Source organism: Streptomyces thioluteus (assembly GCF_039535865.1).
Map to the genome: position 1 here is coordinate 1 of NZ_BAAAXZ010000021.1, position 57,671 is coordinate 57,671.

A 57,671-nucleotide genomic window follows, 5' to 3' on the forward strand; every position below is an offset into this window, starting at 1 on the left:
GGTCCCCGCGGAAAAAAAGCCCCTTCCGCAGATATGGGGGTGGCTCGTGGCTAAATATACCCCTTCTCCAGGGCGGGGGGGGTCCATGTCCGTCGTTCTCCAGACAGGTGTGTATGGTTATGGTGCGGTAAGATGCCGGGCGTAACATCAAAAGGGGAGTGGGGGGACGGATCGTGTAATACTGTGGTACGCTTCCAAACACACAAACAGAACTGCGTCCGCCCGCCTTTCGGTTCTCTGCGCAGCAAGGCTCCGGTACCGACGCGTTTGCAAGGCGTCTCGTGCTATCTCGACTATGGAGCGATACGGGGGCACCATATCGCCCCCACTCATTCACACTTATCCGGCTACCAACGTTCAGTGGCCCTTCGTACTCCAACCCCCGCCATCCGCATGGTTCCCGTGCGCCTGACGTACCTGGATCCTTTTCGGTGGCGCACTTCTGGTAATACGCCCTGCTCTTGCGATCGGTCGCTTGTTTCGGTGCGATCACAGGCATGTTACACCGGACTCTCGACTGCGCTTGGCCGACTGCGTGGGTCATCCTTAAAGCGTTTCATCGCCGCTTCGACGAGGTTCGGTCAACGCCAGTGCATTTTTCGCTTCTTTCTGCGGAATCATCGTCACTCGAGTGGAGCGGGCCGCAAGTGGTCGTGTTGCAGTGGGTGTGTGATGCGGCTTCGGGTGTGCTCGCGCTCTGAGCGGTGCTGTTCCGCGTTTGATGGTGAGCATAGTGCGGGGGGTGGGGGTCTATTCAGCCTTGACCCGGAGGTGGATACGCGTTGTGGAGGGCTGCTCTGCCCTGTTCTGTGCGAAGCTGTGCCGGGGGTCCCAGTACGGGGGAGGCCGGCCGTGCCTCTGGGACCACGCACGAGTATTTCCGCCGCTCGGCCGAGGGGCTGGCGACACCCTGCGTGCACGGGGCACGCCCTGTGGCGTTCGCACGCCCGTGCTTCGGCACGCCGTGTCTTACGAGTATCGGCCGCCGCTCTTGCTGTTTTCATCCCCCGCCTGTATGGCATAGGTTTGGCGTGCCCGTGTGAATTTCGGACGGACGCCATGACCTGGTGGCTGACTTGATCGACACAGACGTAACGAGGACACGTTGTCCCGCAGCTGACGGGGAGATAGCCTGTCCCCGTAACGTGGTGTGCCGTTGCGTACCTCGATGTTGGCCCTCGTGGGCATCAGGTGCGGCTGCTTGCGCGAGCGTCCTTCGCCCGGCACCCCGGTGTCCTTCACCGGTTGTCCTCTTCGACCGGCCCGGAATCGTCGATATGTCGACCATCCTTGCTCGACGGGGAAGCGCTGAAGGTCCGGATGGCGGACACGGAGGGCGGGGACGTTATGCTATCCACGGGCCGTGCCCGATGGACGGGACGTCTACCTTCTGAAGAACTCCTCCACAACTGTCCGACAGAGGATTGTCATAGCGGTGCCAACTACCTCGTGATTTGTTCACAGAAATCCGAGCCGGTGCCGACCGGGTGCCGATAGACTGCGCATCTTGTGGCGTGTGCGGATCTACTGCATCGTGCGAGCGGACTGAACGAACGGAGGAGGGGAGGTGAGAAGATGAGTGAGGGTCCGGAACTCACAGCTTGGTTAGTATAGTGGGCCCCAAATGTGGTTCCCGCGTGATGGGAAACCGTCGGAGAGTGGGCGGCATTGACTCAATCCTCGGTCGGACCGAAGGTGTGTTAGGAGTGTGTTTCTTTTATTTCAGCAGGGTGAGAGAGGCGTCCCCCGCCCTCGGTTTTGCGTCTCGGCCGTGGAAATGACGTCGCCCGGGGGCGCCTCGGGTCCGCGTGCCAAACCGTGCGCCTTCAGGGCGCTGTGCCCCTGCTGAGCAGGTGGTGCGCCACCGTTCCGGTGCCGTCGGAAATGAATGGAGATACCGAGTGAGCACCCGGGGGTGGGCCGGTGGCGAGGGGAGCCTTCGCGGCTGGATCAGCCCGCCGCCTGTCCCCGGCCGACATCGTGGAACTAGTGGCGGGTGTGCCCGTGTTGCCGAACGTGGGGTAACTGGTGTAAGCGTGGGCGGGGCGGCACTCCCGATCGTTGGGAAGAAGTGCCCGTTCCGACCGTCGCAATTTCTTATGGAGAGCGTGTCGCGTCGGAAATAACGGAAGGCGGACCATTCTACGAAGCTGCGGCCAGATACTCCCAAGAACGTCGTGCCGAACGCGGAGTCGAAGACGGCCGCTCCCGTGCGCAGGGTTCGCCCAGCCCCTCGGCCGAAGCGGCGGAACATCTCGTGCTGGCCCAGAGCACAGGGCCGCCGCTGGGACCCGCGCACGTCCGAACGCGAGCAGCTCCCATCCTCGGTCAAGGCGAAGTCGCGCCCCCGCCCTCACGGTACAGCCCGCGCTCCGTGGGCGAGCTACCGTCATCAAATTACTACCTTCTGCGGACGGGCAGTGGCGTGTGCGTAGCCCCGTGCCCTGGTGGTCCCCGGAACGGCGACGGTGCCAACGCGTCGGCGGTGAGCGGTCGACCGTCGGCCCAGTCAGTGAGTTTCCTGTCGGTGTGGCCGTGATCCACGCACCAGCCGAGTAGACGCCCGTCGCGCTGCAGTGGCGTAGACGGGTGGCCGACCAGTGAATGCGAGGTCTTGTAGAGCGCGGGTAGAAATGGGTGGCGGGGGTGGGGACGAGGTCGTCGGTTGCCGCTGCGCGCGGTGGGTTACATGCCAAATGGGTAGTCATGACCTGCCATCGCTCCTTGTTCTGTCGCGTAGCGGGCGGTTGCTCGTATCCGCACCGTGTGACGGGTTGCGGGAGTATGTGGCGACATAGGCGCGAAGTGCTGGCGCGCACGCTGAGCCGACTCGCGGCCGGTGTGGAGGTAGTCCAGGCGACCGTGATCCGCAATGAAATCGTTTCCCATAAAAAAAACAACCCTGCGGGGACGTGCGCTGACCGGAAAAAGTCCCGAGCCCTGTCTGCGAAGGGTCGGTTTTCACGCGGACAGCCCCCCTCGTGGGTCGTCGCGAGCAGGCGGACGTTGTCCTGGCGACCGTCGGCCCTGGCCTCAACGATGTAAGCCTGTGCATGGCCGAGAGCGGAGCAAAAGTGTTCACGCCCTTCACTGTTAATACGTTGAGACAAGAACATGGATTACGGGTATCAGACAGACTATAGTCTTCAGCCCATACAAAATAGATTGCCCGGACAGGCTACCGTCTGTCTGTGTCTGCTTTGGGCGTGTTCTCGAGAGCGGGCACGACCCGTGTCGGGGCCTACTGCCGCTCCGGATAGCCGTAAGGGGGGGTGCGAGTTGTTGCCTGCTCCTGCTGTGCCTAGTCTCTAGCGGGGGGGAGCAGGATCCGGTACGAGGACCGGACCCGGGTAGTGGTGCCGAGCACTTGCGGTGATGTTGACACGGTGTAGAAAGGTTCGGACGCGGCATAACGCATCGGTGAGCGGGTAGAGGCTTGTACTTCATCGAACCGTTGCATTGCCTTGCCCCTGGTGAAGGCCGTCGTGGCGTATGTGGTTGCGTTCCCCGAGTGTGCTACTCTGCTTGAGGGTCTGCTGGGCATCGCATGGCGGCGGCTCCAGGCCGGTGATGACATCCGAGGTCTGGCCCGTGCCGGGCCGGAGCAACTCTACCCCCCCCAAAAAACACGGCCTTCGACCCAATGGGGGACTCTGGCTGTTCGACGCAACCGAAATTCCGGATTCTCGCGAACGGTCACAAAGGGAACGGGCATGGAGAAGAAACAAAAACGGAGAAGTATCGCGCGAGACATAACAGCCAAAGAGTCCTCGCGGGAGCGGATCGAGGCGAAGCCCTGTGAACCGGGCTAGCTAGCCCGTGTCGGCGATGCCGCGGAGCGTCCTAATGCTCTTACCTCGCTGCGCCTTGCTTTGCGTGGCTGAAGTTCTCAGCTATAGTTTCCCACTGTGTTGTTGGCACAGGTTCCCCGTCACTGTGTGGCGTTATAGCGGAATCCCGCTGATAAAAGAAACAACGAAGCCCGCAAGACCACGAAAGAAATAGACGAGTCGCAAAGCTAAAAAACCCTTGGGTGCTCACTTCGGGCCCAGGAGGCGAACCGCCTACGCCCGGCTCGCCCCACACAGGGCTACTGAGGCAGGTCAAGTCCACCAGGCACCCACCGTCAGGGGCACGGCGGCAGCGGGTTTATGCGACCACGCGAATATTGGCGGCGCCGCATGGACGACGATCGGAGCCCCCCGATACCTTCGTCGTCACCCGGTCCAACCAGGGCCGGTCACAAGGGGGTTTCGTCATGGCGCGTGAGGAACTGACCCGACTTACCGGCAGCGGGAACGGCGAATGCGGCAAGGATGACTGTCCGAACGTGTATCGGACGGCGACCGGATCGTTCCTGGTTCAGGGCGAGGCATCCGACACTTTCAAGCCTCCGGCCGGCGAGGCACTCGTGGAGATCCCCGAGAACGTTCTGAGGGAGGCGTTTCATGCTCTTGGCTGGTGAGGCATGGCAGGCACGGTTCGAAGACTTCGAGCGGGAGGCCTGGCGACTCGAAACCCTGCAGCAGTACCTCATGCCGCAGGAAGCCCAGGAGTGGCAGGCATTCCGCGACGGGGTCCGCATCGATCCGGTCACGGTATCGAACGAGTACACCGACCGGCTGCGGCAACAGGTCGCGGAGGGACGCACTCAGGGTCGCGTCCACATCGTCACCCGTCCGCTGTCCGAGTACCTGCGATTCGAGTTTTCGCAGTACTACGCGCCTCACGTCTTGGCAGGTGAGGAAATCCGGATCCTCGACGTAACAGACCGCCCGAACCCTCTTGACGGGATCCAGGACTTCTGGATGTTCGACCGTTCCGAAGTAGTTCTCATGAACTACCATCCGGACGGCAGGCAGATCAACCGCGAAATCCACGAAGGCGACACAACCCGGTTCATCGAATACCAGCGAACCGCCGTAGAAGAGTCGGTGCCCTTCGAGGAGTACGTGAAGGGCTTTGACCTTTGAGCCGGAACGGCTGGGTCAGTCCAGGTCAGACCTAGCGGAAGCACTGAGAAGTCAACGGAAGCGGGCCGGGAAGACACAAACCTGGCTCGCTCGCCGTTGCGCCATGTCTCAGACAAAGGTCAGCAACATTGAAAGTGGGAAACTTACACCCACCATTGTTGACGTAGAACTCATCCTTGAAGCCCTCGACGCCACCGGGAGTCTCGCCACCCAAATCCTCACCCTGGCCCGAACGGCGAACACCGAGTGGCAGGATCATTGGTCTTCTCGCCGCAGGGGTTTGGACAAGAAGCAGAACGAGCTGGCGCGACTCGAATCCCTCTCGACAGAGTTTCGCTTCTTTCTCCTGTCAATGATCACCGGTCTGCTCGCCACACCAGAATATGTGCGCGCCAGCATCGCGGACGTCCCCGGCGATCAGTCCAAGACGGTCGCCAAGAAACTGGAGCGCCAGAGTGTGCTGTACGACTCGTCGAAATCGTTTACGTTCCTGCTCACAGAGCAAGCCGTACGCTGGCCGCTCCTCCCGCCCATGGCGATGTCGATGCAGCTTGACCGGCTCGTGTCGGTCTCCCGAATCCCGAACGTGCGCCTCGGCATCATTCCGCTGAGCGGCTACATACCCGAACGCCCACTGAACACGTTCACCATCTACGACCGCCGGCTGGCAACGGTGGAGACCGGCACCGGGGCTCTGATCCTCCGCGACCACCGCGATGTCACCGCATATCGGGAAGACTTCGATCGCTACGAGGGGTACGCACTCTCCGGGGACGACGCCAGGGCGAAACTGGACGAGTGGGCCTCGGCTTACCGTCGCTGATCTTTAACCCAATACGTGAATAAAGCTGGTATTGGCGCCCAGCAGGCCCCACGATGTGCCCGTGACCACGGACACCGAAGCAGCCGCAAAGCAAGCCGACCTCTTCATGGAAGGGAAGAAGAAGGCCGACGAGGCGGCCTTCGCACTCGGGCAGGTGCTCAAATCGATGGGCATTAAGGTCGGAGACCGGGATTCCTGGCCTCAGTTGACAGGACGCGCCTCGCTCGGCGGCGAGCCGTTCGTCTACCTGGGGACCGTCCCGTTGCGCACCGCCCAGAAGTTGACCACGGCCCTCGGCGACGACGGCTGCCCCGGTGCCCTTCCACCCACGAGGAAGGTTCACCATGACTGACCTGTACGGGCTCGACATCGACGGTGCGCAGTTCGCCAAGGCGTGCGGCGGCAACACCCACCCCGACGGCGAGGCGTGCGTGACCCTCGCCCGCATCGGCGAGGACGCCTACGCCCTGGGCGACAGCAAGCGGCCCAACGCGGAACCACTGAGGTTCACCGCCGCCGAGCTGAACGCGGCCGGCATCGACCCGTCCCGCTTCGGCCTCATGGCCTGACCGGTCGGCGGCCCCTGCCCCTCCAGGAGGCAAGGGCCGCCCGCCAACATTCCATGGCAGGAAGACAGTTGCACGTTCATGGATACCTCTGGACCGGTGAGAAGGCCGCCTTCGACAAGGAGAGCATCCGCCGCCCACCACCCTCCGTACCGCCGACAACCACCAGCCCCCAACGAGATTCAGCAGCGATATCGCGAAGCCATCGCGGAGTGGACGAACACCGAAGTCCCCCGATCGAACGGCGTTGTGGTTACTCAAGCCGCCCAAGCTGATCAGGGGAACATGGGAAGAGCCGAAGGAGGCCGCGGAATGGCTGGCGGATCGGCTGACCGAGCACGCGCCCCGGTTCGCCTCCGACCATGAACGGGATGCGGTCCGGCTCGCCGACTCCGCCGCCGCGCGACTGGCCGAAGGCGGCGACGTATCACTCGGGTTCTACCTTCGAGGGACCTTGTTCCTGTCGGTGGCGCTGGTGACGTGCTCCCCGAATAGAACCAAGCCGGAACTGAGCTGTCCGGGCGCTTGAGTTCCGGGATCCGGGCGGCGGGATCCGAGCGCTCCCTATAAGGAATGGTGGGGTTGTTGAACCCACCCACCCAACCCTCCGCACGCGCTCAAGCGCGCGTATACCACGGGCAGTTCACGCACCGTGGCCGGTTTGCGACATGCTGTCGCGAGGCCCTAGCGTGCGCAGCAACAAACGACCCCGGCCGGTGCGACCAACACCGGGACCGGGTGTCTTACCGACGAGATCGACAGGTGATCCCGTATGGCTGACGCCTACCCTAACCCTGCCCCGCTCCCCGCGCACCCGCCCCGCATGGCCCGCCCCGGCTTCGGCAAGCGGTCCGCACCCGCCCAAGCTCCCCGCCGCAAGGACGACTTCGCACATCTGCCGCCCCGCGAGGCGTCGATCGCCGCTTTCATCGACCGGCTGCCCGAAGGGGCCGCGATGGACGGGAAGTCCCTGGCGGCCCAGCTGCCCGCATACGGGCAGGCCCGCCTGCCTCACCGCGCTGCGGCGGCTCGCCGAAGCCGGTCACCTGCGGCGGTTCACCGAGCACCACAAGAGTGAAGAAGGAAGCTCGCGTTGGGTGACGCGGACCTTCTTCTCCCGGACGCCGCGCGACGACGCGTGGTGGGAGGCCGTACGGAAAGGGGACATCGGCCCCGCCCCCGAGAAGGCCCCGGAGGCGGCCGTCCCGGCTCCCGCGCCCGAGCGGCCCCGCTCCCGCGCGTACCGCCTGCTCGCCACCCTCGGCCGCACCGAGCCCCGGCTGACGCTGTCCGCCGCCGACTGCGCGAGCCTCGCGCCGCTCGCCGAGCCGTGGTTCGAACGCGGCGTCGGTGACGACGAGTTCGTCCGGACTCTGACCTGCGGGCTGCCGCCCGAGGGGGTGCACCACGCGGCCGGCTTCGTCCGCCGTCGGCTCACCGACAAGATCCCACCCGAGAAGGTCGCCGCCCCCCGCGCGGCCGCGCCTCGTCCTGGAGTGCGTCGTCTGCCGCGACCCCGGCACCACCGAGGCCCTCCCCGGCGGCATCTGCCGCCCCTGCCGGGGCGAGGCCCCGCCCCGGCCCGACCCCTGCCGCACCCTCGCCGACGAAGTCCACACCCGCGTCAGCGAACTCCGGTCCCTCAACCGCCGACACGAAAGGAAGGCACGCACATGACCACGCTGCACGACGCACCGCCCGATATCGGGGCACCATTGAGGGAAGGAGGCGATCACATGACCCCGACCCCCGCCGAGCACACCCCGCTGATCCTCGTCGAAGAGTTCGAGGAGCTGGCCCGCATGGCGCACGAAACCGTGCGCCTGGAGTTCATCAACGGAAGGATCGAGGTCAAGCCGGTGCCGGACGGGGAGCACGACGAGATCGCCATGTGGCTCTCGGAGCAGTGCATGCAGCATCGGCCCGACCTCCGGCTGTACCGGGAACGGGGCATGAAGACCGAGGCATACCGCAAGGGCCGCGCACGGCCCGACGGGGTACTGGCCCCACGGCGGCATTTCCTGAAGGACGGCGAATGGTCGGACGCCGAGGGCGCTCTGATGGCCGTAGAGGTCACCTCCCGCGACGCGGACACGAACGCGCGCGACCGAGTGGAAAAGCCCGCCGGTTACGCTGGCGGCGGGCATTCCTGTCTATCTCCTGGTCGACCGCGACCGCGCCTTGGTCACCGTCTACTCCGACCCCAAGGACGGCGAATATCTCAGCGTGATCTCCCAGCCCTACGGGAACCCCGTCCAGCTCCCCGACCCGGTCGGCTTCACCTTGGACACCGAGGAACTGAAGGAACTCACCGACTAGGCGCTCCCGACCGCACCACGATCAGCCGCGCCGCCCCGCGAAGCCCCGCAGCAGGTCGGTCAGGGCGTCGCCGAGCCGCTCGGGCGGCCCCGAAAGCGGGTCCGCGCCCGTCAGGTGACGGAACATCAGGCCGTCCATACACGCAATGAGCACCTGGGCCTGGGCCGCCGGATCGGCGGCCCCCGCGGCGGCGAGGGTGGTCTCCGCCAGCCGGTGGTAGTGCTCGCGGGCCTTGTCCAGGGCGGCCCGGAGTTCGGGGCGGCGGCCGGCCTCCAGCATGAGCTCGTAGCGGGCCTTCGTCCGCTCGCCCTCCGAGGTCGCCCAGTGCCGGACGACCTCGGCGACGGCTTCGGCGACCTCGGCCGGGTCCGAGCTCCGCCCCAGGGCCGCGGGGCGTTCGGCCAGATCGGCGGTGTCCACCTCGACGAGGCGCTCGACCGTCGCCCGGAGCAGCGCCTGCCGCGTCCGGAAGTAGTACGAGCAGGTCCCCTCCGGCAGGCCGGCGGTCCGGTCGACCGCGCGATGGGTCAATCCGCGCATGCCCTCCCGGGCCAGCGTCGCGATCGCCGCGTCCGCCAACTGCCGCCGCCGTGCTGTGGTTTCGGCCACGTTCCGCTCCTCACGCTTCTCCATTTCCTCTACAAGTGTAGAGCTCCCGGTATCCACTACAAACGTAGAGGAGCGGTGATGGAAGACAACACGCCGAACCCGGCCACGGGCGACGGGCGCACGGCGATCGTGGCCGGCGGCGGAATCGGCGGGCTCGCGGCCGCCCTGGCCCTGGCCGGACGCGGCTGGCGCGTTCAAGTCCTGGAAAGAGCCGCACAGTTCGGCGACGCGGGAGCCGGGCTGTCGCTGTGGCCCAACGGGATGCGGGGCCCTGGAGGCACTGGGCGTGGGCCCCGCGGTGCGGCGGCACGCCCTGACCGGAATCCGGGCGGGCATCCGCGACCCGACGGGGCGCTGGCTGTGGCGCACCGGCATCGCACCGGCGGTGATCCACCGGGCGGATCTGCTGGACATCCTGCGGCGCGCCCTCCCCCACGACGCGCTGCGCACGGGCAGCACGGTGACGGACGTCGGCGCCGACGGGCCACGGGTGCGCGTCGAGCACGGCACCGGACGCGTCCCACGCCGACCTGCTGGTGGGCGCGGACGGCCTCCGCAGCACCGTGCGACGAGCGATCTGGCCACAGGCCCCCGAGCCTCGCTACGCCGGATACACCGCCTGGCGGCTGGTGGTCGGGTCCGGGCCGGTCACGGCCGGCGGTGAGACCTGGGGCCGCGGCGGACGCGTCGGGATCGCCCCGCTCCCGGACGGCCGGACCTATCTCTTCGGGGTGGCGGACACCCCGGCCGGACGACGCGGCCCCGACGGGGAACTCGCCGAGCTGCGGCGGCGGTTCGCACACTGGCACCACCCGATCCCGGCCCTGCTGGAGGCCGCCACCGAGTCGGCCGTGATGCGCCACGACGTCCACGAGCTGCCGCCGCTGCCGTCCTACGCCACCGGCCGGGTCGCGCTGCTCGGCGACGCCGCGCACGGCATGACCCCGAACCTGGGCCAGGGCGCCAACCAGGCACTGGAGGACGCCGTCACCCTGGCCGCGCTGCTGGACGACCACTCCTCGATTCCCCGGGCCCTGGCCGCCTACGACCACGAGCGCCGCCCCCGCACCCAGATGATCGCCCGGCGTTCCCGCCGCATCGGCGCCGTCGCCCGGAGAGCCGGGGAGTCCGGCCCGGCCGGGCACGACGGCCCGGCGCTCCCGGTCGCGGACCCACGCCTGCTCGACTCGCTCGCCCCGGTACTGGACTGGCAACCGCCCGCGGCACGTTCCGGTCGCGCGCGGCCGGGCATCGACGGCTGACGCCGGTCGGAGCTCACCCGGGTCACCTGTCCCGGGACGGATCCCCTCGTCCGGGACGGGCCCTTCGTGCACGGCTAGGTACCATATGCGGCGAATATTCCGTCCCAGATTGCGATCTTGATGCTGATCGGGGCGCTCAATCCGCTGGTCTCCGCGCCCTGGCGGGACCGGGTCCTGGGAGGGCTCGCCGGGTTGGTGATCACGACGCTTCTGGCGCTCTGCGTCACCGGCCACCGGCGGCTCGCCGCGTTCGTGGACGCCGAAGAACGCCGAGCCCCGGAGTCGGTCCGCTGAAGGGTGCGCCTACGGGTGGTAGAGGGAGCGGGCACGCTCCATGTCGACCGGCCCGTCCCCCTCCCCGAGCCGCAGGAAGTAGTTCACCTGCCACGCCTGAGTGCTGCCCGCCTGACGGCTGGTCGTGATCGCCCACGGCGGGTACACGCGGAACCCCCGCTTCCCGCCGGAGCCGTTCCGGGACACGACGCCGCGCTCGCACAGCACCTCCTGCGGGAACACGAACTGCCCGAAGTGGCCGCCGTCGCGGCTGCTGATGACGAAGAGACCGACCCCGTCCTCGGCGTCGAAGGGCCGGATCGGGCCTTCCGCGGACCGCTGCCACACCGTGACGAACTGGCCGGCCTTCGTCGGAGTGGTCCTGGCCACGCGGAACCTGACCGACGAACCATCGATCGTGAACGCGTGAGCCGCGTACTCCGCGCTCTCCGGTTCCGGCACCGGCCGTGAGCAGGCGAAACCGCCCGGGTCGTACACCCGTGCCTTCGCCACCAGCAGGTCATCGTGGAGCCCCGCCCACGGAACGGGTCCTAGTCGAACCATCGGTCCCGCGCCAGCTCCCCCGTCCGCGACGGGTCCTCCAGCAGCGCCGCCGCCTCGAAGCGCCGCGCCCAGTGGCCCGCCGCCCAGGCCAGACCGGCGGCCACGCCCTCCAGGGTGGTGGCGTGGAGAACGCCGTCGGGGCCCAGGCGCCAGTCCAACTCCACGCCCGAAACAGCGAGTTCCTCGTGCTCGACGTACGTCGTCGGCGCTTCCGGGAGGAGGACGCGGACGCCGTCGGGGACCTCGCGGAGCGAGCCCTCGCCCGCCTCCACGGCTGCCTCGACCGCCTCGCCCAGGCGGCGCACCTGCAGCAGGTCCGCCAAGTCGGCGGCCAGGGAGGGCTGTACGGGGAGCAGCGCGCGGCCGCCGGCCAGCGGCAGCAGGTCCGGGGCGTCGGCCACCAGCGCGTCCGCCGCGTCGACCACGTGCACCGCGCCGTCGACGACCGCCCGCAGCTCGTCCGGCAGCGTCACCTCGTCGGGGTCCAGGACGGCCAACGCGGTGTACAGCGCGTGCAGTTGGGCCGGGCGTACGGCTCGCGCCGGGTCCGCGAGGCGCGCCAGCAGTTCCGCCGCGCCCCCCGGCTCGTCCAGCAGCGCCGCGACCGTCGTGCGGACGCCCAGCGCCCGCAGCACCTGCTCGTCGGCGAATCCGGTCGCGTCGGCGGACTCGTACAGGCCGTCCAGGAGCGGATCCCCGCCGGCCGCCCGCAGGCCCGCCGGGCGGCGGCCGTCGAGGACCGGGTGGCCGCGCAGCCACCAGGCGGTGTAGGGGCGGACGGACTCCGTCGTGCCGTCCGGGAGGAGGACGCGGACCGGGGCGGTCAGGGCGTCGCGGAGGGGCGGCTCCGCGAGCAGGGCGAGGGCCTGCGGCCAGGCGTCGTCGTCGACGAGGTCGAGGTCGCGGACGGCGACGATCTCGGTCGCGACGGGCGGGACGACCGTGTCCGGCAGGCGGTCGAGGATGTCCTCGCACCACACGTCCACGGCGTCCAGCAGCCCCGCGTCGTCCGGCTCGGCGAAGTCGCCCTCGCGCGGCTCCAGTTCGTCCGGGTCGAGGACGACGTCGGTGGCGCGGACGAGGGCGAAGTTGGCGAGGACGCCGACGGCGGTCAGCGGCTGCTCGCCCCAGCGGGCGGCCAGGCCGGCGTCGACGGCGGCGAGTTCGCCCGGGCGGATCACGCTCTCGAACGGGCTGCCCGGGTAGACGAGTTCACCGGCGGGGGCCGGTTCGCCGTCCTCGTCGGGGAGGGCGAGCGCGGCGAGCCAGGGCTCGTCGCCGGGGGCGAGGTTCGCGTCGCGGACGAGGGTGAGGACGGTGTCCACGAGCTCGTCGTGGCCGAGCGCGTCCTCGTCCCAATCCGCCTCCGTGTCCAGGGAGTTGGCGACCGCCGCCCTGATCTGGGGCGTGGTCAGGATCGCGCGGGGCGAGGCCGGGGTCGCGCCGAGCTTCTCCAGCAGCGGGTGCGCGGCGTCGGGATGGGCGACCTTCAGCCCGAGGCGGGACAGCTTCTCGGCGCCGTCCCGGGGCGGCAGCAGGACCTGGCGGGGGCCGACCGCCGTGCGGCGGCCGTCGGCGAGCGGGACGGGCAGGCCGGTCAGCCGGTCCGGGTCCACCCCGACGAGGCTGTCGTAGAGCCGCCGCCACCACTCGGCGGGCCGCTCCACACCCGCGAGACGGTCGATCGCCTCGCCCAGCGGCACCCGGGCGACGCCCAGCGCGCGCAGCTCGGGACGGCGCTCCAGCCCGGCGGGCACCAGGCTGCGGAAGAGCTCGCCGAGGACGGCGACGGTGTCCGCGCCCGCACCCTCCACGATCTCCGCCTCGGCGGGGCGCAGGGCGTACGGCTCCTCGGCCCCCTCGCCCCCGGGCGCCGGTGCCGCGCTCGGCAGGAACGCGACGCGCGGCAGCCGCTCCAGGACGAGGCTGCGCAGCTCCGCGTCGAGCGGGCTGGTGGCCAGCGGGGACGGGACGAGGTCGAGCGTGCCGGCCGCGACGGGATGCCAGTCGCGCACCAGCGCGGCGTACGCCTCGGCGGCGCGGCCGATGAGGAAGTCGGTCAGCGGGCCGGGCGCGATGTGGCGGCGGGTCGGCTCCAGCGGGAAGGTGGCGATCAACAGGCCGGGCAGGCCGAGGGGTTCGTCCGTGGGGGTCGGGGCGTGCAGCACCGGGGCGGTGCGCGGGCGGACGGGGGTGCCGTCCGGTGCGACCGGGACCGCCCAGGTCACGGACCAGTCCGGGCGCAGGCGCTCCTCGACCGGGCGGTCGGCGAGGAGCGCGGCGTCGAGCCGGCCGGCGGTGCGCTCGACGCGCCAGCGGACGGGGGTGCCGGGGCGGTCGCCGTCGTCGACGACGACGTGCCCGTCGGCCTCCTGGCGGCTCGTCAGGACGCGGGGTGCTTCGGTGTCCGGTGTCTCGACGACGACTTCGCGCAGGCCGGGCAGGGCCAGCAGCAGCGCGTCGTCGATCCCGGCGAGGAGGCGCTCGGCGAGGTCCTGCGCGGCGCCGTCGCGCAGGGGCAGGACGACGACGGTGTCGTAGCCGTCGGGGGCGGTGCCCTCGGCGGGGAACGGGAGGCGGAGCAGCGGGACGTGTCCGTCGCGGCGGCGGATCTCCTCGGCGAGGGCGGGTTGCGCGGGTTGCCCGGCCTGCGCGGGCTGTGCGGCTTCCTCGGCCAGGGCGCGGGCCTCGCGGAGCGACCAGCGGACGCCGCCGTGGCGGCCGAGGACGGCGGGCTCGTCGGTGACGGCGAGGACGGCGGCGAAGCCGACGCCGAAGCGGCCGGCGGTGTCCTGCTGGTCACGCTTGGCCGAGGCGCGCAGCGTCGCGAGCGACTCGACGCCGGTGGCGTCGAGAGGGGCACCGGTGTTCGCGGCCGCGAGGACGGCGGGGCCGTCGTCGGTCGCCGCGTGGAGGGTGAGCCGGAGGCGGCCGGTCACGCCGGCGCGGGCCGCCGCGTCGGCGGCGTTCTGGGCGAGTTCGACGACGAGGCGGTCGCGGTAGCCGCCGAGGGCGAGGTCCTCCTCGGCGTTGGCGTCCTCGCGGAAGCGGGCCGCGGAGGCGGTCCAGGCGGTGAGGACGCCCTGGCGGAGGCGGGCGGTGCCGAAGGGGTCGGCGCTGGCGCTCACGTGTGTTCGTCTCCCTGGGGTCGGGTCGTCCAGGGGTGAACGTACCGTGCGGGCGGGGTGGGGGGAGTTGAGGGTGCCCCGGTCCCGCCCTTTCACCGTTTCTTCGCGCTCCGCGCGGGGGCATCGCGGCTTCGCCGCGAGGTCCTCAAGCGCCGGACGTGCTATTCAGCCCGTCCGGCGCTTGAGAACAGCACGCGCAGCGCTACGCGTGCCCCAAGTCCTCTTCCTCGCCCGCCCCGGCGCCGCCGCCCAGCGGCATCAGGTCCACCACCGTCTCGTCGATCACCGGCGGAGCCGGCCGCGGCGGCTTCGGCATGACGGCGGCCTCCGAGTGGCCGCCGCAGCCGTACGCCAGGGACACCACGTGCCCGTCCGCCGGCCCGAACTCGTTGCCGCAGATGCCGAACGCCTGACCCAGCGAGCCGCCGATGGGGACGAGGAAGCCGCAGCTGACGCAGGAGGCGGGGGCCGCCTGGGCCATGGGGGTCTTGGCGCCGTACGACTCGTCCCAGCGGTCGGCCGCGGTGTGCAGGCCGTAGCGGGAGAGGACGCGCGCCCGCCGCATGCCGAGTTCCTCGGCGAGGGAGGTGATCGAGCCGCGCACGGGGGCGGCGAGCTGGGCGGACGGCGACCCGGCGGAGACGTCCGCGTCCTCCGCGTCGGCGAGCTCGGTCATCTCCTCCGACAGCGCGGAGTTCGGCGGCGGCGCCTCCTCGCCGGACCAGCCGGGCTCCAGCCGCAGGTCGTCCGCATCGGTGGGCAGCAGGTCGCCGGGGCCCATGTCGCCGGGGCGCAGCCGCTCGCTCCAGGGCACCCATTCGGGGGCGAGGAGCGCGTCGGGGCCGGGGAGCAGAACCGTCTCGTCGAGCGTGACGGCCTTGGCGCGGGAGGCGCGGGCGACGGTGACGCCCCAGCGCCAGCCGCGGTAGCCGGGGTCGAGACAGGTGAAGTAGTGCGTGACGACGCGGTCCCCGTCGGCGGCGACCTCGACGTGGTCACCGACCTGCCCGGGGAAAGCGGCCTCCTCGGCCGCAGCACGGGCGAGTTCGACCGCCTCGGCGCACAGGCGGTCCGGGGTACGGCTTCGCATCGCAGCACTCACAAGAATCGATTCTCTCTTCCACGCCGTCTCACGAGTGCGCCAGCCGTCGGCCGGTTCGGCGGGGACGGAGCGGACCGTGGGGCCGCGTCGACGTCCGCCCGATCGGCCGCGGGCGCACCTGGTCATGTCCATTCTGCGGGATCGAGACGCGGCGCGCGGCCAAGAACGACCGGTGGTGGCGCATTGTGCACGCTACCCCGGAGTCAGGTGTGGGGGATACCCGGGTTTCGGTGAGCTCCCCGGGGCACTCCGGTACGCCCCCGGGCGAGCGCCGGCAGGCACCGTACGGAGCACTGGAGCCAATGGGGCCCTCGCTAGGAGATGATGGCGTCGTGGGAGCCATCCGGTCAGCAAATGGCGGTCCGCTCCGCCGCGGCGGCCGGAGCGTCGGCCGCGTGTTGCGCGCGCCCGTCTCCTTCGCCGCACGGGGCGTCCGCAGGGCGACGAACGCCCACGGGGCGGGCGAGTCGGGGCTGTCCAAGCTGATCGAGCTGCACGCGGTGAACTCCGCGGGCGACATGATGATCACCATCGCGCTGGCGTCCACCGTCTTCTTCTCCGTCCCCACGGACCAGGCGCGCGGCCGCGTGGCGCTGTACCTGGCGGTCACGATGGCCCCGTTCACCCTGCTCGCCCCGGTGATCGGCCCGCTGCTGGACCGGCTGCCGCACGGCCGCCGGGCGGCGATGGCGGGCTCGATGCTGACCCGGGCGGTGCTGGCCGTGATGATGTCGGGCGCGGTCGCGACCGGCGGTCTGGAGCTGTATCCGGCGGCGCTCGGGGTGCTGGTGGCGTCGAAGGCGTACGGCGTGGTGCGGTCGGCGGTCGTGCCCCGGCTGCTGCCACCGCGGATCTCCCTCGTGAAGGCGAATTCCCGGGTCACGCTGGGCGGTCTGCTGGCCACGGGACTGGCGGCCCCGCTCGGCGCGGGGCTGCACCAGCTGGGCCCGGAGTGGCCGCTCTACGGAGCCTGTGCGATCTTCACGCTGGGCACGTTCTGGTCGCTCTCGCTGCCGCCCAAGGTCGACTCGGCCAAGGGCGAGGCGCGGGCCCGGCTGGTCTCCCCCGACCACCGGCCGCACCGGCCGCACCTGCACTCCCGGGCCCGGATCGAGGCCCGGGAGCGGCGCGAGCGGCAGCGCAGGCCGGGGCTGCGCACGGTGGGCCGCTCGGTGCTGCACGCGCTCCAGGCCAACAGCGCGCTGCGGATGCTGTCCGGCTTCCTCACCTTCTTCCTGGCGTTCCTGCTGCGGGTCCATCCGCTGGGCGGGCTGGGCCCGGCGTTCTCGCTGGGCATGGTCGCGGTGGCGGCCGGCGCGGGCAACGCGCTGGGCACGGCGATGGGGGCGCTGCTGCGCTCGCGCGGCCCGGAGAAGACCATCGCCGCGGTGCTGACGGCGGCGCTGGCGACGGCGGTCCTGGCGGCGGCGCTGTACAGCGCGTTCTTCGTGGTGGTCGTCGCGGCGGTCGCGGGGATCTCGCAGGCGCTGGGCAAGCAGTCGCTGGACTCGCTCATCCAGCGCGACGTGCCGGAGGAGGTGCGGACGTCGGCGTTCGCCCGCTCCGAGACGCTGTTGCAGATGGCGTGGGTGGTCGGCGGGGCGATCGGGATCGTGCTCCCGCTCAACGGCGTGCTGGGCATGTCGGTGGCCGCCGCGTTCCTCGCGCTGGGCGTGGCCACTGCCGTACGGGGGCTGCTGGCGGCGGCCAGGCGCGGCTCACCGCACCCGCGCGTGGCGTGAGGGAAACGGCCGGGTAGCCTGCCCGCATGACCGCTGCGTTTTTCCGGGGCAGACGCCGCCGCGCCGCTGCCGCCGCCGGGGCCGTGACCTTCGGGCTCGTCGCCCTCTCCGCCTGCGACAAGCCGACTCCGCTGGCGACGCTGACCGTCGGCTCGACGACGGTCCAGTCCGAGGCCGCCTGCTACAACGGCGGTGACGCCATCGACCAGGACGAGCTGGGCGACTGCCTCAAGAAGAGCGGCAAGACCATCAAGGCGACCGCCGACGACAAGCTGCACATCGGCGTCGACCCGAAGATCGCCGACAACAGCTGGACCGTGTTCGTCGACGGCCAGCCGATGCTGGGCCAGAACACCAAGACGTACAAGACGGTCCAGGCCGGCTACCTCATGCAGAACGCCAAGGGCGACGAGGTCAAGGTCAGCATCGTCGAGGTGGGCGACCGCAAGGCGCTCGGCATCTGGAACTTCACGCTCAAGACAAGCTCCTGACGGTGCGGGTCCTCGTCGTCACCGCCGTCGCCGCCGAGCGCGATGCGGTGACGGCCGCGTTCCCCCGCGCGCCGGAGGAGGTCGCGCTGCCGGGCGGCGCGGTGCTGCACCGCACGGCCGGGTACGACGTGCTGGCCGCCGGCGTGGGCCCGGCGGCGGCCGCGGCCGGCACGGCCACGGCCCTGACGGCGGCCGCGCTCGCGGGCGACCCGTACGGCCTGGCCGTCTCGGCGGGCATCGGCGGGGGCGTCGCGCCCGGGGCGCCGCTGGGCGCCCTGGTGGTCGCCGAGCGCATCGTCGCCGCCGACCTGGGGGCCGAGGCGCCCGAGGGCTTCCTGACCGTCACGGAACTGGGCTTCGGCCGCGACGCGCACCGGCCGGACGCCGGCCTCGTCCGGGCCGTCGCCGCGGCCACCGGCGCGCTGTCCGGGGACGTGCTGACCGTCTCCACGGTGACCGGCTCCGCCGCGCGCGCCGCGGAGCTGACGCGGCGCCACCCCCGCGCGCTGGCCGAGGCGATGGAGGGCTTCGGCGTGGCCGAGGCCGCCGCCGCGCACGGCACGCGGGTGCTGGAGCTGCGCACCGTCTCCAACCCCGTCGGGCCGCGCGACCGGGCCGCCTGGCGCATCGGGGACGCGCTGGCCGCGCTGACGGCCGCCTTCCACGCGCTCCCCGCGGCCCTCGCCTCCCCAGGACTTCCGGAAGGACCGCCGTGAACGACACCGTCCGTATCGCCTACTCCCCCTGCCCCAACGACACCTTCGTCTTCGACGCCTGGGCCCACGGCCGCGTCCCCGGCGCGCCCGCCCTGGACGTGACGTTCGCGGACATCGACGTCACCAACGGCATGGCCGAGCGCGGCGAGTACGACGTGCTCAAGGTGTCGTACGCGGTGCTGCCGTGGGTGCTGGACGAGTACGCGCTGCTGCCCTGCGGCGGTGCCCTGGGCCGCGGCTGCGGTCCGCTGGTGCTGACGAGGGAGGAGCTGGGCGGCCCGGAAGCCCTGTCCGGGAAGACGGTCGCGGTGCCCAGCGAGCGCTCGACGGCCTATCTGCTGTTCCGGCTGTGGGCTGCGGCGGAGGTGCCGGGCGGCGTCGGCGAGGTCGTCGTCCTGCCGTTCCACGAGATCATGCCGGCCGTGCGGGACGGCAAGGTGGACGCGGGCCTGGTCATCCACGAGGCCCGGTTCACGTACCGGAACCTCGGGCTGACCTGCCTCGCGGACATGGGCGAGCACTGGGAGAACACCACCGGCCTGCCGATACCGCTGGGCGCGATCATCGCCAAGCGGTCCCTGGGCGAGGACATGCTCCGCCGGCTCGCGGACGCGGCCCGCACCTCGGTCCGCATGGGGTGGGACGACCCGGAGGAGTCGCGGCCGTACGTCCTCGCGCACGCGCAGGAGATGGACCCGGCGGTGGTCGACCAGCACATCGGGCTCTACGTCAACGAGTTCACCGCCGACCTCGGCGAGGACGGCTACGCGGCGGTGCGCGGGCTGCTCACGCGGGCCGCGGCCGAGGGGCTCGTACCGCCCCTCGGCCCGGAGGCGCTCAGCTTTCCCTGAGCTTTCCCTTGAGCTCGGTTTCCCCGAGTGATCACACGTCCAGCTGGTCGGCGACGGCGCGCAGCATGTTGGCGATCTTTCCGCCGTGGGCCTTGTCGGGGTAGCGGCCGCGCTCCAGCTGCTGGGTGACGTTCTCCAGCAGCGTCGTCAGGTCCTGGACGATGGAGGCCAGTTCGTCGGGCTTGCGGCGCTGGGCGGCGGCGACCGAGGGCGTCGGATCCAGGACGGTCACGCTGAGCGCCTGGTCACCGCGCTGGCCGGCCACCACGCCGAACTCCACGCGCTGGCCGGGCTTGAGAGCGTCCACCCCGTCCGGGAGCACCGAGGAGTGCACGAAGACGTCGCCGCCGTCGTCGCGGGAGAGAAAGCCGAAGCCCTTCTCGCTGTTGAACCACTTGACCTTGCCGGTAGGCACGTCTGTCCTCGTCCTCGTACTCGTCGGAAATCGGAAACTGTCGAAAAAACTGTCAGCAAGTAAAAACAGCTCTGGATAGCACTACAGCGGGTCGCAAGACCCGCTACCCCCAAGGCTAATGGTCCCGGGCCCGGTGACAAGACGTCCTCGGGTCGTACCTCTGCGCGTCCGGCAGGGGTCCGACATGCCCATGCCCCGCGTCCGAAGCGGTGTGCGCGTGCGCCGTTCCTGGTCACAGCCCTGTGTACGGACCCGGGGGCGAACCCGGCTCCCTGCCCACTACCCTGCTCGGGTGAGCAACGAAACGTCCCGGCCCGGGGATCTGCTGGTGCGCACAGGCGCAATCGTCTTCCTGGTGGGCGCCGTGGCCACAATGGCCACGGTCGCCCCTCTGTTCCTCGGCGCGGACCCACTGCCGACGGCTGCCTACTTCGTCTCCATGCTGATGGGCGTGGGCTTCGTCGTCGCCGCCGCCGGAGTGCTGCGGGCCGTCGCGGCGCAGCGCCGCGCGGCCCGGGAGGCCGCGGCCGGCTAGGGCGTGTCCGATGGGTCGGCACGGGTCCTGCGGCGTCTGGTGCTGGGGGCACCTCCCAGCGGTAGCTGGGGGAGCATCGCAAGGCGGAGCATCACCCGCGTACTGGGCGTACTCGGGTGATGCGACAACGCGGCGAGGCGCCGTGCCTGGGGGTACCTCCCAGCGGTAGCTGGGGGAGTCGCAGGACCCGTGCCGACCCATCGGACACGCCCTAGGCCCGGCCTAGGCGGCGAGGCCCGCCCGGTGCTCCTCCAGCCAGGCGGGGAAGGCGGCCAGCCCGTCCAGCACCACGTCCGCGCCGGCGGCCCGCAGCTCCTCCGCCGGGCACGGGCCGGTCGGCACGGCCACGGAGAGCGCGCCCGCGGTGCGCGCTCCGCGCACGTCCCCGGTGTGGTCGCCGACGTAGACCCCGGCACCCTCGGCGCGCAGGGCCACCGCCTTCTGCTCGGCCCACAGGTCGCCGATCAGCGCGTCGGGCTCCAGGCCCAGGTGCTCCAGGTGCAGCCGGGCGTTGCCGCCGTGCTTGGCGGTGACGACGACCGACCGGCCGCCGAGCGCGCGCACCGCGGCCAGCGCCTCGCGGGCGCCCGGCATCGGGACGGTGGGCGCGATGGCGAGCACCGGATACAGCTCGCGGTAACGGGTCGCCATCCGCGCCACGTCCTCCTCCGGGAACCACTCCCGCAGTTCGTGGACGAGCGGCGGGCCGAGCCGGCTGACGGCGAGGTCGGCGTCGATGGCCACGCCGGTCTCGGCGGCGAGGGCCTCGTACGCCGCGCGGATCCCCGGCCGGGAGTCGATCAGGGTCATGTCCAGGTCGAACCCGACGGTGAAGGGGGCTGCGGTGCGGAGCGGTGTGGTCATGCGGTCCATTCTCGGCCCGGGCCCGCACGCCCGTTGGCCGGGCCCGGCGGGCGGGTGCCTCTGCCCGGCGCCGGGTTGATTGCCCCCGCCCCGGTACCGCCACCCACCCCCACCCGTAGACTTAGCCTCGCCTAACTCGGGCCTTTCGGTCAGAGTGGCCGAGTTTCGTCCGGACCGCCGCCCCGACCGGCCGGTCCGCCGATCCGATCCGTCGATCCGATCCGATCCGTCGAGAGAGCACCGGTCAGCGAAGTGGAAGCCCTGTCAGCCACCGTCCGCCCCGCCCGCCGCCTCGGCTGGACCGCCGCGGCCGTCGTCGCGCTGCTGGCAGCCGTGCTGCTGAGCCTCGCGGTCGGCAACCGCGCCATCGCCCCGGACCGCGTCCTGGACGCCCTGCTGCACGGCGGCGACGACGCCACCGCCGGCATCGTCCGCTCGCTGCGTCTGCCCCGCACCCTGATCGGCCTGATGACCGGCGCCGCCCTCGCCATGGCGGGAGTGGTCCTGCAGGGCGTCACCCGCAACCCCATCGCCGACCCCGGCATCCTCGGCATCAGCCAGGGCGCGTCGCTGGGCGTGGTCCTGGCCATCGCCGCGGCGGGGGTGCACACGCTCACCGGGCAGGTGTGGTTCGCCTTCGCGGGGGCCGCCCTCGCCTCCGTCGCGGTCCACGCGATCGCCGCCCGCGGGCGCGGCGGCGCCTCGCCCATCAAGCTCGCGCTCTCCGGCGCCGCGATCAACGCCCTGCTGGTCTCGGTGATCTCGGGCATCCTCACCACCCGGGCGTCGGCCCTGGACGAGTTCCGGTTCTGGCAGATCGGTTCGCTCGCCGGGCGGGACGCGGACATCGCCTGGCAGATGTGGCCGTTCCTGCTAGTCGGCACGCTCCTCGTCCTCGGCTCGGCCCGCGGGCTGGACGCGCTCGCGCTCGGCGAGGACGCGGCCCGCGGCCTGGGCCGCAACGTCGCGGCCGTCCGGATCGCGGCCGGCACCGGCGCCACCGTGCTGACCGGCGTCGGCGTGGCCGCCGCCGGGCCCATCGCCTTCGTCGGCCTGGCCGTGCCGCACATCGCCCGCGCCCTGGTCGGCGGCGACCACCGCCGGCTGCTGCCGATGGCGGCGCTGCTCGGCCCGGTCGTCCTGCTGCTGTCCGACGTCGTCGGAAGAGTGGTCTACGCCGACAGCGAGGTCCCGGCCGGTGTCACCACCGCCCTCATCGGCCTCCCGTTCCTCGTCACCCTCGCCCGCCGCCGGACGGTGGCCGCATGAGCGCCCCCAGCACCCCCGGCACCCCCACCCTGCCCACGGGCTACGCCCTGCTCCGTACCGCCCGCGGCTCCTTCCTCCTCCACCGCCGGGCCACCGTCACCGCCCTGTGCCTGGCCCTGGCCCTGGCCGCCGTCTGTCTGGCCTACCTGTGCGTGGGCGAGGAGTTCGTCGCGCCCGGCGAGGTGCTGGACGTGCTGCTGGGGCGGCCGTCGGCGCAGGAACTGACCGTCGGCACGTTCCGGCTGCCGCGCATGACGGTCGGCATCCTGGTCGGCGCCGCCTTCGGTATCGCCGGCGGGCTGATCCAGACCGTCGCCCGCAACCCGCTCGCCAGCCCCGACATCATCGGCGTCTCGCAGGGCGCGGGCGCGCTGACCGTCGGCGCGATGACCTTCGGCGTCACCTCGTACACCGCGCTGCCGTACGTCTCGATGGCGGGCGGCCTGCTCGCCGCCGCCCTGGTGTACGTCTTCGCCTGGCGCGGCGGGCTGCACGCGGGCCGCTTCGTCCTCATCGGCATCGGCTTCGCCGTCGCCCTGCGCGCGATCATCCAGCTCTTCCTCACCAGCGGCGACTACCTGGTCGCCCAGCAGGCCAAGGTGTGGCTGACCGGTTCCCTCAACGACGCCGGCTGGGACCGGGCCGCGCCCGTCGCCTGGGCGCTGGCGCTGCTCGCCGTCCCCCTGTGCTGGGCCGCGCGGGCCCAGCGCACGGTCGCCCTGGACGACGACACCGCGACCGCCCTGGGCATCCGGCTGAAACCGGGTGCGCGGCGGGCTCGTCCTGCTCGGCGTCGTCCTCGCCTCCGTCGCCACCGGCGCGGCCGGCCCGGTGGACTTCGTCGCCCTGCTCGCCCCGCAGATCGCCCGCCGCACCGCGCGCACCGCGCAGACCCCGCTGGTCTGTTCGGCCCTGACCGGCGCGCTGATCGTCGTCCTCGCGGACCTGCTGGCCCGCAGGCTCTTCGCGCCCACCGAACTCCCGGTGGGCGTCCTCACGGCCGCCGTCGGCGCGCCGTATCTGATCCGGCTCATCGTCAAGGGCCGCGGCGCCCACGGCCGTCCGGGAGGCGGCACCGCATGACCGACAGCAGGCTGCGCGCACAGGACCTGACCCTCGCCTACGAGAACCGCACCGTCGTCGAGGGCCTCGACCTCGACATCCCCGACGGCGAGGTGACCGTCGTCGTCGGCCCCAACGCGTGCGGGAAGTCCACCCTGCTCCGCGCGCTGGGCCGGCTGCTGCGCCCGGCGAACGGCTCCGTCCTCCTCGACGGCGAGGAGCTGAGCCGCATCCCCACCCGGCAACTGGCCACCCGGCTGGGCCTGCTGCCGCAGACCCCCGTCGCCCCCGAGGCGATCACCGTCGCCGACCTGGTCGCCCGCGGCCGCCAGCCGCACCAGCGCTGGTGGCAGCAGTGGTCCGAGGCCGACGAGCGGGCGGTGGCGGACGCGATGGCCCGTACGGACGTGACGGCGCTGGCCGACCGCCCGGTGGACGAACTCTCCGGCGGCCAGCGGCAGCGCGTCTGGATCGCCATGGCCCTCGCCCAGGACACGGACCTGCTCCTCCTCGACGAGCCCACCACGTACCTGGACATCGCCCACCAGGTCGAGGTCCTCGACCTGGTGGGCCGCCTCAACGCCGAACGCGGCCGCACGGTGGTGGCCGTCCTCCACGACCTCAACCAGGCGGCCCGGTACGCCCATCACCTCGTCGCGATGAAGGCCGGCCGCGTGGTCGCGCGGGGCCGCCCGGAGGACGTGGTGACGGCGGAGCTGGTGCGCGAGGTGTTCGGCCTGGAGGCGGTCGTGGTCCCGGATCCGGTGACGGGCGGCCCGCTGGTCGTGCCCGGGGCGCCGGCCGGGGCCGGTACGGCGCGGCGGAGCACGGTGCCGGCGCCGGGGCGCGGCGCCTGAACCTCCGGCCGGACGCACCCCCGAACACCGGTTCCCACCAGGCCACAAGGGACGAACGCGACCTTGTGACGCCTCACGGGGCCGTGCTACCCCTTCGGTGAGAGCAGATCGAGAGCAGATCCAGGCCAAGCACCGCGGACGGAGTCTCATGAAGGCACCAACCCCCGGCACGACAGACCCGCTCACGCCCCTCCTCGCTCCTCCCCGGCTGCCCTCCGGCCCCACCGGGCTGGGGACGAGCTCCCTGCGCCTCGGACCGGTCCCCGAACCACCGGCCCCGCAACCACCGGAGGCGGCCCCCGCCGCGGAACCGGCACCGCAATCGTCGTCGCAGCGCATCGAGGGCCTCTACTGCCCCCCTGCCGTACGGGACGACCGCGCGCTGGCGGACGAGGTCAACGCCCGGCTCGTCGAGTGGGCCGAGAAGGAGGTGGACCTCTACCCGGACACCGATCTGCGGGACGACCTCGTCGCCTTCGACGCGGGCCGGTCGGTGGTCCTGTGCCACCCGGACGCGCCGGACATCGACCACCTCATGGCGGCCGCCCGCCTCCTGGCCGGCGAGAACGCCGTGGACGACTACTTCTGCGAGGTGCAGTACGGCGGCACCGCCAACCGGCGCGGCGCGGCACTGGCCGTGGCCCAGTCCGCGATCGACCCCGCCCACAACACGCAGCGCTACGAGGCGGATTGGCGTGCCGGGCTCGCTTCCCACCCGGCCCTGCGCTCGATGCGCTCGGCCATGGAGTACTTCGACGCCCTGGCGACCCCGGCGCAGTCGCACCGCTTCCGGCACGACATCGCCAACCTCTACCTCGGCTACAACGCGGAGGGCGACTGCATCGACCAGAACCGCACCCCGGCGGTGTGGGAGTACCTCGTGCAGCGGCAGTTCAACAACTTCCGCCCCTGCCTCACCATCACCGACGCCGTCGGCGGTTACGAGCTGCCGGCCGCCCTCTTCGCGGAGCCCGCCGTCCAGCGCGCCGTCGCCCTGTCCTCGAACGCCTCGACCATCTGCAACGACCTCTACTCGCTGCGCAAGGAGCAGGCGAGCGGGCGCTTCCACTACAGCCTGCCGACGGCGATCGCCGCCGAGGAGGAGTGCTCCATCGACGACGCCTTCCAGAAGGCGATCGAGGTCCACAACGACCTGGTGCACAGCTTCGAGCAGCAGGCCGCCGAGCTCTCCGCCACGGGCGGCCCGCTCATGGCCCGCTTCATGGCCGGGCTGTCCAACTGGCTGGCCGGGAACCACGAATGGCACGCCGGGAACGTCGGGACGCGTTACGCGACGTCCCCGTAGCAGCCCCTCCTCCAGCCGAGCCGCGGCGGCCCGGCCTCCACGCGCCGCAGCACGGCGGCGAAGCGGTCCAGCCCGTCGCGGTCGATGGGCCGCCGCTCGTCCCACCAGGTGGCACCCGCGTCCGCCAGCGGTCCGAGCAGGTCCCGCGCGGCGCCCGGCCCGGCGGGGCTGACGCCGCCGACGACGACGTCGAAGGGCCGGTCGGACGCGGCCGCCCGATGCCCGCGGATGTGGGCGACGACGTCGCGGACCTCGCCCGCGTCCGGGGCGTACCCGTGCTTCGCCGAGGCGAACAGCGGAACCGCCCCGTCCCAGCGGGCGGCGCGCCGCATCGGCCGGCGGTGGGGCCAGTAGCCGGCGATCCAGACGGGCGGGCGGGGCCGCTGCACCGGCGTCGGCAACAGGGTCACGTCATCGGCACGGTAGTGCCGCCCGGCGTGGCCACCTGCCGCGCGAGCTGCTCCGGCCGCCGCCGGGGCACGGGCGTGACGAGGGTGCCCAGCCGGATCCGCGAGGTCGCCGGCGCGGCGGCGGCGAGCAGGATCCAGGGATCGCCGAAGGGGCGGGGGCGCTTGTCGTGGACGACGTGGTCCCGGACGAACAGCCCGTCCCAGCCCGCCCATTCGGCGGTGCGGGCGAGCGAGGCGACGGTTCGCGCGTCGGCGAAGTCCCCGAAGTTGGGGATGTTGACGGAGAAGCGCACGGCGTCACGTCCGGACGGTCAGCAGATCGACGACGTCCCGCAGGTCGCCCCGGCGCGCGTACGCCGCCCGTTGCAGCTCCGCTCCCCCGCCGCTCGCGCGAAGGTGGTGCCACGCGCTCCGGACGAAGGGCAGTTCCCCCGCCTCCTCCAGGGCCGGGGTCGCGCGTGCGATGAGCCGGTCGACCAGCTCGGGGGCGGGGGTGGAGGCGGCCGGTGAGCGGGTCGAGGCCCGAGCCCCTCAGGCCGTCGCGGGCCGCCCGCCAGTGCGCGGCGCGCAGGACGGGGTCGGCGGTGTCGGGCGGCGGGACGTCCCGGCGGACGTCGGACAGGAGGACGCCGACCAGCGCGCGGGTCAGGGACGCGACGAGCAGGACGACGTCCGGGTCGGCGTTGACGTCGGGGACCCTGATCTCCAGGGTCGGCCAGTTTCTCGGAGGGGCGGGCGTACCAGTAGACGTGCTTGCGGTCCTGCAGCATGCCGGAGTCGATGAGGGTGCCCACGAGCGCGTCGTACGCCGCCGCGTCCCGGAACAGCGGCGTCGGGCCGACGTGCGGCCACCGGCCGAAGTGGAGCGCCCGCCAGCTCGCGAAGCCGCTGTCCCGGCCTTCCTGGAAGGGCGAGTTGGCGGCGACCGCCTGGAGCACCGGCAGCCAGGGCCGCAGGTGGTCGCAGAGCCGGACGGCCTCCTCGCGGCCGGGCACCGCGACGTGCACGTGGCACGCGCAGGCGCCGGTGAGGCGGTCGTCGGAGATGAACGGACCGTAGCGGTCGGCCAGTTCGCGGTAGCGCGGCTCCTCGACGATCTCGCGGTGCCCGCGGAAGGGGACGACCGGCGTGCCCGACGCGACGACGCGGCAGCCGGCCTCGTCCGCCGCCTCCCCCACCCCCCGGCGCAGTCGCCGCAGTTCCCGCCGCATCTCGTCGAGCGTGCCGACGGGACACGTGCGCGTCTCCACCGTGGTGGTGAAGAGCTCCGGCCCGACCCGGTCACCGAGCCGCTCCTGGGCGTACTTGATGACGTCCGGCGCCCGCGCGACCGTGGCCCGCGTCTCGCTGTCGGCGAGGAAGAACTCCTCCTCGACGCCGAAGGTCGGCACGGTCCCGCTCGCGCCCTGCCCCTTGCCCGATTCCGTCAACGACACGGCGCGACGCCCCTCCCGGCCAGGAAAACGATTCGGCGACGACGGTGCGTACGCGATCGTAAGCGGAGGGGTCGGCATTCTGTAGCCCGAAAACCGGCCCGGCGGGGCTCCGTTCCGTTCACGGCACCCGGATCACGGCACCCGGACGTACTGCGCCTTGCTGCTCGTCGTCCCCCTGGTCCCGCGCACCGGCGCGGTGATCTGTACGGTCGAGGCCCCCCGGAACGTGCCCGGCCGGCGCACCTTCGCGCCGCCCCTCGGGGTGTCGTACGTCGCCGTCCCGCCATTGGTGGTGATCACCTTGAACTCGTCGGAGGTCGCGACGGTGCCGGAGCCGGAGCGGACGAGCCGCCCGACGACGCGCACCCGCACGCGATTGATGTTCCCCCGGCACGTCACGCGCGTCGTGTAGACGACGCTCCCCGCGCTCCGCGACCAGCGCGGGGCCTCGGCCCTGGCCGTGCAGACGGCCCACCGGGTCCCGCTCGCGACGGTGAACTCCCGCACCGTGGAGGTCCGGTCGGCGGCGTCGACGGGCCCGGCCGGCGCCGCCTGCCCGAGCGGCGCCGACACGGCGAGGATCGCGACGGCGGCTGTCGCCGTGACGGCGGTGCGCAGCATGTGGATACCCCCTGTGAGTCCATGTGTTCGGACGGGGGGAGCCTAATGGGCACTCGAGGACGGCTCTACGGGGCCCTCCCGGCCGCCCGGCGCCCGCAGGCCGCCCCGACGCCGTCGGGCGGGGTCGCCGTCGCAAACCTGCCGGACCCCTCGACGCCACCCTGCTGGACTGGTGGCCCTCACCCCACCCCCTCGGCAGGACGGAACCCCATGCCCACCACCGCCACCCCCGGCTGGCCGGCCGTGGTCTCGCTGACACTCGGCCTCTTCGCCGTCGTCACGACCGAGATCCTGCCGATCGGCCTGCTGACGTCGATCGGGGCCGACTTCACCGTGTCCGACGGTACGGCCGGGCTGATGATGACCCTGCCCGGCTTCCTCGCCGCCGCATCCGCACCGCTCGTCACCGCGGCCACCGCCCGGACCGACCGCCGGCCGGTGCTGGCCGCCCTGCTGCTCACCCTGACCGTGGCCTGCCTCCTCGCCGCGGCGGCGACGGACTTCCGGCTGATCCTGGTCTCCCGGGCCCTGGTCGGCATCACGATCGGCGGCTTCTGGTCGGTCGGGTCCGGGCTGGCGGAACGGCTCGTCGGCCCGTCCTCGGCCGGCCGGGCAACCGCCGTGATCTTCTCGGCCGTTCCGCTGGGCTCCGTCCTCGGCGTCCCCGCCGGGACCTTCGTCGGGGACCTCGCGGGCTGGCGTACGGCGTTCGCCGCCATGGGAGCCCTGACGGCGGCCGTCCTGGTCATGCTGCTGCTGACCGTACCGCCGCTGCCGCCCGTCCAGGCCACCCGACCGACGGTGCTCAAAGGCGCGTTGGGCCGCCGCCCGGTCCACCTGGCGCTGCTGCTCACCTTCCTCGTGGTGCTCGCCCACTTCGGCACCTATACCTATGTGACCCCGTTCCTGGAGCAGGTGACGCACGCCGACGACGCCGTGATCACCGTATGCCTGCTTCTCTACGGCGCGGCCGGCATCCTCGGCAACTTCCTGGCCGGAGCCCGGGTTCACCGCCGCCCACGACTCGTCCTCGGCCTCGCCGCCGGCCTGATCGCGGCGGCGTCCCTGCTGCTCCCCGCGCTGGGCCGCTCGACGGCGGGCGCCCTGGCCCTGCTGATCGTCTGGGGCGTCGCCTACGGAGCCGTACCGGTGGCCTCGCAGACCTGGTTCACCAGGGCGCTGCCGCACGCCCCGGAAGCAGCGTCGGTCCTGTTCACGTCGTCCTTCCAGGCGACGTTCTCGGCCGGCGCGCTCGCGGGCGGCGCGGTCCTGGACCGGACGTCCCCGGCCGCGGTCATGACGGCGGGCGGGTGCGTCGCCGCTCTCACGGTCCTGGCCGTGACGGCCGCACCCGGGGCCGGACGTCCCCGCCGGGCCACCCCAACCACCCCTCGGCAGGGGGAACCTGCCGCCCCCGCTTGATCGTTGACCTCGCATGCCGACGTCTCCGATACGCCCCGCCGCCCCCGCCGACCTCCCCGCCGCCGTCCGTACGCTGACCCGGGCCTTCGCCGGGTATCCGTTCACCCGGCACATCGTCGCCGCCGACGGCCACGAGGAACGGCTGGCGCGCTTCCAGGAGTTGTACCTCGCCCGGGTCGCGATGCCGTTCGGCCGGGTCTGGGTCGCCGACGAGGGGCGGGGCGCGGTGGCCGCGTGGACGACGCCCGACGGCGACCCGGGCGCGGCCGTCGGCGAACTCGGGCCGCTCGTGGGGGAGATCGCGGGGGACCGCGCCGCCGCGTTCGAGGCCGCCGAGCGGGCGCTGGAGCCGTACCGGCCGACGGAGCCGGTGTGGTTCCTGGCGACGGTCGGGGTGGATCCGGGGCGGCAGGGTCAGGGGCTCGGACGGGCCGTGCTGGAGCCGGGGCTGGAGGCGGCGGCGCGGGCCGGCTACCCGGCGTTCCTGGAGACGTCCACCGAGCGGAACGTGCGGTTCTACGAGCGGCTCGGCTTCGCCGTCACCGCCGAGGTGGCACTGCCGGACGGCGGGCCGCGCACCTGGTGCCTGTGCAGGAAGGCGGCCTAGCCAGGCCGGCGCGCCCGCCACAGGACGTACGCCGCCGAGGCCAGCGCCGCCACCCGGACGACCACCGGCAGCGTGTCCGCCAGCGCCGCGCCCAGTCCGCCCTGCGGGATCGGGTCGCCCCAGCGGTGGTCGAGCCGGCCCCAGAGCCAGGCGACGCCGCCCGCGGCGGCCAGCCCGGGGACGCCCATGACCGCCCATTTCGACTCGTTCTGCGAGAGCCGGCGCGTGATGTAGGCGAGGGCCCAGCCGACGACCAGCACCAGCCAGTTGCCGATGATCGCGCCGATGACCAGCAGGATCGCGACGAGGACGAGGAGCGGGCTCATCGGCACCGTCCCGGCGGGGACCCGGGCCGCCGCCCCCCGGCGGGCGAGCGGGAAGCGCCGTCGGGGGGACTGCTCCGCGGGCGCCTCTTCGGCGGCGGAGGCCGTGGCCGTGGGGGGCCGCTCGTCCTCCTCCGACGGCTGCGGCGGCCTGAGCATGTCCGGGATCTCGATCCCGCCCGTGAAGCCGTGGATCGGCTCGCCGGCGGGGAGGACGGGGCCGCCCCCGACGCTCCACCAGTCGTCGGCCGCCGGGCGGGAGCGGCCCAGCTCCTCCTCCGTGGCGAGGTGCGGCGGCGCCCCCGCGTCCGGGAAGTGCACGGCGCCGCCCGTCTCCGGCCCGCGCCGCTGCTCGGGCACGCGGCCCGTCCCCGGCGAGGTCCCCGCGTCGGCCACCGCCCGCTCCGGCGGGCCCAGTCCGTCGAGGATGCGGCGCACCGCGGCCGGGGTCTCGGCGCCCTCGGTGGCCCGGCGCCGCTCGATCTCCGTGCGCAGCCGGGAGACCAGGCGCATCCGGTCCCCGGACGTGAGGGACTCGCGCTGCGCTATGTCGCCCACCCTGCTCAGGTAGTCGTAGACGAGCTGATCGCTCTCGATCCCCACCGCGTCCCCCAGGCTCCCCGGTTCCCTCGGCCCTCCGACGTTCCGGCGTGGTGACGCCGTCCGGACCGACGGTACCGGCTCCCTCCCCGGGGCGTCCGTGAGAACGGACGGGACGGCGGAGCGCAACCGCCGGGCGGGCGGAGCCACGGCCGGGGCACCACTCACCCGGTACCGTTAACAGAATGACCACTTCGCGGGAGCGGGAGACGCAGCGGGAGACACAGCGGGAGTCGCAGGAGACCGGCAGGGCCACCGGCGGCGCGGCCCCGCGCACTCTCGCCGAGGAGCTGCGCGCCCGCCCCGACGACGCCCTCTCCGGCCTCCTGCGGGCCCGTCCCGACCTGCTGAACCCGGTCCCCGGCGACCTCACCCAGCTCGCCACCCGCGCCGCGACGCGCGCCTCCGTCGTCCGGGCCCTGGACCGGCTGGACCGGTTCGCGCTGCAGGCCGCCGAGGCGCTGGCGGTGGCGCCGGACCCGTGTCCGTACGGGACGCTGGCGGGGCTGATGACGGGCGACGATCCGGACGACCCGCGGATCGCCCGCGAGCTCCCGCGCGCCCTCGCGACGCTGCGCACCCAGGCCCTCGTCTGGGGCGCCGACGACCGTCTCCGCCTCGTCCGCACCGCCCGTGAGCTGCTCGCCCCGGCCCCGGCCCGGCCCTCGGCGACCGGCCTCGGGCCGACCGTGGCGGAGGCGACCGCCGGGACGTCGCCCGGCCGGCTCCAGGAGCTCCTCGCCGCGGCCGGGCTGCCCGCGACACACGATCCGGTGACCGCTGTCACCGCCCTGACCGGGCTGTTCGAGGACCGTACGCGGATGGGGGCGCTGCTGGCCGGCGCCCCGGAGGAGGCGGCGGCCGTCCTCGAACGGCTGGCCTGGGGGCCGCCGTACGGCACCGTGACCGCCAGCCCCGCCCCGCACCTGCGCTGGCTGCTCGACCGGGGGCTGCTGCTGCCGACCGGGCCGGGCTCCGTCGTCCTGCCGCGCGAGGCGGCGCTGCACCTGCGCGCCGGGCGGGCGCACCGCGCGCCCGAGCCGCTGCCGCCGGAGCTCGGGCCCGTCACCGGGCACGCGGCGCGGCTGGTGGACGCGACCGCCGCCGGGCAGGCGTTCACCGCGCTGGCCACCGTCGAGGAACTGCTGGCGGACTGGGAGACGGCCGGTCCGCTGGTGCTGCGCGCGGGCGGGCTGAGCGTGCGGGACCTCAAGCGGGCGGCGACGGTGCTGGACGTACCGGAGCCGACGGCCGCGTTCTGGGCCGAACTCGCCCACGCGGCAGGGCTGTTGGCCTCCGACGGGGACGTGGACGAGCGCTACGCGCCCACGCCCGCGTACGACGAGTGGCTCGACCTGCCCGCCGAGGAGCGCTGGACGCGCCTGGCCTCGGCCTGGCTCGCCGCGACCCGGACGGCGGGGCTGGCCGGTACGAAGGACGCGCGGGGGCGCACCCTTTCGGCACTCGGGCCGGAGCTCGACCGGGCCCCGGCGCCGGAGGTCCGCCGCCGCGTTCTCGCCCTGCTGGCCGGGCTGCCGGCCGGGAGCGCGGTCCCCGCCGACGCGCTGCTGGCCCGCCTCGCGTGGGAGCGCCCGCCGCGCGGCGGCGACGACCTGCGCGCCCGGCTCGCCCGCTGGACCCTCACGGAGGCCGAACTCCTCGGCGTCACCGGCCGCGGCGCGCTCTCCGCGCACGGCCGCGCGCTGCTGGAGGACGCCGGTCCGGCGGCCGTCCTGGCGCCGCTCCTCCCGGAGCCGCTGGACCACGTCCTCGTCCAGGCCGACCTGACGGCCGTCGCGCCGGGGCCGCTGCACCGGCCGCTCGCCCAGCGGCTGGGGATCCTGGCGGACGTCGAGTCCAAGGGCGGCGCGACGGTGTACCGCTTCACGCCGGAGTCCGTGCGGCGGGCGCTGGACGCCGGGCAGACGGCATCCGACCTCACCGCCTTCCTCACGGCCCACTCCCGCACCCCCCTGCCCCAGCCGTTGCTGTACCTGATCGAGGACGTGGCCCGGCGCCACGGCCGGCTGCGGGTGGGCGCCGCGTCCTCGTACCTGCGCTGCGACGACGAGGCCGTGCTGGCCGAGCTCCTCGCGGACCGCCGGTCGGCCCCGCTGCGGCTCCGCCGCCTCGCGCCGACCGTGCTCGCCGCCCAGGTCGCACCGGACGCGCTGCTCGACGGGCTGCGGGCGATGGGCTACGCACCGGCGGCGGAGTCCACGGCGGGCGACGTGGTCGTCGCCCGCGCCGACGTCCACCGCACACCGCCGCGCACCGCGCCCGCGCCGGTCCCGGAGGGCCCGCCCGTCCCCGACGGGACCCTGCTGGGCGCGGCCGTCCGCGCCATCCGCGCGGGCGACCTCGCCGCGACGGCCGAACGCCGCCCGCGCACCCCTTCGGCACCCGCCGACGGCGGCCTCCCCCGCACCACCTCCGCCGAGACCCTCGCCACCATGCAGGCGGCGGTCCTCACCGGCTCGGCCGTCTGGATCGGCTTCGTCAACGCCGACGGCGCCGCGAGCCAGCGCGTGATCGCCCCGGTGCGGGTGGAGGGCGGCTTCGTCACGGCCTACGACCACACGGCGGACGAGGTGCGCACGTTCCCCCTGCACCGCATCACGGGCGTGGCCGAACTGGCCGACGAGCACGCGTGATCAGGCGGGGCCGGTCTCCGGTCGCGCGCGTGTGCCCGGCGGCCCGGCGCCGGCCCCCATGGACCGGCCGATCAGCGGCCCTGGCGCACCAGAGCCCCCGGGTCGATCTTGACGGGGAACGGCTCCTCGACCAGCGTCGTGCGCCCGGCCTCGGCCACGGTCCGCTCCTCGTAACGGCCCTCCCGCAAACGGGAGATGATCAGCGCGGGCACGGGCTCCAGCTCCAGCCGCCACAGATGCTCGATGCCCGCCTCCGCGTAGTACGGCGGCTTGAGCAGGCGGTCGGTACGGCGGCCGGACGAGGACGGCGAGACGATCTCCACGACGAGCAGCACGGCCTCGGCGTCGCAGGTCACCGGGTCCTCGGCGGCAGCGGCGGCGTCCACGACAGCGATGTCCGGGATGAACAACCCGTCGGGCAGCACCACATTGACGGCCCCCAGCACCTCGACCGGCGCCTCCGCCGCCTCGGCGGCCGCGTCCAGCAGGTTCCCCAGCCGGGACGACGCCCGCTGGTGCTTGGTTCCCGGGGCCGGTGACAGCAAAAGCGCTTCTCCCACCAGTTCACGGCGCTGGCCATGGTCCTCCCCCAGAGCCAGGACCGCCTCCATCGTCCAGGGCCCGTAATGGGGCTCGTGGGCACCGCTCATCACGCCACCTCCGCCTCGAGAACCGCCGTCATCAGCGTGCCACCCGCCACGGACACCGGCCCGGATTCCTCGGTCTCACCCGCCAGCCCGGGAGACACGGCGATACCCTGGACGTTTGGCCGGAAGAAATGGGTGAGGCGCGAACGGACCGCTGATCGTCTATACGATCAGGCGTGATGCACACACTAAGGGATAGGTCCGAGCTGTGGATCGGTTTACCTGGTCAGTGTGGTTCCGCAGGCCCGCTGAGGGAAACCTCCGACGTCGTCACGGAGCGAACGGGAGTCTGCCTTGGGTGAGGAACGGTGATCACTGACCAAGCCATCGACCTTCTGATGCGTAGGATCGGGCAGGCCGTTGGGCGGGGGCTCCGCTTTCCTCCCCGCTGATCGCCGATCGTCGTGATCAACACCCTCTGTGTGCCGTCGTTGCCGTCAGGGTTGACGTCAACTCGGAACAGTGGCACCGGCTCGCAGCGTAGGCGATCACCGCGACGCCGAGCCTTTAGTGGGCGTTAAGTCCGATCTTCCTTGGTTCGTGATCGCTCGATCGTGGTACTGATCGCTGCGCGGGCCACCTGGTGGGCATGTCCATGTTGAGATGCGGGTGTGACGAGAGAGCCGTACCTCAGCGACTTATCGGACGAGCAGTGGGCGTTGATCGAGCCGATGATCACGTCCTGGAAGCAGGACCGGGTGGCGCGGTCGGCGACCGGGGATCCCGGGTCCTGCGACCTGCGGGAAGTCGTGAACGCGATCTTCTATCAGAACCGGACGGGCTGCCAGTGGCGCCTCCTGCCCCACGGCCTGCCGTCCTGGTCGGCAGTGTTCTACTACTTCGGTCTGTGGCGTGAAGACGGGCTGGACCAGCGGATCCAGGAACTCCTGCGCTGCCAAGTACGGGAGAAGGCCCGCCGATTAGAGGACCCGTCCCTCGTGACCCTCGACACCCAGTCCATCCGCGCCGCGGCGGGTGTCCCCAGGACCACGACGGGACTGGACGCCAACAAGAAGGTGTCCGGGCGCAAGCGGGGACTTGCCGTGGACGTGTTGGGGCCGGTCATCGGGGTGGTCGTGCTGGCCGCCTCCGCGCACGACAACGCCGCCGGCGCCGCCCTGCTCGACCAGGCCGCCGAGAAATGCGGGATGCGTCTGGAGAAAGCCCTGGTGGACCAGGGCTTCAAGGACGAAGCCGTCATCCACGGCGCCCTGCTGGACATCACCGTCGAGGTCGTCCGCCGCAACCCCGGCGACCAGGGCAAAGGATTCGTCCCGCAGCCCAAGCGGTGGGTCGTGGAGCAGACGAACGGCACGCTGCTGCTGCACCGGCGCCTCGCCCGTGAATACGACCACCGGCCCGACACCTCCGCCTCACGCGTCCACTGGGCCTCCACCGCGAACATGACCCGCCGCCTCACCACACCGAGTCCCACCTGGCGCGACACCCTGAAGCTGGCCGCATGAACGTCACCGAACTCCTCGCCGTCCTCCAGGCCCAGCACGACGAGGCCACTGCCCGGGCCGGTGAACTACACGGCCAGATCGAGCACTTGACCGCCGCCCTGGCCGGGACCGAGGCCCGACTCGCGGACCTGGACACCGCCCGGAAGGTCATCTCGGAGGCCGCACCGGCAGGAACCGAACCCGACCCGCCCGAAACCAGCACCGCCTACCAGGCCATCGTGAACGCCTTCAACCAGCACCCCGGCCAGGCATTCCGAGCCCGTGAGCTGCACGAACTCCTCGGCATGCCCACCCACGAGGCGTCCGTCAACATCACCCGCAGCCGCCTCGGACGCCTCACCCGCCAAGGCTTCCTCACCCAACCCGAACGAGGCCGCTACCAGAAACGGACTTAACGTCCACTTAGTACTCCAGCAGGATTTTGGTGTCTGACCTGCGGATTTGGCTGGGCGGCTGGAGTGTAGCGGGCTGCGGTGCGGTCAGGGGCGGTCTTCGGGAGACCGTCCCTCCATCGTGTGGCGGTGTCGCTGGTAGTGGCGAGGTCGTGGGCAGCCTCTCAGGGTGTTCACCGAGTGTGCTGTCGAGCAGTGGAACCTGGAACTGGACGATCTCTTCGTGTCCATCGGTCATCGCTTCGGCCGCGTGGAGTTGCGGCGGCGCATGCGCGACTACGTGCGCGGGCTGCTTGCCCCAGTGGCCCGCAAGAACAGTTGGCAACTGGCAGAGCAGGCTGGCCATTCCACCCCCGATGGCCTTCAGCACCTGCTCGCCGGAGCGAAGTGGAACCCCGACGACATCCGCGACGATCTGCAGGCATACATAGCCGACCAACTCGGTCAGGACGACGGAGTTCTGATCATCGACGACACCGGATTCGTGAAGAAGGGCGCCACCTCCGCCGGGGTCCAACGTCAATACTCCGGAACCGCCGGTCGCACCGAGAACTGCCAGATCGGTGTCTTCGCGGCCTACGCCACCACCCTTGGCCGGGCCCTGATCGACCGGGAGCTCTACCTGCCCAAATCCTGGACCGAGGACCGCGAACGCTGCCGGACGGCCCGCGTTCCCGACGACCGGGAGTTCGCCACCAAGGGGGAACTGGCCCGGCACCTGGTACTGCGGGCCCTGGCTTCGCCGCTGCCTATCGCCTGGGTCACCGCGGACTCCGCCTACGGACAGGAGAGTCGCTTCCGACGGCTGCTGGAACAGTCGGGAGTCGGTTACGTGCTGGCCGTGCCCAAGTCCCAGTTCACCGTGGGCTGCCCCCGCATCGACAGCCTCTTCGCGCAGGCCCCGGACGAGGCATGGGAGAGGGTCTCGTGCGGTGACGGCGCGAAGGGCCCGCGCGTCTATCACTGGGCGGCGGTGCGGCTGCCGGCCGTCGCCGAGTTCGACTGCCAGGGCGAGATCCCCCACCGAATGCGGTGGGCACTGGCCCGCCGAAGCATCCGCAGGCCGGACGAGATCGCCTATTACCTCGCCTACACGCCGCTGGCGACCACCGTTCGGGAACTGGTGCGGATCGCCGGGACGCGCTGGGCGATCGAGGAATGCTTCGAGGCCGCGAAGAACGAGTGCGGCCTGGACCAGTACGAAGTCCGTCGCTACGTGGGCTGGTATCGACACATCACCCTCGCCATGCTCGCCCACGCCTTCCTGGCGGCCACGGCTCACCGGGCCCGGGAAAAAGGGGCGGAACCGGTGAGACCGGCGGGCTCATCGAGCTCACAGTGGCGGAGGTTCGGCGACTCCTGGCAGCTTGTCGCCCCCGGCCCCCGCACCTCTACGGTCTCCGAGGGCGCCAACACGCACTGAGATGGTCGAACTGGCGCAGACGACGCCAAGCAGTCGCCCGCTACTGCCACTACCAGCGACACCGCCACACGATGGAGGGACGGTCTCCCGAAGACCGCCCCTGACCGCACCGCAGCCCGCTACACTCCAGCCGCCCAGCCAAATCCGCAGGTCAGACACCAAAATCCTGCTGGAGTATTAGGCCGCCAAGGTGGTGGGCCTGGCTGTCCGCTCCAGTTCCTTGAAGATGACGTTGAGGACTTCGAGTTCCTCACCGGAGAACAGGTCGTCGGGGCCACCCGGGGCAAGATCGGCAAACGAATCCTCGTAGAGGTCGCCCAAGCCCAGGATTCCACGCTTTGCCACCGTATCGATGATCAACGTCAGGAAGTCGATCTGGCGGGAGCTGAGCTGCCTACCCGTGCAGAAGACTTCGAACGCCTTCTGTGCGGCCTGCCGATCCAACCCGCACAGCCCGCGCACGAACAGGCCGAGGCCGCCGGAGGACCGCACCTCGTCGAGGTCCTCCGGGGAAGCGATGGCCTCTGACAGGAAGATCTCCTCCAGGTCCGCGAGATCGAGTTCGGTGATCTGCTCATTGAGACGCAGTTTGCGCACCACCGGCTGGTCCTCGTGGCGCAGGAGGTAGGCCCGAGCCTTCTGCTTGAAGCGCTGCTCGTCCGTGCCCTGGGGCATCCCTTGGATCTCGGCCTCGGTAATGTCGCCGAGTGTGTCAGCGAAGTCGGTGTAGACGACGTTCCGCTTGACCTTGGGGTCGGTGAGACGCGCCAGTCGGCGCATACGGCGCCGCATGTCCTCCAGCAGCGGGAGCGTGACGCCGTCCCACCACTCATCGCCCGCCACCGCTTCCAACAGCTCTGCCTGCTCGCCGACCGCTGGGATGTTGGTTTTGGTGAGCAGGTTGGAAGCGATGTCCTGGATCTTCGCGCGCAGCTTGGCGAACTCCTTGCCGCCTTCCAGCGCGGCGAGCTGGAGACCGTACGCCATCAGGTCGAACCGCTTGGCCTCCTCGCCCGTCTCCTCGTCGTCCGGGCGGAACTCGCTGGGCAGTCCGAGCAGGTGCTCTCGGATCGCGGTGTCCGCGTCGTCGTCCACCCGGTGCCAGCTGGCGAAGTCGCTGAAGACCTCGATCTCCCGGCGGTGTGGACGGACCAGGAAGTTATCCAGGTTCATGCCGGTGACGGTGTGGTGCAGCCGGTGGGCCAGCGACCAGCGGATCTCCGCCTCGGTGCCGATCGCGCCGGGGCCGGCATCCCGTGCCGGATCAGGCTGCTGCCGCCTGTCCAAGACCCGCACGAGGTCGAGCTGGCGCTGGAGGAGCTTTTCAGTGAGCGTGACGGCCCTACGCCCCTCCGACTGGTCAAGCTGACTGTTGAAGAAGTCGATGTTGCCGCAGAAGTCGAAGACGTAGAAATTCTGCTTGTTGTGATCAGGGTTGTCGGGGTCGGGCCCGTAGAGGGCCGGGCGCAGGCGGGTGCCGCGGCCGATCATCTGCCAGAACTTGGTCTTGGAGAAGACGGGCTTGGCGAAGACCAGGTTCACCACCTCGGGCACGTCGATGCCGGTGTCGAGCATGTCGACGGAGATGGCGATATCAGGGGCGTTCGGCGGGTTTTTCGGGTTAGAGAAGTCGTCGATGAGCGACTGGGCGTACGTCTCCTTGTACGTGATCACGCGTGCCGTGTGGCCGGCACCCTGCGGGTAGTTCGCGTTGTAACGCTCCTCGATGTACCGGGCGTGGTCGTTGTTCTTCGCGAAGATGATTGTTTTGCCGAGCCGGTCGCCGCCCTCGACGCGGTGGCCGCGTGTCATGAGCGTCTCCAGCATCTTGTCCACGGTGTCCTCGTTGAAGAGGAACTTGTTCATCTCGTGCCGGCCCACCGCGTCCGGGATATCACCGTCCTCGGTCCACTCCTTGGCGTCCCACTCGGCCTTCTCCTCCTCCGAGAGGTCGTCGTACCGGATGCCCTGCTCCATGAACTTCAACGGCACCTTCACCGCCTTGGGGAGCACGAGATAGCCCTCGGCGGCGGCTTCATGGAGGTCGTATGAGTCGGTCGGTACCCCATCCTCCATGGCGAAGAGCTTGTACGTGTTGTGGTCGATCTCGTCTTTGGGCGTGGCGGTCAGGCCGAGCAACAGCGAGTCGAAGTAGCGGAAAAGCTCACCGTACTTCGCGTACACGGAGCGGTGCGCCTCGTCGATGACGATCAGGTCGAAGTGGCCGGGCCCGAAGCGCCGGCGGCCCGCACCGTCGGTGACGTTGATCTGCTTCATCATTGTCTGGTACGTGGACAGGTACACGCGGGCCGAGGCGGCCTTGTCGTCGAGGAGGCTGACCGCGGGGGTGTTCGGCAGGTTCTCTTTGAACGCCTTCATCGCCTGGGTGACCAGCGCCTGCCGGTCGGCGAGGAACAGCACCCGCTGGGCCCAGCCGGCCTTCATCATCTGGTCCACGAGGGCCACGGTGGTACGGGTCTTGCCGGTACCCGTTGCCATGACTAGCAGCGCCTGGCGGCCCCGGTCCCGCTCGAAGGTCTCGCCGACCCGCTTGATCGCGCGGAGCTGGTAGGGGCGGCCGGCGATCTTCTCGTTTACCGGCGTGCCCGTGAGGGAGAGGCGTCCGGCGCGCTGGCGGATGTGCCAGAACAGCTCATCCTTGGTGAAGAAGCCCTGCACCTGGCGGGGCGGGTAGCCGAGACCGTCGTCCCAGAGGTAGGTCTCGTAGCCGTTGGTGTAGAAGATCACCGGGCGACGGTTGAACTGCTTCTCGAGCGCGTCCGCGTACAGCTTCGCCTGCTGCTGACCATCGCGGGCGTCTCGCTGGGTCCGTTTGGCCTCGACGACAGCGAGGGGTTTGCCGTCATCGCCCCAGAGCACGTAGTCGACGAACCCCTTGCCCGTCTTCGTGGGCATCCCCGTCGCTATCGGGTACTCGGTGTCCTTACCTCGGGTGAGGAGGTCCCAGCCCGCCTCCTTGAGGAGAAGGTCGATGAAGGCGTCCCGGGTCGCCTGCTCGTCGTAGTCGTGCGTGTCCCGCACTGACTGGTTGGCGGCCTTGGCGGCAGCGATCTGCGCCTTGAGTTCTTCGAGCTGCCGGGCGAGGTCCGCATTCTGCGCCCGCTCGGCGGCCAGCTGCTCGGCCTGCTCCTTAAAGCGTGCCTCGTCCTCGGCTTCCTTCGCCTTGAGCTCGGCCTGCTTCAGTGCGCGGGCCTGGGGGGAGAGGGGACGCGGTACGGCGCTCGTGTCGAACTCCAGCCCGGCGGGTGGCAGAGCCGAAGCCTGGCGGGTGTAGGTGCGGGCAAACCAGTAGAGGGAGTGGAACAGCTCTTTGACGCTGGCCTCGGCAACGGTCTTCGGGACGGGGGCGGCCTTGTGCACTGCATTGTTGCCGTGCCGGCGGATGAGATCCATCTTGGCGTTGACCGTCGGCCCGACGAGCTGCCGGAAGCTCGGCTCGTGGAGCATCGCCGCGAGATCTTTTTTGTAGGGCTCGCTGAGGCTGGTGTCCTTGTCGTACATCCAGCGGGCCGCGATCTCGACGGCACGGCGGGCGTAGAAGCAGGCGGCACGCGGGTCGTGGTGGATCAGCCGCTCGGCGCGGGTCGCCTCGTCGTGCAGGGCGGGCCACTCGGCGCGGAGGAAGGCGAAGTTGCCGCCTGCGGTGCGGCCGATGTTGTCGGCGGCGGCGCGCTCGCGGGCCTGCCTCTCCTGCTGAGCTTGTCCCTGGTCATCGCTGTTTTGCTCGTTCCCCATGCCGGTGTCCCTCCCCTGTTGCGTGGCCCCTGTCGTATGGGTCCGCGACGCACCGAACCCGTACGAGGCCGACGTTTCTTGTCCGTCTCCTACGGCAGAACCGCCTCTGGACCGGGCTCCCCTGCCCGGCCGCACGGGCGGCGGGTGACGCGGTCGGTGCCGCGCACCATGTGCGGCGAAGCGACCTACGCCGCTTCGCCAGCCGCTTCATGATCCCAAAGGGCTTGCAGATGATTAACGTGTTGCTTCCGTTGATGGGGGCCGAAGCCCGGCTGCTGGGCCATGGCGGGATCCGGGCTGTGGCCCGGGCGGCCGGGAAGAGCGAGGCCACCGTCCGTAAGGGTGTCGATGAGCTGGAGGCGGGTGAGGGGCCGCTGGGCCGGGTGCGTCGGCCCGGTGGCGGCCGGAAGTGCCTGGCGGAGACGGACCCCGGGCTGCGGCCGGCGTTGTTGGCCCTGGTCGAGCCGGACGAGCGCGGGGATCCGATGTCGCCGTTGCGGTGGACGACGAAGTCGACCCGCAAGCTCGCTGCCGAGCTCACCCGCCAGGGCCACACGGTGGGTGCGGACACTGTCGGGGACTTGCTCCGGCAGGAAGGCTTCAGCCTGCAGGCCAACGCCAAGACCATCGAGGGCAAGCAGCACCCGGACCGGGATGCCCAGTTCCGCTATATCAACGAGCGGGCCAGGCAGCACATCGATACCGGGCAGCCGGTCATCAGCGTCGACACGAAGAAGAAGGAGCTGGTCGGCAACTACAGGAACAACGGCCGCGGGTGGCGGCCGGGCGGTGAGCCGGTGAAGGTCAGGACGCATGACTTCCTGGACCAGCCGGGCTCCGGCAGGGCGATCCCGTACGGGATCTACGATGTGGCCGCGAACGCGGGCTGGGTCAGCGTCGGCACCGACCACGACACCGCAGCGTTTGCTGTCGCCTCCATCCGGCGCTGGTGGCACGGCCGGGGCCGGCACGACTACCCGCAGGCCACACGGCTGCTGATCACCGCGGACGCGGGCGGCTCCAACGGATTCCGCACCCGGACCTGGAAGACCGAACTCGCCGCTCTCGCCGCCGGGGCCGGGCTGGAGGTCACCGTGTGCCACCTGCCGCCCGGCGCCTCGAAATGGAACAAAATCGAGCACCGCCTCTTCTCCCACATCACCATGAACTGGCGCGGCAGGCCCCTGACCAGCCACGAAGTCATCCTCAACAGCATCGCCGCGACCACTACCGCGACCGGTCTGACCGTGCACGCCGAACTCGACACCGGGACCTACCCGACCGGCGTCACCGTGACCGACGCGCAGATCGACGCGCTGGCCATGAGCAGACACCGCTTCCACGGAGACTGGAACTACACCCTCCACCCCACAGCCCAGGCTCCCGACTGCGCGAACGAACCCGCGGACACACCAAGCCAGTTGTCCACCAGCTCGCTGCGAAACCCCGAACTGACCGGCATGACGCACCGGCAGCTGGACGCCATGACCACCGCCCTGGCCCCTGAACTGGAGCGGCAACGCGAGCAGTCCCGGACCACACGCCGCGGCGGACGGCCCAGCCAGGTCCCCGGAGCCGGCCCCAAAGACAAGCTCACCCACACCGACCGCATCCTGGCAACGGTCCTCTACCTCCGCAAACTCGGCCCTCAGCACCTCCTGGGCCAGCTCTTCGGCGTCACCACCATGACCATCAGCCGGACCATCCGAGAAGTCCGCCCCCTCCTCGAAGCCCACGGCTACCGCATCACTGCCTCAACAGCCCGCTTCCGCACACCAGCAGACATCACGGCGTTCCTGACAGAGGTCGACTCAGACAAGATCAAATCAGCGTGTTAATCATCTACAAGCCCAAAGAGCTCGTAACACGATCTTGTTGAGTGTGGCTGGTCAGCCGTGACGTCGGGGGTGTTTCGGCTGTTCGTGACGGTGTGAGGAAGCGGCCGTGGATCGTGGACGACGAACTGGGGGAGCTCATCGAGCCGTTGCTGCCGCCGTGGCCCGAGCAGTCGCCGGGGCCGCGGCCGGTGTCCGACCGGCTGTGCCTGCAGGGCATCCTGTACGTGCTGTACCAGGACATCAGCTGGCAACTCCTTCCGCTGGAGCTCGGATTCGGCTCGGGGCAGACCTGCTGGCGACGGCTGGGCAGGTGGCACGAGGCCGGCGTCTTCGACCGGCTGCACCGCCTCCTGCTCGCGAAACTGCACGCCGCCGGCGAACTCGACTGGTCCCGTGCGTGTGTGGACGCCTCCCACATCCGCGCGAAAAAGGGGGAGCCGGGACCGGCCCGTCGCCGGTCGACCGCCGGAAGACGGGCAGTAAGCACCACCTGATCTGCGACGGGAAGGGCACTCCCTTCAAGATCGTCACCACCGCGGCCAACGTCAACGACGTCACACAGACCCTCGCACTCGTCGACGGCATCCCGCCTGTCGCCGGACGGCCCGGACGCCCCCGCAGGCGCCCCGACGCCTTGCTCGGCGACAAGGGATACGACAGCAACCCCAACCGCAAGGAACTGCGCAAACGCCGCATCCTGCCGGTCATCTCCCGCAAAGGCACCCCGAACATCGAGGGCCTGGGCAAACTCCGGTACGTCGTCGAGCAGACCTTCGCGCTCCTGCACCAGTTCAAGCGCCTGGCCGTCCGCTGGGAACGACGCCTCGAACTCCACGACGCCCTCGTCTCCCTGGCCTGCGGCCTCATCTGCTGGAGACGCCTGAAGAACCGCAAACCATGATCCTGTTACGAGCTCAAAGGACGCCGGAGAAAGCACGGTGCTGAAGGGAGGTGAAGAGCTCGTCAAGGGTGGCGAGGTGGGTGCGGTGAGGTTCCTTAGCCGCCTCAACCTGGGTGATCGCCGAAGCGAAGCGCTTCTGTTCAGCCAACGGAGGGATGGGAATCTTGATGCTCTGAACTTCTTTGGCGTTGATGTTCGCCATACCGACGATGCTCTTACTCATCGAACGCAGCACTCGCTTGGCATACTGGCTATTCAGGAAAGCCGCCAAGTACTCTGGATGACTTTCATCGCTGACCCGAAGGCGCACCAAGTATCCCGCATAGGCTACTTCTTCGGGCAATCGATAGATAGCCGACTTACCCACCAGCTCAGCACTGTTCGTCCTGTTGAACAGGACATCCCCTGCCCGAACTAGATGTTTTTCTGACACCTGCTCGCTTGACAGGTACTTCAAATCACGCATGTCAAGGTCACCGGAAGTAGTGATATTGTTCATACGGAGTACCGGAATGTCACCTTCCATGTCCGCCTTGGCCGAGCTGCCATAATTGGCAGAGATCAGCAAGTCGCCAACCTTCCCCACGGGCCATCCCAGCGGGTTACGGGCAGGGTCACCGAACATATTCAGAAAGACGGATTGAGCGAGGTTGCCGAGGAGACTGATGGCTTCGCGGCGTTTGGCACAGAGGGTGTCCACCTGGTCGAGGACGGCGGCGATCCGCTTCTGCTCTCCGAGGGGTGGCATCGGGACCGGCAGGGCGAGGAAAATATCTCTCGGCAGCGAGCGCCGACGTGCGGTGCTCCCCTGCAGCTTTGCTCTGTAATAGCTCAAAGCCCGAGGCGAGCGCAGGAAATACTCCAGGTAACCTCGCGACACCAAATCCGGGTCCAACAGTTCCCAGATGTCGTAAGCTGGACTTACGATCGCCGAATCGTAAAGCCGCTGAAAGGAGAGCACTCCTTCATCAATAGGGAACCCGACGACGAGTTGACCGCGATCGACGACTCGATAAGCGGAAGTGTCAGCAGAGGCTACACGTTTTTTGAACTTGTCCGCCTGATCGACAAGCCCGTCTCGCATAGTCATGGACAGGATGGGGAGGTCTTCAGTTCCGGCCCGCCGTAGGGTCGCAGGCTTGATGATGTCACCCAAAAGCGCATCCGTACTGCTCACGCCAGCAGCCCCTTCAGTTCAGATACACCCTTGGCGATCTCCTCATCAATCCTTTCCAGATCAGCGAGAATTTCGCCTGGAGTTCGCGTCTTGATCTCCTCGTGCACGACCGCCTTGTACCGGTTGACACTCAAGTCGTATTCGTGAGCTGCGATCTCTGCCTTGGGTACACAGAAGCTCTGGTTTGTGCGCTGCCGATCGCGTTCGGAGCCGTCCCGCTCAAACCAGCGCGCCAAAACATCCGGCAAGTTGTTCTTTTTGTGCTCAGTCTCCGTGAGCGGCCCGCCCGCCGGTCGCACCGTGAGCCGATCGTCAGCAAGCAGCGGAGCGCGCTTATCATCAAGGCTCAGGCCATCCGCCTGCAAGTCGTAGAACCAGACGTGGTCCGTGCCACCCGAGTCCGTCTTCGTGAAGAACAGGATCGCTGTCGAAACACCGGCGTACGGCTTGAACACTCCGCTCGGCAGCTTGACCACCGCCTGGAGTTGCTGGTCCTCCACCAGAATCCGGCGCAGTTCCTTGTGTGCCTTCGACGAGCCGAACAGCACGCCATCCGGGACGATGACGGCCGCCCGGCCACCGGGTTTCAGGAGCCGCAGGAACAGGGCCAGGAACAGCAGTTCCGTCTTCTTCGTCTTGACGATGCGCTGGAGGTCCACCGCCGTGGACTCGTAGTCCAGGCTCCCCGCGAACGGCGGGTTTGCGAGGATCAGAGAGTAGCGCTCGGCCTCGCCCGCCGCGCTTTCCGCAAGGGAGTCGCGGTACCGGATGTCTGGGTTCTCCACGCCGTGGAGCAGCATGTTCATGGAGCCGATGCGGAGCATCGTGTTGTCGAAGTCGAAGCCGTGGAACGTCTTCTCGTTGAAGCGCTTGCGCTGCTCGACGCCCAGCAGCGCCTCGCGGTGCACCCGCTGCATGTACGAAGCCGCCTGCACCAGGAAGCCGGCCGTGCCGCACGCCGGGTCACAGATCTTGTCTCGCGGCCCCGGCTGGGTCATCTCGACCATCAGGTCGATGATGTGGCGCGGCGTGCGGAACTGGCCGTTCTGGCCAGCTGCGGCGATCTTCGCGAGCAGGTACTCGTAGATGTCGCCCTTGGTGTCGCTGCTATCCATGGAGATGTCGTCGAGCATGTCGACGACCTTCGCCAGCAGGTTGGGGCTCGGGATCGTGAACCGGGCGTCCTTCATGTGGTGGGAGTACGTCGATTCGTCCCCGCCCATGCGGCGCAGGTACGGGAAGACGCCATCGGCGACGAGCCCGTACATGATCTCGGGATCCTTGACCTTGAAGTTCTGCCAGCGCAGATCCTGCTGGTCGTCCGAGAAGAAGGGGTCCGGGTCGGGCTTGCCCGTTGCGGTCGCCTTGCGGTCCTTGCGGGTCTGGATCTCGTCCAGCCGTTTGATGAAGAGCAGGTAGGTGATCTGCTCCATCACCTCCAGCGGATTAGAGATGCCGCCCGACCAGAACGCGTCCCAGACCCGCCCCACCTTGCTCTTCAGCTCGCCCGTAATCACACAGAGGATCCTACGGCCCCCGAACCCCATGCCATCGAGACTTGACAAGCTCGGGACTCCACCACTTCGCGTCTCAGACATCGACCTCCGCGCACACCGTCTTGCCGGCTCACCACGGCCTCGCCATCGCGCCGACCGAGTGGACCGCGTTCTTCGGCTTCGCCCGTCAAGGTTGACCGAAACCCGTACCACTTAACGTGCGCTCGGCTTGACCGACCGTAGCCGTTCTCGGCAGGATCGGACTCAGCAAGCAAAACATCGCGCATATGGCTGCGCAGACCCTGTGGCCGTCCCTTCGGGGGCGGCCACAGACGTGTTCCAGGGAGGTTCGGTGCATCTGTGCTACATCGACGAGGCGGGCAACGGGCAGACGCTTGATCCCGGGAGGCCGGACGCCCCTCCGGTCCTCGTCGTCGGCGGATTCACCGTGCCCCGGGCCCAGGTCAAGTCCCTCACCTGGGCCTTCCTTGCCGTCAAGAAGCATTACCGGCCGCAGTTGCGGAACGCGGATCAGCTCTCCGAGGTGATCCAGCACGAGATCAAGGGCTCAGACGTCCGCAAGAACCTCCGTGTCGGCAATCACGGCTGGCGGCGTGCAGCCATGGAGCTGGTGGCTTCACTGCTCGACACGTTGGAATCCCACGAAGCCCGCATCCTTGCCCGCGTGTGGATTAAAGAGGAGGGGCTGGCGTTTGACGAGTCCGGGGTGTACCCGGCCTCCGTTGCCGCGCTGAACGAGACCTTCCAGGCTCAGCTCGCCCACGAGCACTCGCGCGGCATGATGGTCCTCGACAGCCGCACGAAGGTGAAAAACGCTCCAAATGTGCACTGCGTGACCACCCGCAAGTACCGCACGGGCGGTGACAGCCTCCGCGGGGTCATCGAGTCGCCGGTCTTCGGCCACAGCGACACCCACACGCTGCTCCAGCTCGCCGATCTCGTGGTGTCCTCCCTGCTGTTCCCCATCGCGTGCCACGCCTACCTGGGCGACGTGACATGGAACGTGCACTGCGACGACGCTTACCGGCCATTGCGGGAGCAGTTCGGGCAGCGGCTGAAGAAGCTGCAGTTCCGGTACCAGGACCCGACGGGGAAGTGGCGCGGCGGGATCGTCGTGTCCGACCGGCGGACGCAGCAGCCATCCAGCCTGATGTTCGGACCTAGACATGCGATCACCGTGCCGACTACTGCGATCCCGGGGCAGCCGGGCGCTTCGACCCCCGAGCGGCGCGAGGGCGAGCCGGACGGCAGCGTGGTCGAGTCGCCGGCAGGCTGACCCGGTGTTGAAGCCCCGGTTCTACAGCACGAAAGCCCTCTGTCCGTAAAGCTGGTGTCGCCGGTTCGATCAGCCGAGATAGGGCCGCGCACGGTGTTCCAGGAAGTGACGGATCCGGAGCCGCTGCGTGTGGTGCATCGGCAGTTGACCGATCTCGCCCGGCTGGACGAACCGCAGCTCCGTGGACTCGTCCGAGATCGCGAGGCGGCCCCCGATCACACGAGCGGTGAAGCAGACGTTGGAACTGCCTGCGCACCTCACCGTCCGAGTAGGCGATGGCGTGGCGAGGGTCGGTGTACGTGCCCACGAGCCCGGTGATCTCTACGTCCAGTCCGGTTTCTTCCTTCACCTCGCGGACGGCCGTTCCTGGGAGTGAGTCGGTCATCTCCATGCCGCCACCTGGCAGCGCCCATAGATCGTTATCCCTGCGGCGCTGAAGGAGTACGCGCCCTTCGTCGTCGGTGACCACGGCGGACGCGGCGACCACCAGGCTGTTCGGCTCCGGTGCCGCTGGGTCGTCGTAGTACTCGGTCCGTGCCATGGTCACCCTTCTCGTACCGGCGTCGCGGTTTCCCACGCCCCGTCGAAGCTGCTGGCGTAGGTGTCGAACATGCCGCCCTTCCCGCTGCGTCGGAGATGCCACACGGGAGCGCCGTAGGCGTTCACGCCCCAGACATGGGCATTGACCAGCGCCTGGCCATCCGCACGATAGATCGAGTTGTAGAGAGTGGTGGGTCTGTCCAGTAGACGGCCCTGTCGCACTTTCAGTGGTGACGCAGAGTGCTGCTATCCGAGGAGGATGCGGTGGCGTAGGAGGGTGAAGCCTGCTCGTCCGTGCATCTGGCGCGCGATCCGCTTGGTCTTGGTGTTGACGCCTTCGGTCGGGCCGTTGCTGTACGGGAGTGTGAGCGCGGCGTTCACTGCGTCGCGGTCTCGTTCCAGGCCCCGGGTGAAGGCGTGCAGATGGGGCAGATCGACTTCGCGGACCTGGGCGATCCAGCGTGCGAGCGCGTCGGCGTTTGCGGCGTAAGGCGCAAGGAGCGGGGCGAAGTCCCTGATAGCTGAAGCCAGTTGGGTCATCTCGGGGCAGGCTGCGGTGAGCTGGGCCAGGAGGTCGTGGTGTTCGGCCTTGAGGTTGTCGGGCCTGGTGAGGAGCATTCGGGCGAGTCGGCGCGGGGAGATGTGGCTGCGGTCGGCGTCCGCGCGGCCCTGGTTGATGTACTTGTGGAGGAGGTTGAGGCAGCCCGTGAAGCCGAGGGCCTTGATCTCTTCGAAGAGGTGCCTGACGGGGACGGCGGGGTCTTCGGCCCGGCGTTTGCGCAGGTGCTCGCGGTAGGGGTCGACAAGGCTGGCGCGGTATTTGGGGACGCGGAGCATGCGCTCGGGCCGGTCGGCTCGCGCGTAGCGTTTGACGGTGTTCAGGGCCAGCTGGAGACGGCGGGCGCATTCGAGCAGGCCTACGCCCTGGCCCAGCAGGTCGTGGACTTGGCGCCAGCGTTCGAGGGTGGTCTGTGCGCGGGGCCCGTCGTAGATGGGTGCGTCCAGTACGGTGGCCCAGCAGCTGCTGTGCGCCTTCACCTCGCTCAGGGCGGCTTCGCACAGGTTGTGCCACAGAGTACTGGTGGGCCGTCGGCAAGGTGCCTGCTGAGCAGGTCCTTTTCCCACGGCCCCCAGCCCGAACGACGCATGCGAGCTTTCCCCGCACGTCGCTCTCCAGTGATCATCCCGTGTGCGCTGGAACAGACCTCGTGCCGTGGATGTCCGCGTGACAGTTTCCGCAGACCACAAGGGTTTTGCGGTGCTTCGCGGCCATGAGATCCGCCCACGGCGGCCGGTATCCCGATCGGCCGAGATCCGCGAGCTTGGCGACATGGTGGACTTCCACCTCGTCGACGCGCCCGCAGGATTCGCATCGCCCGGCGAGGAGACGAGTGACGAGCTCCTTGCGTTTGATGCTGACCGGGGCCAGCTGGCGATCGGTGACGATCGCCTTCTTGTTCTGTCTCAGCGGGATCCCTCCGAACCGTCCGACCAGTGGCTTCCTGCCGGGTTGATCGACACGTGCCTCGAAGCACTTGCGCGGCCCGTACGGTGTCTCGACGGTGGCCGCGTACTTGCGGGCCACCGTCGAGAACGAGGACCGGTGCTTGTTGGCGAGCGTCATCAGCATCGAGGCCGACATGGCCCAATGAAGCCGCGCGAGTCGAAAGACGTCGCCGGCCAGCAGGTAGTACTGGACGATGCCGCGATACTCCGACCCGTAGGTGCTGATGATGACGTGGTCGTCCTGGTTCAGCAGTTCGGGCCGGCGCGCGGGTTTGCCGCGCTTCATGTAGCGGGCCTGCTTGGCGACTACCACCGAACGAGGGACACGCAGACCGATGGTCCCATTGACAGAACGCCGTCTGCCGGAGATCTTGCGGTCGTTGTGGTGCACGGTGATGTCGTAGCCGAGGAACCTAGTGCTCGGTTCCGCTTTGGCGGGGTAGTTGTAGGGGTGTGGGGGTGTCAGTTCGGGCTTCTCGGGGGCGAGTTGTTGTGCCGAAGCTGTTGTCGGCCCGTCCTGCCCAGGACGTGGCCGAGGAGGGGAAGGTCCGCAGGTTGGCCGGGGCCCGGCATGCGCCGGCGGACTGGATCCTGCGGGCCAGGATCATCGTGCTGGGCTGGGAAGGGCACCGTGCCCCTGCCATAGCGTCCCGGCTCGGGTGCCATCACAAGACGGTGCGCAAGTGGCTGCACCGGTTCAACGCCCAGGGCCTGGACGGACTCGGCGACCGTCCCGGATGCGGCCGCAAGCGCCGGATCACCGAGGACGAACGGTCGCGGATCATCGAGCTGGTCCGCTGCGACCCTCCGGGCCGACTGGTGCGGGAGCCCTGGGGCGACCTGGCGGCCGAGGACGAGTCGGCCCCGGGCGAGTGGACCCTGGACACCCTCACCGAGGCGGCCCGGCGCCAGGGTATCGACATCCAGCGGTCCCAGGTCCGCAGGATCCTGCTGGCCGAGGGTGTGCGCTGGCGCCGTACCCGGTCCTGGATCACCAGCCGTGATCCGGAGTTCTCCCCAAAAGGACCCGGATCGTCGGCCTGTACACGGACCCGCCGGAGGGTGCCACGGTGGTCTGCGCGGACGAGCTCGGCCCGGTGATCCCGCGCACGTTCCCGCCCGTTCCGGGCTGGTCGCCGGACGGCCACCGCATCAAGGCCGAACTCGACTACGGCCGCGGGCCGGAGAAGACCTGGGTCTACGGCGGCCTGCGGCCGGCCGACGGCCAGGAGATCACCATGACCGCGGCCTCACGCAACAGCGTCAACTACCAGCAGTTCCTCCTGCTGCTGGAGGACGCCAACCCCACGGGCGACATCGTGGTCGTCACCGACAACCTCTCCTCCCACAACAGCAAGTCCACCCGCGAATGGCTGGAGAACCACCCGCGCATCCGCCACGTGTTCATCCCCGTCGGCGCGTGCTGGCTCAACCTCCAGGAAGGCTGGTGGCGGCTCTTCCGCAAAGCGGCCCTGGCCGGACAGTCCTTCGCCGACCCCAACGAGATCGACCACGCGACGAGAGTCGTCACAGCCCAGCTCAACGCACGCGCCAAACCCTGGATCTGGGGCCGCCCAGCACCACCAACCCGCCAGCTCCGGCGCCGTTTCGAGTACCGCCTTTGAGGAACCGAGCACTAGCCGCCTGGGTGCGGGCGTGCGTGATGAGGGTTTTCTCCGGCGACAGCTCCAACTTGAGTTCGTCACGCAGGAATTGTGCCAACCGCCTCTTGATTTCCTCGGCTTCTGCCTTGGGTCCGGCAAACCCGAGCAGGGTGTCGTCGGCGTAACGCACATACCGCAGCCGCCTGTAGCCGGGATCCTGAGTATCCATGCTGGGCATGCTGCGGAGTTGCTTGCGCAGGTTCCGCACCTCGGTGCGGTCGCCGCGCTTGCGCGCGCGACGCATCGCATTCCATACCTTGAAGAAGGCTTGGTTCGGCTGCCTGACTCTTCCCCGGGTGTATTCAGGGATCAGAACTTTCTCGACGTACTCGTCCAACTTGTGCAGGTAGATGTTAGACAAGATCGGTGAAACGACACCGCCTTGCGGACTTCCGCTGTGCGTGGCGTTCCAGACCCAATCCTCCATGTATCCGGCCTTGAGCATGTTCCGCACCAGCCGCAGGAACCGGTTGTCGTGGATTTTCTCGCCCAGGATTCTGAGCATGACCGAGTGGTCAAGCTGGTCGAAACACCGGGAAATATCACCCTCGATAAACCAGGTCGACCCCGTCCAGGTATGGGCCACCTCGCGCAGTGCGGTGTGGCAGCCCCGTCGGGGGCGGAAACCGTGTGAGGAGTCGGAGAACGTCGGCTCGTAATATGCCTCAAGAAGCAGGCGGACCACCTCGCCGACCAACTTGTCGATCCAGGGCGGCAGGCCGAGCGGGCGCAGCTTCGAGTCGCCTCGCCCCTTCGGGATGTAGACCCTTCTGGCCGGGCTCCACCGATACCGCTCGTGGCGCAGCGTCTCGATGACCTGCTCGATCTTGCCCAGCGACATGCCGTCCACGGTCTCCCCAGTGACCCCGGGCGTCATCGCTCCCTTGTTGGAGTACAGACGCCCGTAAGCCAGCAGATACAACTGCGGATTGAAGAGCTGCCGATAGAGTTCGTTGCACGGCAGGCCGCGCCTGCCGCGTTCACGGAGGATACTCAGCACTGTTTCGGCGTTCTGCATTGCGCATACCTCCCAGGCCTTGAGTGCCCGATCACCTGGCCCCCTTCGCCCGATGTGGACGGCTTTCCCGTCGGCCGTGCGGTCGGGCAGCACGTCGATCCGCTCGTGCGTCTCGGCGTCGATCACTACGGTGGCATAGCGGTGCCGCCGGCGCAGAGCGAAGTCGTCGACGCCGACCACGCGGGGCACCCGCACCGCGGGCAACGGGATACGCAGCAGCGTACGCAGAGCGGTGTGACGCGACAGGCCCATCGCGAGCGCCGCCAGCAGACGCGCCCCCGCCCGGCCCGCTAACTCCTTGACCACGGCCTTGACGTGCCTGGCCAGACGGGCGGTTCGCCGCTGGTACCGCTCGAGTACCCCGGGCACCTGCTCGCGGAAGGTGTGGCGGCAGCCGAGCGTGGGACACACCAGACGCCGCACCCGTACACGGACCACCACCCGCCGCCCGTCGGTCGGTACGTCGGCCACCGTCCGCCAGTGGTAGCCGTGCACGCGTCCCGACGACGCCCCGCACACCGGGCAGACCGCGGTGTGCTGCGGAGTCCGCGCCCGCACCACGATCCGCTCACCCCCGTCGGCCACATCCTCGATGACCAGCGGGGACAGTCCCGAAACACCATCTGCACAAGCTCGTTGACATCCCTCACACAGATGTCAACGACCCCTTACGACTCTGCGTCACCACCGAAAGTGAGACAGGGCCGTTGACCGTACAGACCCCGCTCAGGACGGCACTGTCCGAGACGGACGGGGACGCCCTCTGCGAACTCGTCGCAGAGACAGTCGAGTTCACAACTCGCGACGGTGCGGCGCTGTCGTACTGCCGCCCTTCTATCAAGGTCATCGGCCCTTGGCACAACCCCGACCAGCACGCCGCCTGACCTGAACGCAGACAGCGACGCCCCCACCTGACGGACGAGGTGGGGGCGCCGCTGCGTGTGCCGGGTGACTTCGGCGTCAGCCCTGGCTGTCAGCCGCCTCGGTCTCCTGTCCGCTCTCCTTCGCCGCTGCCGCCCGCCGCATGTGCCCCTCCTCGCCGAAGTACACCGACAGACGCGACGTGTCCAGCTTCTTGCCGCCACGCCGCGCGGGTGCCACCTCCACGTAGCCGCCCGCGTTCAACAGCAGATCTCGCTTACCGGCCACGTCCGAGCGCTTCCACTGCTCGGCGTGCGTCTCGCCGGTCGGCTCCGCCTTCACGCCGCCCGGCTTCGCCGTTCGCTGCCTCTCCTTCAGAGTCACCAGTCGCTCTTCCAGCTTGGCGTACTGATCCGCGTACCGGATCGCTCCGTCGTCGCCTCTGAACAGGCCCCGGTCGTAGCGATCCTTTTGCAGGTCGGCCAACGCTTCCTCGGCCTGCCTGATCTGCGGGCGGAAGTCCTCGCCCACCTCCTGGACCATCTGCATCACGGAAAGGTGCCCGTACTTCGCGAGGAACTGCTCGGTGACGTGCTCCTCGGTGGTCACCCCGGCCACGGTCGGCCCATAGCACTTCACGCCCTGCTTCTCCTCCCCCCTTGGCCGCCCACTGGCGGTACTTCAGCGGGCCGATGCACCGGTACCGAAGCTGACCGTTGCGCCCGCTGAAGGTGTACATGCGCTCACCACAGACTCCGCAGTGCATGATGCCGCGCAGCAGCGACGTCCCCTCCCGGCGCTTCTCACCGGGATTGGCCCGGCGCTCCAACTCGTCCTGGAGCGCCTGCCAGGTGTCCGTGTCGAGGATCGGCGGGCGGTTGACCAGGGGCAGACCGTCCGTCCGCAGGATCGGCTTCCCGTCCTCGATGACCTGGCCGAGCAACTGGGGGCTGCCCAGCAAGCTCCGCAGCGTCGTCGTGTACCACTGCTTGGAGTCGCTGCGCTTGCCCGAGGTCTGGCGTGAGGAGTGGCCGGGCGACGGGACGCCCTCCTTGTTGAGGTCGTTGATGATCTGCATGAGCGAGTCCTTGGACAGGACCCGCTCCACGATCCGCTTGATCGTCTTGGCCTCGTCCTCATTGACCGCGAGCACCTTGCCCGCCCCGTTGGGGTTGGGAACGACCATGTACCCGTACGGGACCCGACCGCCGGTGTAGCGGCCCTCGCGGCGCAGGTGCTCGTGCGCGCTGGACACCCGCATCCCGATGGTGTCGGACTCCAGCTCAGCGAAGACCGCGATCACCTTCGCCATGGCCCGGCCCATGGACGACGTGAGGTCGAGCGGCTCTGTCGCCGACGCAAGCGCAACGCTCTGGTGCTCGGCGAGTCGCATGATCTCCGCGAAGTCGACCGTCGAGCGCGCAAGCCGGTCGATCTTGAAGAACACGATCACGTCCAGCTCGGCAAGCCTGGTCAGGATGCGTTGCAGTCCCGGCCGGTCGAGGCCCCGCGAGAAGCCGGAGACATCGATGTCCTCCTCGGCGACTATGACGTTCCAGCCACGTGCCTCACACAACGCCTCGCAAGCCGCTCTCTGGCGCTCTGGAGATGTCGTCTCGTCCGTTTCACGCGATAGGCGAACATAGATAGCGGCGCGCATCCCCGGCGTGCTGGCCGGAACGCCCTTTCGGCGCCGGGCACGGGGCATGGCCCGAGCCGTGGCAGGTGCGGTGTCTGTCACGCTGGAAATCCTATCCGTGGAGGTATGCGTGTCCTGCCTAATCGTCCAGAGCGACAAGACCCTCCTCCTGGAGGTCGACCACGAGCAGGCCGACGCCTGCCGACGGGCCATCGCGGCGTTCGCCGAGCTGGAGCGGGCGCCCGAGCACATCCACACGTACCGGGTCACGCCGCTGGGGCTCTGGAACGCGCGGGCGGCGGGGCACGACGCGGAGCAGGTCGTGGACGCGCTGGTGACGTACTCGCGCTACCCCGTGCCGCACGCGCTGCTCGTCGACATCGCCGAGACCATGGCCCGCTACGGGCGGCTGCGGCTGATGAAGCACCCCACGCACGGGCTGGTGCTGGAGAGCAGCGACCGGCCGGTGCTGGAGGAGATCCTGCGGTCGAAGAAGATCCAGCCGCTGGTGGGGGCGCGGATCGACGAGGACACCGTGGCCGTCCATCCGTCCGAGCGCGGGCAGATCAAGCAGACGCTGCTGAAGCTCGGCTGGCCGGCCGAGGACCTCGCCGGGTACGTGGACGGCGAGGCGCACCCCATCGAGCTGCGCGAGGACGGCTGGGCGCTGCGGCCGTACCAGCGGCAGGCCGTCGACGGGTTCTGGCACGGCGGGTCGGGTGTGGTCGTGCTGCCGTGCGGGGCCGGGAAGACGCTGGTCGGGGCCGGGGCGATGGCCGAGGCGAAGGCGACGACGCTGATCCTGGTCACCAACACCGTCTCCGCGCGGCAGTGGAAGCACGAGCTGGTGAAGCGGACGTCGCTGACCGAGGAGGAGATCGGCGAGTACAGCGGCACGCGGAAGGAGATCCGGCCGGTCACCATCGCCACGTACCAGGTGCTGACCACGAAGCGGAAGGGGATCTATCCCCACCTGGAGCTCTTCGACTCCCGCGACTGGGGGCTCGTCGTCTACGACGAGGTGCACCTGCTGCCGGCACCGGTCTTCAAGTTCACTGCCGACCTGCAGGCGCGGCGGCGGCTCGGGCTGACCGCGACCCTCGTCCGGGAGGACGGGCGGGAGTCGGACGTCTTCTCCCTCATCGGGCCGAAGCGGTTCGACGCGCCCTGGAAGGAGATCGAGGCGCAGGGCTACATCGCGCCGGCCGACTGCGTCGAGGTCCGCGTCAACCTGACGGACTCCGAGCGGCTCGCGTATGCGACGGCCGAGACGGAGGAGAAGTACCGCTTCTGCGCGACGACGGACACCAAGCGCAAGGTGACCGAGGCGCTGGTGCGCCGGCACCGGGGTGAACAGACGCTGGTCATCGGGCAGTACATCGACCAGCTCGACGAGCTGGGCGAGCACCTCGACGCCCCCGTGATCAAGGGCGAGACGAGCAACGCACAGCGCGAGAAGCTCTTCGAGGCGTTCCGGCAGGGCGAGATCTCGGTCCTCGTCGTCTCGAAGGTCGCCAACTTCTCGATCGACCTGCCCGAGGCGACGGTCGCGATCCAGGTCTCCGGCACGTTCGGCTCGCGCCAGGAGGAGGCGCAGCGGCTGGGCCGCGTTCTCCGCCCGAAGGCGGACGGGCACGAGGCGCGCTTCTACTCGGTCGTGGCCCGCGACACGGTCGACCAGGACTTCGCGGCGCATCGCCAGCGCTTCCTGGCGGAGCAGGGGTACGCCTACCGGATCATGGACGCGGACGCCATCCTCGCGGGCGAGGACGTCTGAGGTCAGCGCTTGACCAGGCCCTCCTGCGCGTAGTCGCCCAGCAGCACCACGCTCACCGCCGTACCGGCGAACACCTTGAGCGCGCGGAACGCGTGGGAGAGGGCGGTCTCGGCGCCGTGCTCGGCGCCCCGGGCGTCTGGGGTGATTCCTGCGGTGGTCATGGATCCATGATGCGTGCCGAGAGGGCCGTGACACATCAATCCGGCGGCGTAAAGCGGCGGGTGGCGACGTACGACTCAAGGATAATCACGTCCCCTACGGGAGACGGACGGCGACCCTGAGAGCCACCCCGGGGCGCACGGAAAATCATTCGCGCCCGGCTGCATCCCGTGGCTAGAATCGCGGGCTTCCGCCTCCCGCCACGCATCACGGGAGCGCCGCCGTCCGGTCGGAAACCGGCGGCCGCCCACCGTTCGTGACCACTGCCGGGAGGCATCACCGTGTCCGCGCACGACCCCCTCGCCCTCGAACGC

The 57,671-nt window shown here is 70.1% G+C and carries 46 protein-coding genes and 10 pseudogenes (1 of these 56 running past the window's edge); 32 read left to right on the top strand and 24 right to left on the bottom strand.

Annotated features, from left to right (window positions below):
- Window positions 1–4,258: 4,258 nt before the first annotated feature.
- From ABD794_RS02335 to ABD794_RS02370, 7 genes and pseudogenes are all read left to right on the top strand, one after another.
- Complete coding sequence (locus tag ABD794_RS02335; protein ID WP_344960641.1) at window positions 4,259–4,465, top strand: hypothetical protein; 207 nt, start codon at window positions 4,259–4,261, stop codon at window positions 4,463–4,465.
- Entirely contained in the window at window positions 4,449–4,973 is a 525-nt protein-coding gene (locus ABD794_RS02340) for a DUF6879 family protein (RefSeq protein WP_344960642.1), read from the top strand. The genes ABD794_RS02335 and ABD794_RS02340 overlap by 17 nt, the downstream gene beginning before the upstream one ends.
- The gene (locus ABD794_RS02345; RefSeq protein WP_344960643.1) at window positions 4,963–5,796 is read left to right on the top strand and encodes a helix-turn-helix domain-containing protein; all 834 of its coding nucleotides are present in this window, start codon (window positions 4,963–4,965) and stop codon (window positions 5,794–5,796) included. The genes ABD794_RS02340 and ABD794_RS02345 overlap by 11 nt, the downstream gene beginning before the upstream one ends.
- A 61-nt stretch (window positions 5,797–5,857) precedes the next feature.
- A complete protein-coding gene (locus ABD794_RS02350) occupies window positions 5,858–6,148 on the top strand; it encodes a hypothetical protein (RefSeq protein ID WP_344960644.1) in 291 nt (96 codons plus the stop codon).
- Window positions 6,141–6,365, top strand: a complete 225-nt coding sequence (locus tag ABD794_RS02355) for a DUF397 domain-containing protein (RefSeq protein WP_344960645.1) — start codon at window positions 6,141–6,143, stop codon at window positions 6,363–6,365. Before ABD794_RS02350 ends, ABD794_RS02355 begins: the two co-directional genes overlap by 8 nt.
- Window positions 6,366–7,134: 769 nt before the next feature.
- A complete protein-coding gene (locus tag ABD794_RS02365; RefSeq protein ID WP_344960646.1) occupies window positions 7,135–7,440 on the top strand; it encodes a hypothetical protein in 306 nt (101 codons plus the stop codon).
- Between the two features lie 658 nt (window positions 7,441–8,098).
- Window positions 8,099–8,681 (top strand): annotated as a pseudogene (locus tag ABD794_RS02370) (Uma2 family endonuclease).
- A 21-nt stretch (window positions 8,682–8,702) separates the two neighbouring features.
- On the opposite strand, the gene ABD794_RS02375 reads toward ABD794_RS02370, so the two are convergent.
- Complete coding sequence (locus tag ABD794_RS02375; protein ID WP_344960647.1) at window positions 8,703–9,290, bottom strand: TetR/AcrR family transcriptional regulator; 588 nt, start codon at window positions 9,288–9,290, stop codon at window positions 8,703–8,705.
- 286 nt (window positions 9,291–9,576) lie between these two features.
- On the opposite strand from ABD794_RS02375, the gene ABD794_RS02380 reads away from it, so the two are divergent.
- From ABD794_RS02380 to ABD794_RS02390, 3 genes are all read left to right on the top strand, one after another.
- Entirely contained in the window at window positions 9,577–9,954 is a 378-nt protein-coding gene (locus ABD794_RS02380; RefSeq protein WP_344960648.1) for a hypothetical protein, read from the top strand.
- Window positions 9,854–10,552, top strand: coding sequence for an FAD-dependent monooxygenase (locus ABD794_RS02385; protein ID WP_344960649.1), 699 nt, complete (start codon window positions 9,854–9,856; stop codon window positions 10,550–10,552). The genes ABD794_RS02380 and ABD794_RS02385 overlap by 101 nt, the downstream gene beginning before the upstream one ends.
- 120 nt (window positions 10,553–10,672) lie before the next feature.
- Window positions 10,673–10,846: a hypothetical protein gene (locus ABD794_RS02390; RefSeq protein WP_344960651.1), complete on the top strand. Its 174-nt coding sequence runs from the start codon at window positions 10,673–10,675 to the stop codon at window positions 10,844–10,846.
- 9 nt (window positions 10,847–10,855) lie between these two features.
- On the opposite strand, the gene ABD794_RS02395 is transcribed toward ABD794_RS02390, so the two are convergent.
- The 3 genes from ABD794_RS02395 to ABD794_RS02405 all read right to left on the bottom strand — a co-directional run bounded on the left by ABD794_RS02395 (window position 10,856) and on the right by ABD794_RS02405 (window position 15,607).
- Window positions 10,856–11,389, bottom strand: a complete 534-nt coding sequence (locus tag ABD794_RS02395) for a MepB family protein (protein WP_344960653.1) — start codon at window positions 11,387–11,389, stop codon at window positions 10,856–10,858.
- Window positions 11,377–14,517 carry a sacsin N-terminal ATP-binding-like domain-containing protein gene (locus ABD794_RS02400; protein ID WP_344960654.1) on the bottom strand — a complete coding sequence of 1,047 codons (3,141 nt, stop codon included), beginning with the start codon at window positions 14,515–14,517 and terminating at the stop codon, window positions 11,377–11,379. Before ABD794_RS02400 ends, ABD794_RS02395 begins: the two co-directional genes overlap by 13 nt.
- 202 nt (window positions 14,518–14,719) lie before the next feature.
- On the bottom strand, window positions 14,720–15,607 hold the full coding sequence (locus ABD794_RS02405) for a DUF3027 domain-containing protein (protein ID WP_344960655.1): 888 nt from the start codon (window positions 15,605–15,607) through the stop codon (window positions 14,720–14,722).
- Window positions 15,608–15,921: 314 nt separating this feature from the next.
- Between ABD794_RS02405 and ABD794_RS02410 the strand changes: the two genes are divergently transcribed.
- The 4 genes from ABD794_RS02410 to ABD794_RS02425 are packed head-to-tail and all read left to right on the top strand — an operon-like array spanning window position 15,922 to window position 19,419.
- Entirely contained in the window at window positions 15,922–17,361 is a 1,440-nt protein-coding gene (locus ABD794_RS02410; RefSeq protein WP_425585904.1) for an MFS transporter, read from the top strand.
- A gap of 26 nt (window positions 17,362–17,387) precedes the next feature.
- Window positions 17,388–17,852 (top strand): DUF2771 domain-containing protein, encoded by a 465-nt coding sequence (locus ABD794_RS02415; RefSeq protein ID WP_344960657.1) that lies wholly within the window; start codon window positions 17,388–17,390, stop codon window positions 17,850–17,852.
- 2 nt (window positions 17,853–17,854) lie between these two features.
- Window positions 17,855–18,568 carry a futalosine hydrolase gene (locus ABD794_RS02420; RefSeq protein WP_344960659.1) on the top strand — a complete coding sequence of 238 codons (714 nt, stop codon included), beginning with the start codon at window positions 17,855–17,857 and terminating at the stop codon, window positions 18,566–18,568.
- Window positions 18,565–19,419 (top strand): 1,4-dihydroxy-6-naphtoate synthase, encoded by an 855-nt coding sequence (locus tag ABD794_RS02425; RefSeq protein WP_344960661.1) that lies wholly within the window; start codon window positions 18,565–18,567, stop codon window positions 19,417–19,419. The genes ABD794_RS02420 and ABD794_RS02425 overlap by 4 nt, the downstream gene beginning before the upstream one ends.
- A gap of 31 nt (window positions 19,420–19,450) precedes the next feature.
- Here ABD794_RS02425 and ABD794_RS02430 read toward each other — a convergent pair whose 3' ends face one another.
- Window positions 19,451–19,834 carry a cold-shock protein gene (locus ABD794_RS02430; RefSeq protein WP_344960663.1) on the bottom strand — a complete coding sequence of 128 codons (384 nt, stop codon included), beginning with the start codon at window positions 19,832–19,834 and terminating at the stop codon, window positions 19,451–19,453.
- A gap of 292 nt (window positions 19,835–20,126) precedes the next feature.
- Between ABD794_RS02430 and ABD794_RS02435 the strand changes: the two genes are divergently transcribed.
- Window positions 20,127–20,369 (top strand): hypothetical protein, encoded by a 243-nt coding sequence (locus ABD794_RS02435; RefSeq protein WP_344960665.1) that lies wholly within the window; start codon window positions 20,127–20,129, stop codon window positions 20,367–20,369.
- 222 nt (window positions 20,370–20,591) lie between these two features.
- Here ABD794_RS02435 and ABD794_RS02440 read toward each other — a convergent pair whose 3' ends face one another.
- Window positions 20,592–21,233 carry an HAD family hydrolase gene (locus ABD794_RS02440; protein ID WP_344960667.1) on the bottom strand — a complete coding sequence of 214 codons (642 nt, stop codon included), beginning with the start codon at window positions 21,231–21,233 and terminating at the stop codon, window positions 20,592–20,594.
- A gap of 252 nt (window positions 21,234–21,485) precedes the next feature.
- On the opposite strand from ABD794_RS02440, the gene ABD794_RS02445 reads away from it, so the two are divergent.
- From ABD794_RS02445 to ABD794_RS02460, 4 genes and pseudogenes are all read left to right on the top strand, one after another.
- A complete protein-coding gene (locus ABD794_RS02445; protein WP_344960668.1) occupies window positions 21,486–22,502 on the top strand; it encodes a FecCD family ABC transporter permease in 1,017 nt (338 codons plus the stop codon).
- Window positions 22,499–23,585, top strand: a pseudogene (locus ABD794_RS02450) (FecCD family ABC transporter permease). Before ABD794_RS02445 ends, ABD794_RS02450 begins: the two are co-directional and overlap by 4 nt.
- Window positions 23,582–24,421: an ABC transporter ATP-binding protein gene (locus tag ABD794_RS02455; RefSeq protein ID WP_344960669.1), complete on the top strand. Its 840-nt coding sequence runs from the start codon at window positions 23,582–23,584 to the stop codon at window positions 24,419–24,421. The pseudogene ABD794_RS02450 and the gene ABD794_RS02455 overlap by 4 nt, the downstream one beginning before the upstream one ends.
- Before the next feature lie 148 nt (window positions 24,422–24,569).
- Window positions 24,570–25,727, top strand: a complete 1,158-nt coding sequence (locus ABD794_RS02460; RefSeq protein ID WP_344960670.1) for a family 2 encapsulin nanocompartment cargo protein terpene cyclase — start codon at window positions 24,570–24,572, stop codon at window positions 25,725–25,727.
- On the opposite strand, the pseudogene ABD794_RS02465 reads toward ABD794_RS02460, so the two are convergent.
- The 4 genes and pseudogenes from ABD794_RS02465 to ABD794_RS02475 all read right to left on the bottom strand — a co-directional run bounded on the left by ABD794_RS02465 (window position 25,709) and on the right by ABD794_RS02475 (window position 28,194).
- Window positions 25,709–26,430, bottom strand: a pseudogene (locus ABD794_RS02465) (LLM class flavin-dependent oxidoreductase). The gene ABD794_RS02460 and the pseudogene ABD794_RS02465 sit on opposite strands and share 19 nt — an antisense overlap.
- Window positions 26,431–26,696: 266 nt before the next feature.
- A pseudogene (locus ABD794_RS19270) lies at window positions 26,697–26,846 on the bottom strand (carboxylate--amine ligase); the annotation flags it as partial.
- 19 nt (window positions 26,847–26,865) lie between these two features.
- Window positions 26,866–27,651: pseudogene (locus ABD794_RS19275) on the bottom strand (carboxylate-amine ligase); the annotation flags it as partial.
- 54 nt (window positions 27,652–27,705) lie between these two features.
- The gene (locus ABD794_RS02475) at window positions 27,706–28,194 is read right to left on the bottom strand and encodes a hypothetical protein (protein ID WP_344960672.1); all 489 of its coding nucleotides are present in this window, start codon (window positions 28,192–28,194) and stop codon (window positions 27,706–27,708) included.
- Window positions 28,195–28,404: 210 nt separating this feature from the next.
- Here ABD794_RS02475 and ABD794_RS02480 point away from each other — a divergent pair, with 210 nt between their 5' ends.
- Entirely contained in the window at window positions 28,405–29,616 is a 1,212-nt protein-coding gene (locus ABD794_RS02480) for an MFS transporter (protein WP_344960674.1), read from the top strand.
- Between the two features lie 13 nt (window positions 29,617–29,629).
- Window positions 29,630–30,223: a GNAT family N-acetyltransferase gene (locus ABD794_RS02485; RefSeq protein WP_344960676.1), complete on the top strand. Its 594-nt coding sequence runs from the start codon at window positions 29,630–29,632 to the stop codon at window positions 30,221–30,223.
- Here ABD794_RS02485 and ABD794_RS02490 read toward each other — a convergent pair.
- A complete protein-coding gene (locus tag ABD794_RS02490) occupies window positions 30,220–31,149 on the bottom strand; it encodes a hypothetical protein (RefSeq protein ID WP_344960677.1) in 930 nt (309 codons plus the stop codon). The genes ABD794_RS02485 and ABD794_RS02490 overlap by 4 nt on opposite strands.
- A 182-nt stretch (window positions 31,150–31,331) precedes the next feature.
- Between ABD794_RS02490 and ABD794_RS02495 the strand changes: the two genes are divergently transcribed.
- Window positions 31,332–33,800 (top strand): helicase-associated domain-containing protein, encoded by a 2,469-nt coding sequence (locus ABD794_RS02495; RefSeq protein ID WP_344960678.1) that lies wholly within the window; start codon window positions 31,332–31,334, stop codon window positions 33,798–33,800.
- A gap of 71 nt (window positions 33,801–33,871) precedes the next feature.
- Here ABD794_RS02495 and ABD794_RS02500 read toward each other — a convergent pair whose 3' ends face one another.
- Window positions 33,872–34,450 (bottom strand): Uma2 family endonuclease, encoded by a 579-nt coding sequence (locus ABD794_RS02500; RefSeq protein ID WP_344960679.1) that lies wholly within the window; start codon window positions 34,448–34,450, stop codon window positions 33,872–33,874.
- A gap of 608 nt (window positions 34,451–35,058) precedes the next feature.
- Here ABD794_RS02500 and ABD794_RS02505 point away from each other — a divergent pair.
- The 3 genes from ABD794_RS02505 (at window position 35,059) to ABD794_RS02515 (ending at window position 37,728) form a co-directional block, all read left to right on the top strand.
- A complete protein-coding gene (locus ABD794_RS02505; protein ID WP_344960680.1) occupies window positions 35,059–35,913 on the top strand; it encodes an IS5 family transposase in 855 nt (284 codons plus the stop codon).
- Window positions 35,910–36,308 carry a hypothetical protein gene (locus tag ABD794_RS02510; RefSeq protein ID WP_344960681.1) on the top strand — a complete coding sequence of 133 codons (399 nt, stop codon included), beginning with the start codon at window positions 35,910–35,912 and terminating at the stop codon, window positions 36,306–36,308. The genes ABD794_RS02505 and ABD794_RS02510 overlap by 4 nt, the downstream gene beginning before the upstream one ends.
- A 166-nt stretch (window positions 36,309–36,474) precedes the next feature.
- Window positions 36,475–37,728, top strand: a complete 1,254-nt coding sequence (locus ABD794_RS02515; protein WP_425585905.1) for an IS701 family transposase — start codon at window positions 36,475–36,477, stop codon at window positions 37,726–37,728.
- Window positions 37,729–37,905: 177 nt separating this feature from the next.
- Here the strand turns inward: ABD794_RS02515 and ABD794_RS02520 are convergent, their stop codons facing one another.
- A complete protein-coding gene (locus ABD794_RS02520; RefSeq protein ID WP_344960682.1) occupies window positions 37,906–41,484 on the bottom strand; it encodes a DEAD/DEAH box helicase family protein in 3,579 nt (1,192 codons plus the stop codon).
- Window positions 41,485–41,693: 209 nt separating this feature from the next.
- On the opposite strand from ABD794_RS02520, the gene ABD794_RS02525 reads away from it, so the two are divergent.
- Both ABD794_RS02525 and ABD794_RS02530 read left to right on the top strand, forming a co-directional pair.
- A complete protein-coding gene (locus tag ABD794_RS02525; protein WP_425585906.1) occupies window positions 41,694–43,322 on the top strand; it encodes an ISAzo13 family transposase in 1,629 nt (542 codons plus the stop codon).
- 92 nt (window positions 43,323–43,414) lie between these two features.
- Window positions 43,415–44,223 (top strand): IS5 family transposase gene (locus tag ABD794_RS02530; protein ID WP_344960684.1). Its coding sequence is split into 2 segments (ribosomal slippage): window positions 43,415–43,732 and window positions 43,735–44,223, totalling 807 coding nucleotides; the frame shifts between segments, so codons are not numbered across the junction.
- 13 nt (window positions 44,224–44,236) lie between these two features.
- Here ABD794_RS02530 and ABD794_RS02535 read toward each other — a convergent pair.
- Together ABD794_RS02535 and ABD794_RS02540 are read right to left on the bottom strand one after the other, a co-directional pair.
- On the bottom strand, window positions 44,237–45,400 hold the full coding sequence (locus ABD794_RS02535) for a restriction endonuclease subunit S (RefSeq protein ID WP_344960685.1): 1,164 nt from the start codon (window positions 45,398–45,400) through the stop codon (window positions 44,237–44,239).
- Window positions 45,397–46,917, bottom strand: a complete 1,521-nt coding sequence (locus tag ABD794_RS02540) for a type I restriction-modification system subunit M (RefSeq protein WP_344960686.1) — start codon at window positions 46,915–46,917, stop codon at window positions 45,397–45,399. Before ABD794_RS02540 ends, ABD794_RS02535 begins: the two co-directional genes overlap by 4 nt.
- Window positions 46,918–47,230: 313 nt before the next feature.
- On the opposite strand from ABD794_RS02540, the gene ABD794_RS02545 reads away from it, so the two are divergent.
- Window positions 47,231–48,193, top strand: a complete 963-nt coding sequence (locus ABD794_RS02545; RefSeq protein WP_344960687.1) for a DUF3800 domain-containing protein — start codon at window positions 47,231–47,233, stop codon at window positions 48,191–48,193.
- 69 nt (window positions 48,194–48,262) lie between these two features.
- Here ABD794_RS02545 and ABD794_RS02550 read toward each other — a convergent pair.
- The 4 genes and pseudogenes from ABD794_RS02550 to ABD794_RS02565 form a co-directional block, all read right to left on the bottom strand.
- A pseudogene (locus tag ABD794_RS02550) lies at window positions 48,263–48,734 on the bottom strand (NUDIX domain-containing protein).
- 2 nt (window positions 48,735–48,736) lie between these two features.
- Window positions 48,737–48,925: pseudogene (locus tag ABD794_RS02555) on the bottom strand (XRE family transcriptional regulator); the annotation flags it as partial.
- Between the two features lie 54 nt (window positions 48,926–48,979).
- Window positions 48,980–49,807, bottom strand: a pseudogene (locus ABD794_RS02560) (ISL3 family transposase); the annotation flags it as partial.
- A 106-nt stretch (window positions 49,808–49,913) separates the two neighbouring features.
- Entirely contained in the window at window positions 49,914–50,630 is a 717-nt protein-coding gene (locus ABD794_RS02565) for an HNH endonuclease (protein ID WP_344960688.1), read from the bottom strand.
- Between the two features lie 101 nt (window positions 50,631–50,731).
- Here ABD794_RS02565 and ABD794_RS02570 point away from each other — a divergent pair, with 101 nt between their 5' ends.
- Both ABD794_RS02570 and ABD794_RS02575 read left to right on the top strand, forming a co-directional pair.
- Window positions 50,732–51,340, top strand: coding sequence for a helix-turn-helix domain-containing protein (locus ABD794_RS02570; RefSeq protein WP_344960689.1), 609 nt, complete (start codon window positions 50,732–50,734; stop codon window positions 51,338–51,340).
- Window positions 51,310–51,864, top strand: a complete 555-nt coding sequence (locus ABD794_RS02575; RefSeq protein WP_344960690.1) for a transposase — start codon at window positions 51,310–51,312, stop codon at window positions 51,862–51,864. The genes ABD794_RS02570 and ABD794_RS02575 overlap by 31 nt, the downstream gene beginning before the upstream one ends.
- 10 nt (window positions 51,865–51,874) lie before the next feature.
- Here the strand turns inward: ABD794_RS02575 and ABD794_RS18490 are convergent.
- The 4 genes and pseudogenes from ABD794_RS18490 to ABD794_RS02590 all read right to left on the bottom strand — a co-directional run.
- Window positions 51,875–52,921: pseudogene (locus ABD794_RS18490) on the bottom strand (reverse transcriptase/maturase family protein); the annotation flags it as partial.
- A gap of 33 nt (window positions 52,922–52,954) precedes the next feature.
- A pseudogene (locus tag ABD794_RS18495) lies at window positions 52,955–53,577 on the bottom strand (transposase family protein); the annotation flags it as partial.
- Between the two features lie 304 nt (window positions 53,578–53,881).
- Complete coding sequence (locus ABD794_RS02585; protein WP_344960691.1) at window positions 53,882–54,070, bottom strand: hypothetical protein; 189 nt, start codon at window positions 54,068–54,070, stop codon at window positions 53,882–53,884.
- Window positions 54,060–55,634 carry a recombinase family protein gene (locus ABD794_RS02590; protein WP_344960692.1) on the bottom strand — a complete coding sequence of 525 codons (1,575 nt, stop codon included), beginning with the start codon at window positions 55,632–55,634 and terminating at the stop codon, window positions 54,060–54,062. Before ABD794_RS02590 ends, ABD794_RS02585 begins: the two co-directional genes overlap by 11 nt.
- Between ABD794_RS02590 and ABD794_RS02595 the strand changes: the two genes are divergently transcribed.
- Window positions 55,552–57,198, top strand: coding sequence for a DNA repair helicase XPB (locus ABD794_RS02595; protein ID WP_344960693.1), 1,647 nt, complete (start codon window positions 55,552–55,554; stop codon window positions 57,196–57,198). The two genes, ABD794_RS02590 and ABD794_RS02595, sit on opposite strands and share 83 nt — an antisense overlap.
- A gap of 2 nt (window positions 57,199–57,200) precedes the next feature.
- Here ABD794_RS02595 and ABD794_RS02600 read toward each other — a convergent pair whose 3' ends face one another.
- Complete coding sequence (locus ABD794_RS02600) at window positions 57,201–57,359, bottom strand: hypothetical protein (protein ID WP_344960694.1); 159 nt, start codon at window positions 57,357–57,359, stop codon at window positions 57,201–57,203.
- Between the two features lie 279 nt (window positions 57,360–57,638).
- On the opposite strand from ABD794_RS02600, the gene ABD794_RS02605 reads away from it, so the two are divergent.
- Window positions 57,639–57,671, top strand: the 5' end (the start) of a protein-coding gene (locus ABD794_RS02605) for a HelD family protein (RefSeq protein ID WP_425585907.1). Its footprint extends 1,989 nt past the window's final position; only the first 33 of its 2,022 coding nucleotides appear in the window; it begins with the start codon at window positions 57,639–57,641; the stop codon falls past the right edge of the window.

Bases quoted from the DNA above. Each gene is read 5' to 3' on its own strand.
- ABD794_RS02590 (WP_344960692.1), bottom strand. From the start codon at position 55,634: ATGGCCCGTCGGCAGGCGTCGGCCTGCTCGTGGTCGACCTCCAGGAGG.
- ABD794_RS02390 (WP_344960651.1), top strand. From the start codon at position 10,673: ATGCTGATCGGGGCGCTCAATCCGCTGGTCTCCGCGCCCTGGCGGGAC.
- ABD794_RS02525 (WP_425585906.1), top strand. From the start codon at position 41,694: ATGATCCCAAAGGGCTTGCAGATGATTAACGTGTTGCTTCCGTTGATG.
- ABD794_RS02365 (WP_344960646.1), top strand. From the start codon at position 7,135: ATGGCTGACGCCTACCCTAACCCTGCCCCGCTCCCCGCGCACCCGCCC.
- ABD794_RS02340 (WP_344960642.1), top strand. From the start codon at position 4,449: ATGCTCTTGGCTGGTGAGGCATGGCAGGCACGGTTCGAAGACTTCGAG.
- ABD794_RS02410 (WP_425585904.1), top strand. From the start codon at position 15,922: ATGGGGCCCTCGCTAGGAGATGATGGCGTCGTGGGAGCCATCCGGTCA.
- ABD794_RS02405 (WP_344960655.1), bottom strand. From the start codon at position 15,607: ATGCGAAGCCGTACCCCGGACCGCCTGTGCGCCGAGGCGGTCGAACTC.
- ABD794_RS02395 (WP_344960653.1), bottom strand. From the start codon at position 11,389: ATGGTTCGACTAGGACCCGTTCCGTGGGCGGGGCTCCACGATGACCTG.
- ABD794_RS02500 (WP_344960679.1), bottom strand. From the start codon at position 34,450: ATGAGCGGTGCCCACGAGCCCCATTACGGGCCCTGGACGATGGAGGCG.
- ABD794_RS02485 (WP_344960676.1), top strand. From the start codon at position 29,630: ATGCCGACGTCTCCGATACGCCCCGCCGCCCCCGCCGACCTCCCCGCC.
- ABD794_RS02495 (WP_344960678.1), top strand. From the start codon at position 31,332: ATGACCACTTCGCGGGAGCGGGAGACGCAGCGGGAGACACAGCGGGAG.
- ABD794_RS02475 (WP_344960672.1), bottom strand. From the start codon at position 28,194: ATGCTGCGCACCGCCGTCACGGCGACAGCCGCCGTCGCGATCCTCGCC.
- ABD794_RS02415 (WP_344960657.1), top strand. From the start codon at position 17,388: ATGACCGCTGCGTTTTTCCGGGGCAGACGCCGCCGCGCCGCTGCCGCC.
- ABD794_RS02600 (WP_344960694.1), bottom strand. From the start codon at position 57,359: ATGACCACCGCAGGAATCACCCCAGACGCCCGGGGCGCCGAGCACGGC.
- ABD794_RS02355 (WP_344960645.1), top strand. From the start codon at position 6,141: ATGACTGACCTGTACGGGCTCGACATCGACGGTGCGCAGTTCGCCAAG.
- ABD794_RS02335 (WP_344960641.1), top strand. From the start codon at position 4,259: ATGGCGCGTGAGGAACTGACCCGACTTACCGGCAGCGGGAACGGCGAA.
- ABD794_RS02520 (WP_344960682.1), bottom strand. From the start codon at position 41,484: ATGGGGAACGAGCAAAACAGCGATGACCAGGGACAAGCTCAGCAGGAG.
- ABD794_RS02510 (WP_344960681.1), top strand. From the start codon at position 35,910: ATGAACGTCACCGAACTCCTCGCCGTCCTCCAGGCCCAGCACGACGAG.
- ABD794_RS02455 (WP_344960669.1), top strand. From the start codon at position 23,582: ATGACCGACAGCAGGCTGCGCGCACAGGACCTGACCCTCGCCTACGAG.
- ABD794_RS02460 (WP_344960670.1), top strand. From the start codon at position 24,570: ATGAAGGCACCAACCCCCGGCACGACAGACCCGCTCACGCCCCTCCTC.
- ABD794_RS02440 (WP_344960667.1), bottom strand. From the start codon at position 21,233: ATGACCACACCGCTCCGCACCGCAGCCCCCTTCACCGTCGGGTTCGAC.
- ABD794_RS02480 (WP_344960674.1), top strand. From the start codon at position 28,405: ATGCCCACCACCGCCACCCCCGGCTGGCCGGCCGTGGTCTCGCTGACA.